The sequence below is a fragment of the Arthrobacter sp. NPDC056493 genome, assembly GCF_042795115.1.
In the GTDB taxonomy this organism is placed as follows: Bacteria; Actinomycetota; Actinomycetes; order Actinomycetales; family Micrococcaceae; genus Arthrobacter.
In genome coordinates, this window is the sequence record NZ_JBHTSL010000017.1 from 1 (window position 1) to 57671 (window position 57671).

The 57671-nt window shown below is 67.6% G+C and carries 48 protein-coding genes (1 of these 48 running past the window's edge); 25 read left to right on the forward strand and 23 right to left on the reverse strand.

The features are described 5' to 3' along the window. Nucleotides 1-1166, reverse strand: a 1166-nt coding sequence (locus ACFQ50_RS09455; RefSeq protein ID WP_377995329.1) for a ubiquitin-like domain-containing protein, incomplete at its 3' end; no start/stop codon positions are given. Nucleotides 1167-1460: 294 nt separating this feature from the next. Beyond that, on the reverse strand, nucleotides 1461-2348 hold the full coding sequence (locus tag ACFQ50_RS09460) for a TatD family hydrolase (RefSeq protein WP_377995268.1): 888 nt from the start codon (nucleotides 2346-2348) through the stop codon (nucleotides 1461-1463). A 234-nt stretch (nucleotides 2349-2582) separates the two neighbouring features. Here ACFQ50_RS09460 and ACFQ50_RS09465 point away from each other — a divergent pair, with 234 nt between their 5' ends. The 4 genes from ACFQ50_RS09465 (at nucleotide 2583) to ACFQ50_RS09480 (ending at nucleotide 9354) form a co-directional block, all read left to right on the forward strand. After that, on the forward strand, nucleotides 2583-3692 hold the full coding sequence (locus ACFQ50_RS09465) for an AAA family ATPase (RefSeq protein WP_377995269.1): 1110 nt from the start codon (nucleotides 2583-2585) through the stop codon (nucleotides 3690-3692). Between the two features lie 14 nt (nucleotides 3693-3706). Continuing rightward, nucleotides 3707-5131: a DUF58 domain-containing protein gene (locus ACFQ50_RS09470; protein ID WP_377995270.1), complete on the forward strand. Its 1425-nt coding sequence runs from the start codon at nucleotides 3707-3709 to the stop codon at nucleotides 5129-5131. After that, nucleotides 5128-7668, forward strand: coding sequence for a transglutaminaseTgpA domain-containing protein (locus tag ACFQ50_RS09475; protein ID WP_377995271.1), 2541 nt, complete (start codon nucleotides 5128-5130; stop codon nucleotides 7666-7668). The genes ACFQ50_RS09470 and ACFQ50_RS09475 overlap by 4 nt, the downstream gene beginning before the upstream one ends. 276 nt (nucleotides 7669-7944) lie before the next feature. After that, nucleotides 7945-9354 (forward strand): MFS transporter, encoded by a 1410-nt coding sequence (locus ACFQ50_RS09480; RefSeq protein WP_377995272.1) that lies wholly within the window; start codon nucleotides 7945-7947, stop codon nucleotides 9352-9354. A gap of 112 nt (nucleotides 9355-9466) precedes the next feature. Here ACFQ50_RS09480 and ACFQ50_RS09485 read toward each other — a convergent pair whose 3' ends face one another. Then, on the reverse strand, nucleotides 9467-10966 hold the full coding sequence (locus ACFQ50_RS09485) for an NAD-dependent succinate-semialdehyde dehydrogenase (protein WP_377995273.1): 1500 nt from the start codon (nucleotides 10964-10966) through the stop codon (nucleotides 9467-9469). Nucleotides 10967-11281: 315 nt separating this feature from the next. Then, nucleotides 11282-12256, reverse strand: a complete 975-nt coding sequence (rsmI, locus tag ACFQ50_RS09490; protein ID WP_377995274.1) for a 16S rRNA (cytidine(1402)-2'-O)-methyltransferase — start codon at nucleotides 12254-12256, stop codon at nucleotides 11282-11284. A 92-nt stretch (nucleotides 12257-12348) separates the two neighbouring features. Between rsmI and ACFQ50_RS09495 the strand changes: the two genes are divergently transcribed. After that, nucleotides 12349-14055: a dolichyl-phosphate-mannose--protein mannosyltransferase gene (locus tag ACFQ50_RS09495; RefSeq protein WP_377995275.1), complete on the forward strand. Its 1707-nt coding sequence runs from the start codon at nucleotides 12349-12351 to the stop codon at nucleotides 14053-14055. A 55-nt stretch (nucleotides 14056-14110) separates the two neighbouring features. Beyond that, nucleotides 14111-15940 carry an AMP-dependent synthetase/ligase gene (locus tag ACFQ50_RS09500; RefSeq protein ID WP_377995276.1) on the forward strand — a complete coding sequence of 610 codons (1830 nt, stop codon included), beginning with the start codon at nucleotides 14111-14113 and terminating at the stop codon, nucleotides 15938-15940. A 41-nt stretch (nucleotides 15941-15981) separates the two neighbouring features. On the opposite strand, the gene ACFQ50_RS09505 is transcribed toward ACFQ50_RS09500, so the two are convergent. Next, nucleotides 15982-17250 (reverse strand): TIGR01906 family membrane protein, encoded by a 1269-nt coding sequence (locus ACFQ50_RS09505; protein ID WP_377995277.1) that lies wholly within the window; start codon nucleotides 17248-17250, stop codon nucleotides 15982-15984. 155 nt (nucleotides 17251-17405) lie between these two features. Next, nucleotides 17406-18398 (reverse strand): stage II sporulation protein M, encoded by a 993-nt coding sequence (locus ACFQ50_RS09510; RefSeq protein WP_377995278.1) that lies wholly within the window; start codon nucleotides 18396-18398, stop codon nucleotides 17406-17408. A gap of 69 nt (nucleotides 18399-18467) precedes the next feature. Here ACFQ50_RS09510 and ACFQ50_RS09515 point away from each other — a divergent pair, with 69 nt between their 5' ends. After that, on the forward strand, nucleotides 18468-19280 hold the full coding sequence (locus ACFQ50_RS09515; protein ID WP_377995279.1) for an RDD family protein: 813 nt from the start codon (nucleotides 18468-18470) through the stop codon (nucleotides 19278-19280). A 10-nt stretch (nucleotides 19281-19290) separates the two neighbouring features. Here ACFQ50_RS09515 and ACFQ50_RS09520 read toward each other — a convergent pair whose 3' ends face one another. From ACFQ50_RS09520 to ACFQ50_RS09535, 4 genes are all read right to left on the reverse strand, one after another. Beyond that, complete coding sequence (locus tag ACFQ50_RS09520; protein WP_377995280.1) at nucleotides 19291-20523, reverse strand: Ig-like domain-containing protein; 1233 nt, start codon at nucleotides 20521-20523, stop codon at nucleotides 19291-19293. Nucleotides 20524-20674: 151 nt separating this feature from the next. Next, nucleotides 20675-22156, reverse strand: a complete 1482-nt coding sequence (gene ahcY / locus ACFQ50_RS09525; protein WP_377995281.1) for an adenosylhomocysteinase — start codon at nucleotides 22154-22156, stop codon at nucleotides 20675-20677. 52 nt (nucleotides 22157-22208) lie between these two features. Continuing rightward, nucleotides 22209-22448, reverse strand: coding sequence for a hypothetical protein (locus tag ACFQ50_RS09530; RefSeq protein WP_331574087.1), 240 nt, complete (start codon nucleotides 22446-22448; stop codon nucleotides 22209-22211). A 94-nt stretch (nucleotides 22449-22542) separates the two neighbouring features. Beyond that, nucleotides 22543-22926 (reverse strand): DUF3499 domain-containing protein, encoded by a 384-nt coding sequence (locus ACFQ50_RS09535; protein ID WP_377995282.1) that lies wholly within the window; start codon nucleotides 22924-22926, stop codon nucleotides 22543-22545. Nucleotides 22927-23048: 122 nt separating this feature from the next. On the opposite strand from ACFQ50_RS09535, the gene ACFQ50_RS09540 reads away from it, so the two are divergent. Beyond that, nucleotides 23049-23561 (forward strand): metallopeptidase family protein, encoded by a 513-nt coding sequence (locus tag ACFQ50_RS09540; RefSeq protein ID WP_377995283.1) that lies wholly within the window; start codon nucleotides 23049-23051, stop codon nucleotides 23559-23561. 9 nt (nucleotides 23562-23570) lie between these two features. On the opposite strand, the gene ACFQ50_RS09545 is transcribed toward ACFQ50_RS09540, so the two are convergent. Genes ACFQ50_RS09545 through ACFQ50_RS09555 form a run of 3 tightly spaced genes read right to left on the reverse strand, consistent with a single transcriptional unit; the run spans nucleotide 23571 to nucleotide 29198 of the window. Beyond that, nucleotides 23571-25268, reverse strand: coding sequence for a DUF5719 family protein (locus tag ACFQ50_RS09545; RefSeq protein ID WP_377995284.1), 1698 nt, complete (start codon nucleotides 25266-25268; stop codon nucleotides 23571-23573). Further along, a complete protein-coding gene (locus tag ACFQ50_RS09550; protein ID WP_377995285.1) occupies nucleotides 25261-28608 on the reverse strand; it encodes a glycosyltransferase family 2 protein in 3348 nt (1115 codons plus the stop codon). The genes ACFQ50_RS09545 and ACFQ50_RS09550 overlap by 8 nt, the downstream gene beginning before the upstream one ends. A gap of 29 nt (nucleotides 28609-28637) precedes the next feature. Then, entirely contained in the window at nucleotides 28638-29198 is a 561-nt protein-coding gene (locus ACFQ50_RS09555) for a WhiB family transcriptional regulator (protein WP_377995286.1), read from the reverse strand. A 349-nt stretch (nucleotides 29199-29547) separates the two neighbouring features. On the opposite strand from ACFQ50_RS09555, the gene ACFQ50_RS09560 reads away from it, so the two are divergent. Further along, nucleotides 29548-30246, forward strand: coding sequence for a TIGR03089 family protein (locus ACFQ50_RS09560; protein ID WP_377995287.1), 699 nt, complete (start codon nucleotides 29548-29550; stop codon nucleotides 30244-30246). Nucleotides 30247-30278: 32 nt separating this feature from the next. Here the strand turns inward: ACFQ50_RS09560 and ACFQ50_RS09565 are convergent, their stop codons facing one another. Continuing rightward, entirely contained in the window at nucleotides 30279-30845 is a 567-nt protein-coding gene (locus ACFQ50_RS09565) for a GtrA family protein (RefSeq protein WP_377995288.1), read from the reverse strand. A gap of 196 nt (nucleotides 30846-31041) precedes the next feature. On the opposite strand from ACFQ50_RS09565, the gene ACFQ50_RS09570 reads away from it, so the two are divergent. The 6 genes from ACFQ50_RS09570 (at nucleotide 31042) to ACFQ50_RS09595 (ending at nucleotide 37836) form a co-directional block, all read left to right on the forward strand. Next, nucleotides 31042-32235 (forward strand): 5-(carboxyamino)imidazole ribonucleotide synthase, encoded by a 1194-nt coding sequence (locus ACFQ50_RS09570; RefSeq protein ID WP_377995289.1) that lies wholly within the window; start codon nucleotides 31042-31044, stop codon nucleotides 32233-32235. Further along, the gene (purE, locus tag ACFQ50_RS09575; protein ID WP_377995290.1) at nucleotides 32232-32819 is read left to right on the forward strand and encodes a 5-(carboxyamino)imidazole ribonucleotide mutase; all 588 of its coding nucleotides are present in this window, start codon (nucleotides 32232-32234) and stop codon (nucleotides 32817-32819) included. The genes ACFQ50_RS09570 and purE overlap by 4 nt, the downstream gene beginning before the upstream one ends. 9 nt (nucleotides 32820-32828) lie before the next feature. Beyond that, nucleotides 32829-34493, forward strand: a complete 1665-nt coding sequence (locus ACFQ50_RS09580) for an LCP family protein (protein WP_377995291.1) — start codon at nucleotides 32829-32831, stop codon at nucleotides 34491-34493. A gap of 31 nt (nucleotides 34494-34524) precedes the next feature. Then, complete coding sequence (gene manA, locus ACFQ50_RS09585; protein ID WP_377995292.1) at nucleotides 34525-35775, forward strand: mannose-6-phosphate isomerase, class I; 1251 nt, start codon at nucleotides 34525-34527, stop codon at nucleotides 35773-35775. Nucleotides 35776-35781: 6 nt separating this feature from the next. Next, entirely contained in the window at nucleotides 35782-36735 is a 954-nt protein-coding gene (locus ACFQ50_RS09590) for a lipid II:glycine glycyltransferase FemX (protein ID WP_377995293.1), read from the forward strand. Between the two features lie 492 nt (nucleotides 36736-37227). After that, on the forward strand, nucleotides 37228-37836 hold the full coding sequence (locus ACFQ50_RS09595) for an endonuclease domain-containing protein (RefSeq protein WP_377995294.1): 609 nt from the start codon (nucleotides 37228-37230) through the stop codon (nucleotides 37834-37836). 104 nt (nucleotides 37837-37940) lie between these two features. On the opposite strand, the gene glpX is transcribed toward ACFQ50_RS09595, so the two are convergent. Next, complete coding sequence (glpX, locus tag ACFQ50_RS09600) at nucleotides 37941-38978, reverse strand: class II fructose-bisphosphatase (RefSeq protein ID WP_003797994.1); 1038 nt, start codon at nucleotides 38976-38978, stop codon at nucleotides 37941-37943. A 206-nt stretch (nucleotides 38979-39184) separates the two neighbouring features. Between glpX and ACFQ50_RS09605 the strand changes: the two genes are divergently transcribed. The 6 genes from ACFQ50_RS09605 (at nucleotide 39185) to ACFQ50_RS09630 (ending at nucleotide 45383) form a co-directional block, all read left to right on the forward strand. Continuing rightward, nucleotides 39185-39853 carry a DUF4245 domain-containing protein gene (locus ACFQ50_RS09605; RefSeq protein WP_377995330.1) on the forward strand — a complete coding sequence of 223 codons (669 nt, stop codon included), beginning with the start codon at nucleotides 39185-39187 and terminating at the stop codon, nucleotides 39851-39853. Nucleotides 39854-39862: 9 nt separating this feature from the next. Further along, nucleotides 39863-40477 (forward strand): carbonic anhydrase, encoded by a 615-nt coding sequence (locus ACFQ50_RS09610; protein WP_377995295.1) that lies wholly within the window; start codon nucleotides 39863-39865, stop codon nucleotides 40475-40477. An 87-nt stretch (nucleotides 40478-40564) separates the two neighbouring features. Further along, entirely contained in the window at nucleotides 40565-41992 is a 1428-nt protein-coding gene (locus ACFQ50_RS09615; RefSeq protein WP_377995296.1) for a class II fumarate hydratase, read from the forward strand. Nucleotides 41993-42185: 193 nt separating this feature from the next. Further along, complete coding sequence (locus ACFQ50_RS09620) at nucleotides 42186-42875, forward strand: TetR family transcriptional regulator (protein WP_377995297.1); 690 nt, start codon at nucleotides 42186-42188, stop codon at nucleotides 42873-42875. Continuing rightward, nucleotides 42872-44572, forward strand: a complete 1701-nt coding sequence (locus ACFQ50_RS09625; RefSeq protein ID WP_377995298.1) for an MDR family MFS transporter — start codon at nucleotides 42872-42874, stop codon at nucleotides 44570-44572. The genes ACFQ50_RS09620 and ACFQ50_RS09625 overlap by 4 nt, the downstream gene beginning before the upstream one ends. Before the next feature lie 211 nt (nucleotides 44573-44783). Then, nucleotides 44784-45383, forward strand: coding sequence for a hypothetical protein (locus ACFQ50_RS09630; RefSeq protein WP_377995299.1), 600 nt, complete (start codon nucleotides 44784-44786; stop codon nucleotides 45381-45383). A gap of 25 nt (nucleotides 45384-45408) precedes the next feature. Here the strand turns inward: ACFQ50_RS09630 and ACFQ50_RS09635 are convergent, their stop codons facing one another. Together ACFQ50_RS09635 and serS are read right to left on the reverse strand one after the other, a co-directional pair. Continuing rightward, complete coding sequence (locus ACFQ50_RS09635; protein WP_377995300.1) at nucleotides 45409-46254, reverse strand: HAD family hydrolase; 846 nt, start codon at nucleotides 46252-46254, stop codon at nucleotides 45409-45411. A 124-nt stretch (nucleotides 46255-46378) separates the two neighbouring features. Beyond that, nucleotides 46379-47659, reverse strand: a complete 1281-nt coding sequence (gene serS / locus ACFQ50_RS09640; protein ID WP_377995301.1) for a serine--tRNA ligase — start codon at nucleotides 47657-47659, stop codon at nucleotides 46379-46381. A gap of 55 nt (nucleotides 47660-47714) precedes the next feature. Between serS and ACFQ50_RS09645 the strand changes: the two genes are divergently transcribed. Beyond that, nucleotides 47715-48782, forward strand: a complete 1068-nt coding sequence (locus ACFQ50_RS09645; protein ID WP_377995302.1) for a diacylglycerol/lipid kinase family protein — start codon at nucleotides 47715-47717, stop codon at nucleotides 48780-48782. Between the two features lie 18 nt (nucleotides 48783-48800). On the opposite strand, the gene ACFQ50_RS09650 is transcribed toward ACFQ50_RS09645, so the two are convergent. The 3 genes from ACFQ50_RS09650 to ACFQ50_RS09660 form a co-directional block, all read right to left on the reverse strand. Beyond that, nucleotides 48801-49007 carry a hypothetical protein gene (locus ACFQ50_RS09650; RefSeq protein ID WP_377995303.1) on the reverse strand — a complete coding sequence of 69 codons (207 nt, stop codon included), beginning with the start codon at nucleotides 49005-49007 and terminating at the stop codon, nucleotides 48801-48803. Between the two features lie 92 nt (nucleotides 49008-49099). After that, nucleotides 49100-50080 carry a prephenate dehydratase gene (pheA, locus tag ACFQ50_RS09655; RefSeq protein ID WP_377995304.1) on the reverse strand — a complete coding sequence of 327 codons (981 nt, stop codon included), beginning with the start codon at nucleotides 50078-50080 and terminating at the stop codon, nucleotides 49100-49102. A 75-nt stretch (nucleotides 50081-50155) separates the two neighbouring features. Further along, nucleotides 50156-50482, reverse strand: coding sequence for a rhodanese-like domain-containing protein (locus tag ACFQ50_RS09660; protein WP_377995305.1), 327 nt, complete (start codon nucleotides 50480-50482; stop codon nucleotides 50156-50158). A gap of 171 nt (nucleotides 50483-50653) precedes the next feature. Between ACFQ50_RS09660 and ACFQ50_RS09665 the strand changes: the two genes are divergently transcribed. Continuing rightward, a complete protein-coding gene (locus ACFQ50_RS09665; RefSeq protein WP_377995331.1) occupies nucleotides 50654-52081 on the forward strand; it encodes an amidase in 1428 nt (475 codons plus the stop codon). An 18-nt stretch (nucleotides 52082-52099) separates the two neighbouring features. Here the strand turns inward: ACFQ50_RS09665 and ACFQ50_RS09670 are convergent, their stop codons facing one another. Together ACFQ50_RS09670 and ACFQ50_RS09675 are read right to left on the reverse strand one after the other, a co-directional pair. Next, nucleotides 52100-52639, reverse strand: coding sequence for a DUF4190 domain-containing protein (locus tag ACFQ50_RS09670; protein ID WP_377995306.1), 540 nt, complete (start codon nucleotides 52637-52639; stop codon nucleotides 52100-52102). Between the two features lie 105 nt (nucleotides 52640-52744). Next, on the reverse strand, nucleotides 52745-53584 hold the full coding sequence (locus ACFQ50_RS09675) for an NERD domain-containing protein (RefSeq protein WP_377995307.1): 840 nt from the start codon (nucleotides 53582-53584) through the stop codon (nucleotides 52745-52747). Nucleotides 53585-53984: 400 nt separating this feature from the next. Here ACFQ50_RS09675 and pgm point away from each other — a divergent pair, with 400 nt between their 5' ends. Continuing rightward, entirely contained in the window at nucleotides 53985-55646 is a 1662-nt protein-coding gene (gene pgm / locus ACFQ50_RS09680) for a phosphoglucomutase (alpha-D-glucose-1,6-bisphosphate-dependent) (RefSeq protein WP_377995308.1), read from the forward strand. A gap of 264 nt (nucleotides 55647-55910) precedes the next feature. Here the strand turns inward: pgm and ACFQ50_RS09685 are convergent, their stop codons facing one another. Further along, a complete protein-coding gene (locus tag ACFQ50_RS09685; RefSeq protein ID WP_377995309.1) occupies nucleotides 55911-56516 on the reverse strand; it encodes a malonic semialdehyde reductase in 606 nt (201 codons plus the stop codon). Between the two features lie 272 nt (nucleotides 56517-56788). Between ACFQ50_RS09685 and ACFQ50_RS09690 the strand changes: the two genes are divergently transcribed. Further along, a protein-coding gene (locus ACFQ50_RS09690) for a uracil-xanthine permease family protein (RefSeq protein WP_377995310.1) crosses the window boundary here: on the forward strand, nucleotides 56789-57671 show its 5' portion. The gene runs 470 nt beyond the window's last position; the window shows 883 of its 1353 coding nt (coding positions 1-883); it begins with the start codon at nucleotides 56789-56791; its stop codon lies beyond the right edge, outside the window.

Sequence of the window (57671 nt, forward strand, 5' to 3'; positions counted from 1 at the left end):
CCGGTGGTATAGCAGCTGGCAGCCCAGCCGCAGCCCCAAGGCAGCAGGCCGCGCTCCGCGTAGATGCGGTTGGCAATGTCGATCTGCTGCGCCTTGGATGCCTGGCTGGCGTTCGGGGCGTAGGCGCCGCCGCCGGCGCCAATCCAGGTCTGGACATCGAACTGGAGGCCGCCGTAGTAGCCGTTGCCACTGTTGATGGACCAGTTGCCGCCGGATTCACACTGGGCGATCTTGTCCCACATGCCCGCGTTCATCATGGCCGGGGCTGCCGCCCCAGTGTTACCGCTTTCGGCGGCTGCTGCGGGCTTGGGCTCTTCCTTGGTGCCGACCGTGATCTTCTCGGTTACCGGCTCGCGGGTGGTGGTCTTGGAGACGAGCGTCCGGGATGCCTCACGGCCATCGACCAGGACCAGCTTGTAGGTAAGGGTCGTCTCGCCGGGAACGCCCTCCTGGGTGACTTTCTCTTCACCCTTGGGAAGGGTGGCGCTGTCCGTGGAGAGGGACTGGAACGCGACCTCTTCGGTGACGGTGGCGGTCTTGCCGGCCACCCGGGACACCTTGATCACCATGTTGTTGACCACGGGGGCGTGTGCCGGCTGCGACGTCCGGTCTGCGGCGGCGAGCCGGATCCCGGCGTCCTTGAGGACCTCGCCAACGTCGGCTGCTGTGGTGGTGGTTTTCTTGGCCTTGCCATCGGCAATGATGCTGACGGTTTTCGGCGTCGAGATGGCCACGAACGAACCGTCCACGGCCAGCTGCGCGTTCTTCGGCACGGAGAGCTCCGACGAACTGGCGACGCCGAGCTGGGTCACGAGCCCGGCCACGTCCTGCGCCGTGGTGCTCACGGTCTTCTCTGCACCGTCCAGGCTGACCTTCACGGCCTTCGCCATGTTCACGTTGATGACGGAGCCATTCTCAACCCTGGCGTCCAGCGTCGGAGAAACGCGGTCGGCCGGGTGCAATTCAACATTTGCACTCTTCACCACCTGTTCGACGGTGCCGCCGAAGGTCTGGACGGAGCTGACTTTCCCGTCGACGTTCAGGGTGACTGTCTTGTTGCTGCCCACAAAGGCAACGAGCCCCAGCACGAGGGCCGAGAGCACCACCAGCTGCGTGCCGACCTTGATGAAACTGAACTTGCCGTCTGACGTGAAGAAGTTGACCACGATTGCCCGTAACTTTTGAGCCATCCGGGCACGGGGAAAAACGCACAGGGGAACCCGCGGCGGACACCGAAATGGTGGCTCCGGACAGGCCGGAGCAGGCCGCAGGCATGTGCGTCGCCACACTCACATGGCAGGACATCCGAGGGCGCCCTGCCTGTCACGAAAGTGAGTTACATCATCCGGAGGCCTTCCCCGACCCCGGCTAATAGTTTTTCACTGTAACCGAAGCGTTATAAAGCATCCAAAATATTTGCCTACCAGGTATGCATTTCCCGGCATGCGGCGTGCTCGGTCTTAGTCCCAGGATCCGTACGCCCGCACGGTATTTGCGCTCACTTGGCCGCACAGCTCGGACAGGTCTGTTTCTGTCAATTCCGCAATCGCCCGCACGGTGTAAGGCACCATGTAGCTGGCGTTGGGACGGCCCCGGTGCGGATGCGGGGTGAGGAACGGCGAGTCGGTTTCAACCAGCACCAGCTCCGGATCGGCCACGGCGAGCGCCTCCCTGAGGTTCGTGGCGTTCTTGAAGGTCAGCGTCCCCGCGAAGGACATGAACCATCCTTCGCGGTTGCAGATCCGGGCGAGCTCCGCGTCCCCGGAAAAGCAGTGGAAAACCACCCGTTCCGGGGTGCCCTCCTCGCGCAGGACCTGGACCACGGCGTCGTGGGCGTCACGGTCGTGGATCTGCAAGGTCCGGTCCAGCCGCTTGGCGATGTCGATGTGCCGGCGGAACGAGTAGCGCTGATGGGCCAGCCCCTCCCCTTCCGTGCGGAAGAAATCCAGGCCGGTTTCGCCAATGGCGCGCACGCGGGGGTGGGCGGCCAGCTCCTCGATCTCCGCCAGGGCGTCCTCCAGCTCACCGCGGGCCGCGTAGTCCGGTGCGTCATTCGGGTGGAGGGCCACTGCCCCCAAAAGCCGTGGATCCACGTCGACGGCGCGCACGGTAAACCTGGAGGATTCGAGGTCGCAGCCCACCTGCACGGCGCCGCAGACACCTACGGCTTCAGCTGCATCGAGGGCAGCCGCGATGTCCACCCGGACGTCGTCAGTCGGGAAGTCCAGGTGCGTGTGGTTATCCATCACGGGAACGGGCAACGGTTCGGGGGCCGGCGGGAAACCGCGCTTGCCGGAGCCGTCACTGCCGGGCGCCCGGTAGGGCCTGGGAGTCAGGGAATGCCGCATTCCTCCAGCCTAGCGGCCGCCCGGCCGCGTCTTCTCCACCGCCCGGGCCGCGTCCCATCCCCCGGCATGACCCGGAGACTACGCTCGGCATTACCCGGAGATTTACGGGGAACTCTCTGTTAGCCACGGCAGTTGTGTTAGTACGCTGGATACGGACGGATGTGAGCGCCCAACGAGGGCAACGGCAGACCTCCGCCGCTTCGTTCCGCTTCATTCTGGGCTGAAAGGTTGCCGATGGAACCGCACCGACGCATCACGATCGACGAAGCACTTCCCGGCGGACAGGGCTTCACTGGAAGTGCTGCGCGCAACGTCAACCCCCTCAACGGACACAAAACGGTTCCTCTGGAAGCCCCGGCTTTCCGGGCCGCCAGCGAACGCATCCTCAGTGCCATCAACACCGTCATCGACGGCAAGGCCGAGGCCGCGAAACTGGCGCTGACGGTCCTCCTCGCCCAGGGCCACCTGCTCCTGGAGGATGTCCCCGGGGTGGGCAAGACGCTGCTGGCCAAAACACTGGCACGCACCATCGACTGTTCCGTCAGCCGGATCCAGTTCACACCCGACCTCCTCCCGTCGGATGTCACCGGCGTATCCATTTATAACCAGTCCTCGCGCCAGTTCGAGTTCCGTCCGGGTGCCGTGTTCGCGAACATCGTGATTGGCGACGAGATCAACCGGGCTTCGGCCAAGACGCAGTCCGCCCTGCTCGAATGCATGGAGGAGCACCAGGTCACGGTGGACGGACACTCCTACAAGCTTGGCGAACCGTTCATGGTGGTGGCCACCCAGAACCCCATCGAAATGGAGGGGACATATCCGCTCCCGGAGGCCCAGCGGGACCGCTTCATGGCGCGAATTTCCATGGGATATCCGGACAAGGACTCCGAGATCGAAATGCTCGAAACCCACCAGGCCGAGTCCCCCCTGGCCCGGGTCAAGGCGGTCGTCACGGCAACGGATGTCGCCGCCATGATCGCCACCGTCCAGCAGGTGTTCGTCTCCGAAGCCGTGAAGGAGTACACCGTGGCCGTCGGCCGGGCCACCCGTGACAGCGCCATGCTCCGCCTCGGGGCAAGCCCGCGTTCCCTGCTGCAACTGCTCCGGGCCGCGAAGGCAACGGCGGCGCTCGACGGCCGTGACTTCGTGCTGCCCGATGACGTCGTGGCCGTTGCCGAGGCGGTGCTCGCGCACCGGATCATCCTGGACCGCAAAGCCGCCAGCACGGGCGAGACCCCGCAGGGCGTGATCCGCGGCGTCCTTGCCCGGATCCCCGTCAGCCGGGAGATGACGGACACGGCAAAGGCCGGACGGACTTCACCCGAACTCCGCCCTAGCCGCTAGTCAGGACCGCCGCCGTGGCACTGCTGGACAGCCTCCCCCGACATCTCTTCAGCTCCCGGGGCTGGGGGCTCCTGGCGGCCGGCGCCGTCTCGCTGCTCTGCGCCCAGGTCATGGGCCGCCGCGACCTCCTGGCCCTCGGCGTCCTGCTGGTTGTCCTGCCGCTCGTTTCACTGGCCGGCATCAGGGTGGTCAAGCCGCGGTTCCGGGTGTACCGGGAGTTCAGCCCTTCCACGGTCGAGACAGACTCGATCACCACGGTGCGGCTCGCCGTCGCCCGGACCGGGCTGGGCACAGGCCGGGTCATCATGGAGGAGCGGCTGCCGCCCCGGTTCGGCGAATCCCCCGCGTTCCGCTTTCCCGCCAGGTCCGCGTCGGGCGGCACCAGCCGCTACGAGTACCACCTGCGCTCGGGAAAGCGCGGACAGTTCACCATCGGCCCCGTCACCGCCGAGTTCACGGATCCGTTCGGGCTGTCACTGCACCGCCACTCGATCGACGACGGCGACACCCTCACCGTGACGCCGGCCGCCGTCGAACTTCCGTCCACCGGCCTGGCCGGCGCGCGCGGCAACGACGGCATCACCACCACCCGAACCAGGGCCAACCCCAGCGACGACGACGTCATGACGCGCGAGTACCGGCACGGCGATCCGATGCGCCGGGTGCACTGGCCGGCCACGGCCCGGCACGGCTCGCTCATGGTCCGGCAGGAGGAATCGGTCACCACACCCGAGGCCACGGTCATCCTGGACCACCGGTTCGTGGCCCATTCCTCGGGCTACGGCTCGGTGTACGGCAGCCCGGGCGACGACGGAAGCGACCTCGTCACCAGCGACACCTTCGAGTGGGCTGTCACGGCGGCGATGTCCGTGGGCGCCCACCTCGCCGAACTCAATTACTCGTTGCGGTTCCTGGACGCGGCGGGTGAGCCTGCCTTCCACCGCTCGTCCTCGGCCCCGGAGCCCGACAACGAGGAGTACAGCGGCGCGGCCGGCCTCCAGTCCATCGCCGAAAGCCTTGCCGCGATCCAGCTGACCGGCCCGCATCACGCGCGCCGGGAGCACGATACCGGACGCCGCGACCATGCGGGGGGCGCCGATCCGGCCCAGTCCGTCTATGACGACCGCCTCATGGACAAACTCGCGGCCCACCGGATGCGCGGCCCGGTCCTGGCGCTGCTGGGGAAGATCTCACTCGCGGAGGCGCGCGCCCTGGCACCGGCGGCCGGCTACGCCGCCAACGCGTTTGCCGTGGTGATCACGGACAAACCCGCGGACTGCCATGACGTGCTTGAGGCACTGCGGCTGGGCGGCTGGCGCGCTGTCGCCGTCGAGGCGTCCACCTCGCTGCCGGCCGCCTGGATGTACTTCGACGAGGGCGATGCCGCCATGTGGACGGCTGCGGCGGACGTACGGCGCGGTGCGGAGGTAGGGCGATGACACTGACATCACAGCGGCCGTCGGGGGCCGACGCCCAGCGGCAGCCCGCTCCGGCGTCCCCGGGGAGCGGACGGTTCGGGGCGGGCGTCTTTCCGTGGGTCATGTCCGGCGCAGTGGCGTTGTCCGTCCTGGGCGCGTCGCTGTCCCTCAACGGCGTCCTTCGGGGCTGGGCGTGGTTCCTGCCTGTGGTGACCATGGTGGTGGTGGTCTCGCTGACCATGGCCCTGCTCCGCACGTTCCGTGCCCCGCCCTTGCTGGTGGCTGCGGGGGGCCTGGTGTCCCTGGCCTTCATCCTGACGTTCACGTTCTTCCGACGCGACAGCATTGCGGGTTTCCTCCCCTCCCAGGCCACCCTCGACGCGCTGGGCAGGCATCTTCGCCGGGCCAGCGAAACGGTGCTGGCCGAGAGCTCGCCGGTGGCGCCCAACGCCGGTATCGTCCTGGTGGCGTGCGCCGCGCTGGGACTCGTCCTCATCCTCGTGGATGCGCTGGCCCTTCCGCTGGGTATGCCCGCCACGAGCGGGCTCGGCCTGCTGGCGGTGCTGATTGTGCCGGCCATGATCAAGCCCCAGAGCGTCGGATGGCTGGGATTCGTGGTGACGGCCGCCGGCTACCTGATGATCCTCGCGGGCAGCCAATGGTTCGTACCTGATGCGAGGACGCAGGCTGACACGGCCCGCAACCCGGGCCAGGTCAGGCGCGCCGCGCTCACCGGAGCCGTGACGCTGGCGGTCACGCTGCTGCTGCAGCTTGTGGTTCCCGGCTTCGACCAGGGCACGTTTCCGCAGGGCTCCCGGCTGAACCCCTGGGGAACGGCCACAGGACTTAACCCCATGATCAGCCTCGGAAACAGCCTGCGGACCCCGACGGGCGAGGGCAGGATCACGTACGCCACCAACTCCACCACGCCGCTCTACCTCCGCTCGGTCACGGTGGACCGCTTCGACGGCGAGTCCTGGTCCCCGGACGACCGCAATGCCAGCCGCCGGGCAGGCACCGGACGGATGGATGTGGGCCACGAGATCCTGGCACCCGAACAGACCCGGCAGGTGACGGTGGTCAACACCGGAGACTTCACCAGCCCCTACCTCCCCGTCCCCTACGCCCCGGAATCCGTCAACGGCCTGACCGGGCGCTGGAGCTGGGACCCTGCGACCCTGAGCATCAAGGGCACCGACACCAACTCCCGGGACCAGCAGTACCTGGTGCAGTCCTCGGTGCCGAAGCTGACCACGGAGTTGCTGGACGCGTCCTCCGCCCCTGTCCGGGGAATCCCCGATGAGTTCATCCGGCCGCCGTCGAACGTTCCGGACATCGTCCGGACCACCGCCGAGTCCGTCACGGCCAACAGCCGGACAGCCTACGCCAAGGCGATGGCGATCCAGAGGTTCCTGCGCGGGCCGGGCTTCACCTATTCCCTGGAGTCGCCGGTCCAAGGCGGCTATGACGGGAACGGGCTATCAGTCCTGGCGGATTTCCTGACCCAGAAGAGCGGCTATTGCATCCACTTCGCGTCCGCCATGGCGGTGATGGCCCGGCTTGAAGGCATCCCCAGCAGGATCGCCGTCGGCTACGCGCCGGGCAGGCTGACCGGCGCCACAGTGTCTGTCGCCGGCCAGGGAGCGCTCCCGGAGTTCGAAGTTGACGCCCGCGATGCCCATGCCTGGCCCGAGCTGTACTTCCAGGGCCTCGGCTGGGTTCCGTTCGAACCCACGCCCTCGCGTGGCGTGGTCCCGCCCTACGCCCAGGACTCCTCAACGTCCGGAGGCGCCAGCACCAACGACCAGAACAACGACGGTCTGGTGCCGAGCAACGGTGCCACGGCACCGTCGGCGCAGACACCGGCCCCGCTGCCTCTGCCGGGGAGCGGAACGGCCGACGCCGGGAACCAGCTGGCGCCCGCACTTTACAGCACCGCCGGGGTTCTGCTGCTGGTCCTCCTGGCCGCCTCACCCCGCCTGGTGCGCGGAGGCATCAGGGCAAGGCGCCTCAGGGGAACGGGCACCGGCAGGAACCGGCTGGCGGAGCCGCCGCTCGTCTGGTCCGAACTCCAGGATTTGGCCACGGACTACGGAGTGCGTCCTGAGCCGAGCGAGACTCCGCGGACGTTCTCTGCCCGGCTGCGCGGCTCCGCGGCAGTGCGACAGCGGGCCGGGTCAGAACCCGGCAGCGGAGCAGGCACCGGCGGCGGAGAGGGGCCCGACGCCGGGACCGCCGAGGCCGTGGCGGTCCTGACGGATGCCTACGAGCGGCATCAGTACGGCCGGCCCGCCGGCCAGGACGCCACGCGCCGCGGCCTGCCGGAGGAAACCGCCGTCGAACTCATTGGCCGGGTGCGGCAGGCGCTGCGCCGCAATGCCGGCATGGTCAGCCGGCTTCGCGCCGACTGGCTGCCGCCGTCGGTCCTCTCCCGCTGGGGAGCCGTGGCTGGATGGCCTGTCCGCGTCCTGGGCCGGGCGGCGCTGCGGGTGGGGCACGCCGCGTCGGTGCTGTGGCGCAGAACCCGCAGCGGCCTCCGGCGTCTCCGGGAAGGCTAGCCGCCGGCAGGAACGCCGGCACGGCCCGGGCCGCCCGGCTGCCGCCACGCCGCCATCCTGCCGACATTCCCAACGTTTGACATGTGACCGCCGCCACCTTATCTTTGAGAAACGGGAAAGCGCATTCCAGATGACATCCAAAGCCTGGGAAACCAGAAAAGTCGTCCGCAGACCTGCCGCAGCCTTGGCGGCGCGGAGCGCAACCTCCCACCTGATCCGACACCCAGCGACGGGGCGAATCCGGCGGGGCAGACGATTTGTCCAAAGGAGGACGATATGAAGAGCGACACACGCAAGCTGCGGACTACGACTGAATCGATTCACGCTGGCACGCACCGGACGAGCAGCACCCGGAAAGCTGCCGCCAGCGGCTGGGTGGGCAGCGCCCTTGAGTACTACGACTGGTTCATCTACGCCCAGGCCGCAGCCCTGGTCTTTCCGACGGTGTTCTTCCCGGGCGGAAACCCGACCGTCGCGCTGATCGCGTCACTCGGCACCTATGCGGTGGGATATGTCGCCCGCCCGATCGGGGCATTCGTCCTTGGCCAGTGGGGTGACAAGCACGGCCGGAAGAACGTCCTGGTCCTGGCCATGCTGCTGATGGGCGTCTCGACCTTCGCCGTGGCCCTGCTGCCCACCTATGGTCAAGTCGGCATACTGGCCCCGGCCCTGCTGCTGGTGCTTCGCCTCGTCCAGGGTTTCGCCGTGGCAGGGGAACTGAGCGGAGCCAGCGCCATGATTGTGGAGCACGCACCGTTCGGCCGCCGCGGCTTCTATGCAAGCTTCGCACTTCAGGGCACCCAGGCCGGGCAGATCATCGCCGCCGCCGTCTTCCTCCCGCTCTCGGCTGTGCTGTCCGCGGACGACTTCCACGCATGGGGCTGGCGTGTCCCGTTCCTCCTCAGCGCCCTGGTGGTGTTCGCCGGCTACATGATCCGCCGCCGGGTTGAGGAAACGCCCGTCTTTGTGGAGGAGAAGGCGCACAAGGACGTTCCCAGGATGCCGGTGGTCCAGGTGCTGCGCGAAAGCGGGCTGAACGTAGTGCGGGCGGTCTGCATGACGCTGGTCAACGTTGTGGGCGTCACCGTCGCAGTGTTCGGCGCAGCTTACGCCACGCAGCCGGGGTACGGCATCGGCATGAGCACCACGGTCTACCTCTGGATTCCGGTGCTGGCCAACGTCATCGCACTCGCCCTCATCCCCTGGTTCGGCGACCTCTCGGACCGGTTCGGCCGGCGGCCGCTGATGATCGTCGGTTCGCTGGGCTCCGGTGCGCTGGCCTACGGGTACCTCTACGCGGTCAGCCAGAACAACGTGCCGCTGACCATCGTCCTCGCGATCCTCATGTGGGGCACGCTGTACCAGGTCTGGAACGCCACGTTCGCCAGCTTCTTCCAGGAGCTCTTTCCCTCCCGCACGCGGGTCACCGGGTTTGCCATCTCCCAGAACATCGGGCTCCTGATCACGTCCTTCCTGCCGAGCCTCTTTGCGGTGGTCGCTCCCCCGGGCTCGGCAAATGTTCCGCTCACCGTCGGGTCCATCTGCTTCGGCATCACCGTCATCGGGGCCATAGCGGCCTGGTCTGCCAGGGAAACGCACCGGATTCCGCTCCAGCAGCTGGGATCACCGGACGCCACGCCCGTCTCCCGCGAGGAGTACGCAAGCGTCCGGGCCGCAGCCCGCTAAACGCTGCTCCACCGGCCTGACTCAGGCAAGGCTGGCCGCATCCGCGCAAAAGAACGCACCTGCAGCAGGTTTCCTGCCGCAGGTGCGTTCCTTGTTTGTCCGGAAAATATCCTTAGCCGGCGTAGGGGTCGGCGATGCCGATGTACTGCGTGTAGAGGTATTCCTCGATGCCCTCCAGGCCGCCTTCACGGCCCAGGCCGGACTGCTTGACGCCGCCGAAGGGTGCCGCGGCGTTGGAGACGACGCCGGCGTTCAGGCCGAGCATGCCGGTCTCGAGCCGCTCGCCCATCCGGATGCCGCGGTTCAGGTCCTTCGTGAAGACGTAGGCCACGAGGCCGTATTCGGTGTTGTTGGCCAGGCGGACGGCCTCGTCCTCGGAGGAGAAGGTGATGATGGGGGCGACGGGGCCGAAGATCTCCTCGGACAGGATCCGGGTTCCCTCGGTGACCCCCTTGAGGATGGTGGGCTGGTAGAAGTACCCGGGTCCCTCGACGGGGGCGCCGCCCACCACTGCCGTGGCGCCGGAGGCAACGGCATTGGTGACCAGCTCGTGCACCTTGTCCCGGCTCTTCGCGTCGATCAGCGGGCCGACCTTGGACTCGGGCTCGGTGCCGCGGGCGGTGGTCATCTCCTTCATCTTCGCGGCGAACTTCTCCGCGAATTCGTCGGCGACGGATTCGTGCACGATGAAGCGGTTCGCGGCGGTGCAGGCCTCACCCATGTTCCGCAGCTTGGCCAGCATGGCCCCGGCAACGGCCGCATCGACGTCGGCGTCCTCAAACACCACGAACGGGGCGTTGCCGCCCAGTTCCATCGAGGTCCGCAGGACCGTCTCGGAGGCGTCGGACAGCAGGCGGCGGCCCACCTCGGTGGAACCGGTGAAGGAGAGCTTCCGCAGCCGGGAATCCTTGACCAGCGGGCCGGTGGTGGCGCCTGCGCTGGTGGTGCTGATCACGTTCAGGACACCGGCCGGCAGGCCCGCTTCCTGCATCACGGCTGCGAACAGGTGGGAGGTCAGCGGCGTCAGGTTCGCGGGCTTGAGGACCATGGTGCAGCCGGCCGCCACCGCGGGGGCGATCTTGCGGGTGGCCATGGCCAGCGGGAAGTTCCACGGCGTGATCAGCAGGCACGGACCCACCGGCTTCTTGGTCACCAGCAGACGGGACTTGCCGTCCGGGGAGACCGAGTACCGGCCGAAGGCACGGACGGCTTCCTCAGAGAACCAGCGCAGGAACTCGGCGCCATAGGTGACCTCGCCGCGGGCTTCGGCCAGCGGCTTGCCCATTTCCAGGGTCATCAGCAACGCGAAGTCTTCGGCGCGCTCGGTGACGAGTTCAAAAGCGCGGCGCAGGATCTCGCCGCGCTCACGCGGCGGCACCTTGGCCCATGACTCCTGGGCGGCGGCGGCCGCGTCCAGGGCAGCGGCGCCGTCCTCGGCTGACGCGTCGGCGATGCTCAGCAGTGTCTTCCCGGTGGCGGGATCCTCGACGTCGAACGTCTTGCCCGACGCCGCAGGACGCCACTCGCCGTTGATGAGCAGGCCGGTGGGGACAGACGCGAGCAATTCGCTTTCGCGTTCTGCGGTAGCAGTGGACTGTGTGGTAACAGACACGGTGACTCCCTCGTCAGCAATCGGATTGCCGGTTATGTGCAGCTCCTGCACACGGCGTGCCGCCGCCTGCCGCCCGCTGCTTGCTTGGCTGGATTAAAGCCACGGTACTGCCGGGATCTCGGCAGTGTCTACGCATCGGCGCACTGCCCGTCCGGCCATTTGTTGTGCAGCTGCACAGCAGCTCCGGCGGCATCGCGGGGCGGCTGAGAGCGTCTCTCCTGGTCCGCGCTGCGGGCGCGTCAGGGCCGCCGGGTCAGGGTAAGTCAGGGCCGCCGGGGCGGGGTCAGCAGGGCAAGACCTACCAGAGTGCGGATGTCACCGGGCGGCGAGCACGGCGGAGTACAGTTCCCGCTTGCTCACGCGGGTTTCTTCGGCGACGGCCGCCACGGCTTCCTTGAGCCGGACGCCCTTGGCCACTAGTTCGTTGACGGCGGCCACGCCGTCCTCCGGCGAGCCGGGTGCACGCTCCGGCGCGCCTGCCACCACCACCGCGATCTCGCCGCGCACTTCGTTGGCCTCCGCCCACTGCAGCATGTCGCGCAGCGATCCGCGGAGGACTTCCTCGTAGGTCTTGGTGAGCTCGCGGCACACCGCCGCGCGCCGGTCCGGGCCGAAGCGCTCGTGGAGCGCCCGCAGCATGGCCTCCAGCCGGTGCGGTGCCTCGAAGAAGACCATGGTGCGGCGTTCGGCGTCGAGATCCCCCAGGCGCGAAGCGCGTTCACCGGCCTTCCGCGGGAGGAACCCTTCGAAACAGAACCTGTCGGTAGGCAGGCCGGAGAGGGCCAGGGCGGTGAGGACGGCGGAGGGGCCGGGGACGGCCGTGACCTTGAGGCCGGCGGCCACTGCGCCTTCGACCAGCCGGAAGCCGGGGTCGGAGACTGCGGGCATGCCGGCGTCGGTGACCATGACGAGGGTTTTTCCGGAGCGGACCTGCTCCAGGAGTTCCGCGGTCTTGGTGGCCTCGTTGTGCTCGTGGTAGCTGATGATCCGCCCGCTCACGGCGACGTTGAGGCTCTGCACCAGGCGGTGCAGGCGACGGGTGTCCTCGGCCGCCACGATGTCCGCCGTTGCCAGCAGCTCCACGAGCCGGGCCGAAGCGTCGCCCACGTTGCCGATGGGTGTTGCTGCCAGGACAATCCGCCCAGGACCCCCGCTGCCGAGGTCCTGCTCGCCTCTGCCCGCAGCGCCGGCCGGTTCTGCGGCGCCGGCTGGTTCTGCGCTGCTGGAAGGGTCGGAACTGCCGGGAAGGTCGGAAGTGCTGTCAGGGGCGCTGCTCGCATCATGGTCCACGGATCCAGCCTACTGCCGCCGGGTCCCATCCAAGCCGCACTCCAAGCCGCACTCCAAGCCGCACGACAAGCCGCAAACGGTAGCATGGGCTCGTGACACAGACCTCCGTGCGGCCTGACGGGGCCGAACCAGCAAGCACCCCGGCTTCCGCACCCGCCGCGGAAGGCCGTGGCCCGCACGGGAAGCGCTGGATCAGCCGTCCCTCGGAGGCCTTCACGGCAGACGCCCTCACCCGGCGCCTGATCGGCGGCATCCGCACCTGGCGGGACTACCCGCCGTCGCTCCGGCTCTGGTTCTGGCTGGTTCCGGCGCTGACTGCCGTCGTGGGCGGGATCCTGAGGTTTGTCCGGCTGGATGTCCCCCGCAGCCTCGTGTTCGACGAGACGTACTACGTCAAGGACGGTTACTCGCTGCTGGTGAGCGGGTACGAGCGGAGCTGGCCGGACAAGGCCAACGACGCGTTCGTGGCCGGCAACCCCAACGTGCTGCTGAACACCCCCGAATACGTGGTGCACCCGCCCGTGGGCAAATGGATGATCGCAGCCGGCATGTGGCTCTTCGGGGCAGACAACCCCTTCGGGTGGCGGTTCGCCGCCGCACTGACCGGAACCCTGTCCGTCGCCCTCCTCGCACTGATAGCCCAGAAACTTTTCGGCTCCCTGGTTCTCGGAGCGGCGGCCGGCCTGCTGCTCGCCGTCGACGGCCACCACCTTGTCATGTCGCGCACGTCCCTGCTGGACATCTTCCTGATGTTCTGGATCCTGGCCGCGTTTGGCGCGCTGTTACTGGACCGCGACGACGGCCGGCGCCGGCTCGCGGCCAGGCTCGGCGGGCAGGCGGCCGCCTCCCCCACCGGCAGGCCATCGGCGCTCCAACTGCTGTCCGGCCCATGGCTGGGCGTCCGCTGGTGGCGGGTTGTGGCAGGCATCTGCCTGGGCCTGGCCGTCGGCACCAAGTGGTCAGCGCTGTTTTTCCTGGCCGGGTTCGGGCTCCTGACTGTGTTCTGGGACCTGAGCTCCCGCCGGACCGCCGGCATCCGGGGCTGGATCAGCGCAGGAATCATCAAGGACGGGCTCCTGGCCTTCCTCAGCATCGTTCCTGTGGCCGCCGTGACGTACGCCGCCACCTGGACCGGGTGGTTCCGGTCCACGGATGCCTACTACCGGAGGTGGGCTGAGACAAACCCCAGCGCGGAATGGGGCTGGTTGCCGGACTCCGTGCGGTCCCTGGCGCACTACCATCTTGAGGCCTACAAGTTCCACCAGGGGCTCAGCTCGGAACACCCGTACGAGGCCAGCGCCTGGAGCTGGCTCGTGATGGGCAGGCCCACCTCATTCTTCTACGAGTCCCCCAAGCAGGGCACCCCGGGCTGCGATTTCGCCCACTGCACCACGGCCATCCTTTCGGTCGGCAACCCGCTGATCTGGTGGAGCGCTGCCATCTCGCTCGTGGTCCTGCTGTTCTGGTGGGCGGGCAGGCGCGACTGGCGCGCCGGGGCGGTCCTGGCCGCCGTCGGCTCCGGGTACCTGCCGTGGTTCATGTACCCGGAGCGCACCATGTTCTTCTTCTACGCGGTGTCCTTCGAGCCCTTCCTGGTCCTGGCGCTCGTGTACTGCCTGGGCCTGGTGCTGGGGAAAACCACCGACCCGCCGTGGCGCCGGCGCTCCGGGCTGTACGGGGTGGCCCTGTTCCTCGTGGCCGCGGTCCTGATCTCGGCCTTCTTCTACCCCGTCTGGACCGCCGAAATGATCACCTACCAGGACTGGCGCCTCAGAATGTGGATGCCTTCCTGGATCTGAGGCACGATTGCAGGTGGAACCCGGACGTGATCATCAACGAAATGGAGAGCCGCCCGTGAGGGAAGCAAGCACGGAACTGATGGTTGCCCTGGAGGACAGCAGCAACGTCACCGACCTGCTCCTGGACTGTTACCGGCACAATCCTTCGCACGCCGTCTACGCCCGCCGGGACGCCAGCGGCTGGCAAAACGTCACCGTCGGGCACTTCCTCGACCAGGTCACAGCCCTGGCCAAAGGCCTCATCGCCGGCGGCCTGGCACCCGGCGACACCGTCGCCGTCCTCTCCGCCACCCGCTATGAGTGGACGCTGGTGGATTTCGCCATCTGGTTTGCCGGCGGTGTGACCGTGCCCATCTACGAAACCTCCTCGGCCAGCCAGGTGGAGTGGATCCTGTCCGACTCCGGCGCCGGGCGGGTCTTCGTTGAGGACCGCCAGAAGGCGGCGCTGCTGGACCAGGTCCTGTCCGCCTCCAGCGTGCTGGCCGGCCGCCTGGTGCCGGTGGTCCGGATGGATTACGACGGCGAAGCCCCCAACCTTGCCAGCCTGGCCGCCGCGGGGGCCGGGGTGACGGACGCCGAGCTGGAGCGGCACCGCTCCGCAGCTGCGCTGCCGGACGTCGCCTCCCTCGTCTACACCTCCGGCACCACCGGCCGGCCAAAGGGCTGCGAGATCACGCACGGCAACTTCGCCCTCGTGGCCAGGAACATCGTTGTCTTCCTGCCCGAGCTGCTGCAGCAGGAGTCCGCCAGGACCCTGATGTTCCTGCCGTTGGCCCACGTGCTGGCCCGTGCCGTCCAGGTGGTGTGCCTGACGGCCGGAGTGACCCTTGGCCACACCTCCGGAGCCGCGCAGCTGATGGATGATCTGGAAACCTTCAAGCCAACCTTCCTGCTGGCTGTTCCCCGTATCTTCGAGAAGGTCCGTGCCGGCGCGGAACAGAAGGCGAAGGACGCCGGGAAGTCGCGGCTGTTCAGTGCCGCCGCGGGGGTGGCGGTCCGCTACTCGGAAGCGCTGGATGCTGCCGCGCGTGGGGAAGGCGGTGGTCCGGGCGCCGTGCTGCGGGCGCAGCACGCACTATTCGACCGCCTTGTGTATCCCCGGCTCCGCCAGGTGTTCGGCGGCAGCATGAAGTACGCCGTTTCGGGCGCCAGCCCGCTCAACGCCGGCGATGCGCATTTCTTCAGGGGTGCGGGGATCGCCGTGCTCGAAGGCTACGGCCTGACGGAGACCACGGCGCCGTGCACGGTGAACACCGCCGGTCTCGCCCGGGTGGGCACGGTGGGGATCCCGGCGCCGGGCACCACCATCCGCATCGCTGAGGACGGCGAGATCCTGGTCAGGGGCATCGGCGTGTTCAAGGGCTACCACGCCAACGAGGCAGCCAACGCCGAGGCGTTTACGGACGGCTTCTTCCGCACCGGGGACCTGGGCTCCCTGGACGCCGACGGGTTCCTCACCATCACGGGCCGCAAAAAGGACCTGCTGGTCACCGCTGCGGGTAAGAACGTTGCTCCCGGGCCGCTCGAGGAGAAGATCCGCGAACACCAGCTCGTGGGCCACGCCGTGGTGGTCGGTGACGGGAAGCCGTTCGTTTCCGCCCTGGTCAACCTCGACCCCGAGGGCCTCGGCCACTGGTGCACGGCGAACAGCGTTCCGTTGCTCAGCCCCGTGGAAGCCTGCACGGACCCGGCGGTACGCGGTGCCATCCAGGATGCGGTGGACCAGGCCAACAGCCTCGTGTCCAAGGCCGAATCGATCCGCAAGTTCCGGGTCCTGGATGCCGCCTTCACCGTGGAGTCGGGGCACCTGACGCCCTCCCTCAAACTCAGGAGGGCCGCCGTCGTCAAGGACTTTGAAGCGGAAATCGAACAGCTGTACGGCTGAGCAGGCCCCCCGGCCCGGTCACCTGTACTGCCATCAGGCCGCTACAGGTTCACGGGCCGGGCTGTGCCTGTGCCTGTCTCCGGAGCGTCGTCGGCGTCGTCATTCACGTCGCTGCCATCCGCGTCCTCATCCTTGCGGGCCTTCCTGGCCGGGGCCAGTCCGCGGCGCCGGCGGGTGGGCCAGGTCAGGATCAGCGTCACCACGGCGGTGATCAGGACAAGGGCGGCGATGACCAGGCCGGCGTCGATCCAGAACTGTCCGGGGAAGAGCCGGATGAGTGTGTCCTCCAGCGCAAACGTCCAGGAGCCGGCGGCAAAAAAGATGCGGTGGAACTCGGTGAAGAACTGCTGCCAGCCGAGGGCGGCCAGCGTGCCCAGCCCGATGATGAGAACCAGCGTCACAATAGAACCGGCGAACAGCCCGCGGCGGACTCCGCCGGGCGTGCGCCGCCGCAGGTAGATGATGGCGATGATGCTGATCAGGACCAGCAGTGCCCCGGCTCCGAAGGCGGACAGGAAGACGAGCTTCACGTCGGCCATGTGGCTGACTTCGCCGTCCTTGAACAGCTTTTCGCCGCTCCGGTTGACCAGTTCGCCCAGGTAGCGCGGACCGGACCAGTTGCCCAGGTAGTCCACGGCGTAGGATCCGTAGGTCATGCGGTCGTCCGCGTTGAAGCCGTAGCCGTCGCCGGGGAAGCCGGGCCGGTGGTATTCGACCCAGAGGAAGAGCGGGCTGGTCACGGCGCGCACGGCCAGGACCAGCAGGATCACGGGGTAGAAAATCGCCAGCAGGACCTGGAAGAACCGCGGCAGCACCGGCTTGGCCCTGGCTGCCTGTTCGCGCTCGGCGTTGCGGCGCTCCACTTCCTCCTGCGGGGGACGGATCTGCAGGGCGGATGTGGGGAGCGGCTCGCTGTAGTGGGTGCCCACGGCGGAGGAACGGGCCGGCTGGCGCGCCTCCGCGTTCCGGCCGGGCGCAGCGCCCGGTCCTGCCGGCGCGCGCAGGCCCGGCTCTGCGTTCGGGTCAGTTTCGGCGTTCCCGGCAGCGGCCGCCTCCGCAGCCTTGCGGTCAGCACGGCTTTCCGGCTGGGCCGCATCGGAACCGGCTGCCGCAGTGGAACCGGCTGCCGGAGCGGGACCGGCTGCCGTGCCGGCAGCGCCCTGCCCCTCGGCGGCGCGCGCTGCAGTCGCGGGCTTCATCCATTCAAACGCCGGCTCGTCGGTGTCCTCCGCGGGATCCAGGGCGGGGCCCGCCGCCGGATCCAGCCGCGGATTAAGGCGTCCGGACGGTGTCGGAGTATTGTCTTTCACTGCAGCTTCACTTCCGTAGGCGTCCACGCTCCATGGTCACCGGGGATGCCGGGCCACGCAGCGCTTTGTATCTCTTCAAGAGCCTACCGTCAGCCGCTCCGGCACCGCGATGTGCCACCCCGCCACCTGCGTGAATAATCGGCTGGCGGTAATAATCAGGCTGCAAGTTCTGTGTAGCCGGAGTCCTGGCTCCCCAGGTCTCCGCGGGCGCCGGAGCGGTGGGCCCGCCCCCCGCACACCAGCACATATGACCAGTATGCCGCCAGCACGGCCGCGCCGATACTGATTTTCGCCCACACCGGCAACGTGCTGGGCGTCACGAAACCCTCCACCAGACCGGAGACAAACAGGACCAGCACCAGGCCAAGCGCCACCGTGATCATGGACCGGCCCTCCGCTGCGACGGCGCGTGACCGGGTCCGGGTGCCCGGCGAGACCATGGCCCAAAAGATTCTCAGCCCGGCCGCGCAGGCCACGAAAACTGCCGTCAGTTCCATCAGTCCGTGCGGCAGGATGTAGCTGAAGAACACGTCCGTCTTTCCCACCGCGGCAAACATCCCGGCGGCCACACCCACACCCTGGGCGTTGCTGAACAGGATCATGGGCACCCAGAAACCGGTGATGCCCAGGGCCACGGCCTGGGCACTGATCCAGGCGTTGTTGGTCCAGACGGCGCCAGCGAACGACGCCGCCGGATTCTCTGAGTAGTAGTCGATAAAGTCCTGCTCGACATACCGCTGGACTTCCGCTTCCGAGGCTACGGCCCGCAGGGCTTCGGGCGAGGTGCCAATCCACAGGGCGAAAGCGCAGCCTACAAGGCAGAACGCGGCGCCGCAGGCCACCGTCAGCCAGCGGATCCGGTACAGGGCGGCCGGAAGCGAGAGCACGAAGAACTGTGCCAGGTCTTCCATAAAGTTCGACCGCGCTCCGGTGAAGCGGGTGCGCGCCTGCGCCAGCGTGGCAGACAGGGATGCGGACAGGCCGCTTTCCGGCCCGGTGGAACGCAGGAGGGAGAGATGGGCGGAGGTGACCTGGTACAGGCGCAGCAGTTCATCGGCGTCGGCACCGCTCAGGCGCCGCTTGTTCGCAAGGTGATGCAGCCGCGACCACGTGTCCGAGTTGACGGCGGAGAAGGCGTCCATGTCCACGCTCCTACCCTAGCCTGCGGAGAACTAGACTAAGGCGACCGGTGGCCGGAACGACGTACGGGGCAGGAATTGAGTCCACTCATCACAGGCGAGGCAGTCGTCCTTGAACTCCGACCGGCGTCCTTCGCCGCCCGCTCCCTGGGCCTGCTGCTCGACGTCGTGGTGCATGCCGCGCTGCTGATCGCCATTCTGATGGCAATGGGCGCCGCCCGGGATGAGCTGGACGAGGCCGCCGCCGCAGCGCTCACCCTGGTCAGCGTGGTTCTCTGCTTCGTCATTGTCCCGGCCACCGTGGAGACCCTGACCCGGGGCCTCTCGCTCGGGAAACTGGCGGCGGGACTGCGGATAGTGCGTGACGACGGCGGGGCCATCCGTTTCCGCCACGCGGTCATCAGGGCGCTGATCGGCTTCCTGGAGATCTACCTGACCTTCGGCGGCGTTGCCATTGCTGTAGCCCTCTTCGACGGCCGGTCCCGCCGGCTGGGTGACATCGTGGCTGGCACCTATTCGCTGCGCCGCCGCGTCCCGGTGGAACCCGCAATCGTCCCCGTCACGCCGCGGCACCTGGCCGCTTGGGCAGAAGCCGCGGACATCGGCCGGATTCCGGATGCCCTGGGACGCCGTGCCGCCCAGTTCGTGCGCCAGGCGCCGCGGATGTCGCCGTTGTCGCGCAGCGGCATGGCCGCCGCCCTCGCCACCGAGATGTCCGAGTATGTGGCACCGTCGCCGCCGCCCGGAACCACTCCCGACGACTACCTGGCTGCGGTGCTGGCCGAACGCCGCAGCCGCGAACTCCGCCGGCTAGGCGCGGCGCGCACGGAAAGCAACCGGATCGGGGAACGGCTGCACCGCCTGCCGTTCACGGCGGCACGGGACAGCTGAGACTGGCGCGTCAGCGCTTCGCGTACTGGGCCCAGGGGATGTTCCAGTCGCCGTAGCCCTCGAGCGGCTCGATTGGTGCGGCGCCCGTATTCAGGACCTGGACGACGTCGCCGGACTTCATGTTGTTGAAGAACCAGGCAGCGTCCACGGGAAGCAGCCCCACACAGCCGTGGGAGATGTTGGCGACGCCCACATAGCTCCATGCGGACTCAAGCGCCTGATGGACGTAGACGCCGGAGGACGTGAGCCGGTTGGCGTACTCCACGGTCAGCGGCGGGTAGTAGCCCTTGTCGCCGGGCTTCAGGCCGATGCTGCCCGCATTGAACTTGGAGTGCCGTTCCTGCTCCATGATCACGGCGTAGCCGGACGGGGAAAGCCAGTCGGTGCCGCCCAGGGTGACGGGCGCGGTCCGGACCAGCTTGCCGTCGAAGTAGACCTTCATGGTCTTGGTGTTGTCGTCCACCACCGCCAGGCGCTGCTGGCCCACCTTGAACTGGACCTTGGCGTTGAAGTTGCCGATCATGCCCTTGCCGAAGTCAACCCCGAACAGCTTCATGTCCACGGTGACTTGGCTGTTGGAGGCCCAGAACTTCTCGGGGCGGATGCGGACCTTCTGGTCCGAATACCAGTGCCAGGCAACAGGCTGCCTGGAGGAGACGGCGATCTTCACGGCCTTTTCCATCGCAGCCTTGTTGGTGACGGGCTCGCTGAAGACGATGTCGATGGGCTGTCCCGCGCCGACCGTGGAGCCGTTCTCCGGGTAGACGGCGGCGTCCGCCTCGTTGGCGGGCTCCACCGTGGTGAAAGTCTGGACCTTCTTGGTTTCCCGGCCCGCCCCATCCACGATGGTGTAGCTGTAGTTGTACGGCGTGTTGAAGGCCAGCGGGTCCACGGCCGTCCACGTGCTGCCGTCGGCGCTGACAGTGCCCTTGACTGCTTCTCCACCGGCGGTCGGCACCAGCACAACGTCCTGGACGCGGCCGTTGACCGCCTTGACGGAGGGCGCCACCGCAGGGTTTACACCTTTGGCGCCGTCGAGCGGGGTCACACCCAGTTCCACGGCCTTGACCACGGGCGTGGCAAGGCCGGGCTCGTTGCGGACGGGACTGGAGGCCTCGGATTGGGGCGCGGGGTTGGCCCAGCCAGGAGCGGTGGCGACGCCGATTCCGCCTGCGGCAACGGCAGCGCAAATGGCAACCACGGCGATGATCTTGCCGGTTTTCCGGTTGTTCTTTTCCGTCATGACTGGTTTCTCCGTGTCCGCCGGGCTGCCGATCGGCATCCGTCCGTGTGCCCAGCGGTAACGCTGACCAGTCAATTTTATCGCAAGGCGGAGCTGACCCCGGCCGCCGTGGAGTGCCACGGCGCGCCGGGGTGCTGCGTCAGGGCCGCTGCTAGTAGCGGTAGTGCTCCGGCTTGAACGGGCCGGCCACGTCCACGTCCAGGTAGTCGGCCTGGTCCTTGGACAGTTCGGTCAGCTCAACACCGAGGGCATCGAGGTGCAGGCGCGCCACCTTCTCGTCCAGGATCTTGGGCAGGACGTAGACCTGGTTTTCGTATTCCCGTTCGCCCTCGGGCTGGTCCTTCTTGGTGAACAGCTCGATCTGGGCGATGGTCTGGTTGGCGAAGGAGTTGCTCATCACGAACGACGGGTGGCCGGTGGCGTTGCCCAGGTTCAGCAGGCGCCCTTCGGACAGGACGATGATGGACCGGGTGCTGTCCGCCGAGTCGCCGCCGAAGACCCATTCGTGGACCTGGGGCTTGATCTCCACCTTCCGGATACCGGGGATCCTGGCGAGGCCGGCCATGTCGATCTCGTTGTCGAAGTGGCCGATATTGCCCACGATGGCCTTGTTCTTCATGCCGGCCATGTGCTCGGCCATGATGACGTCCTTGTTGCCCGTGGTGGTGATGAAGATGTCGCCCTGCTCCAGCACACTCTCCAGCCTGGCCACCTGGTAGCCGTCCATGGCGGCCTGCAGCGCGCAGATGGGATCGATTTCGGTGACGATCACGCGGGCACCCTGGCCGCGGAGGGCCTCGGCGGCACCCTTGCCGACGTCGCCGTAGCCGCAGACGACGGCGACCTTGCCGCCGATGAGGACATCGGTGGCCCGGTTGAGGCCGTCAGGCAGAGAGTGCCGAATGCCGTACTTGTTGTCGAACTTGCTCTTCGTCACGGAGTCGTTGACGTTGATGGCCGGGAAGAGCAGCTTGCCCTGTTCGGCGAGCTGGTAGAGGCGGTGCACGCCCGTGGTGGTTTCCTCGCTGACGCCGTGGATGCCGGCGGCAAGCCGGGTCCACTTCTTCGGGTCCTCGGCCAGCGTACGGCGCAGGACGTCAAGGACGATCCCGTATTCCTCGGGGTCGTTGGCTGCGGCCGCCGGAACGGCGCCGGCTGCCTCAAATTCCACGCCGCGGTGCAGCAGCAGCGTGGCGTCGCCGCCGTCGTCGAGAATCATGTTCGGGCCCAGCTCAGGGTTCGTGTCCGCGCCGGGCCAGGTGAGGATCTGCTCGGCGGTCCACCAGTATTCCTCCAGCGTTTCACCCTTCCAGGCGAACACGGGAACGCCCTGCGGGTTCTCCACGGTGCCGGTACCGACGACGACGGCGGCGGCGGCCTCATCCTGGGTGGAGAAGATGTTGCAGGAGGCCCAGCGGACCTCGGCACCGAGTGCCGTGAGGGTCTCGATGAGCACCGCGGTCTGCACGGTCATGTGCAGCGACCCGGCGATCCTGGCGCCCTTGAGGGGCTGACTGGCCCCGAATTCCCGGCGCAGCGACATGAGTCCCGGCATCTCGTGCTCGGCGAGGCGGATCTGGTGGCGCCCGGCCTCGGCCAGGGAGATGTCGGCAACCTTGTAATCGAACGTCATGGGAATCCTTTGCTGTATCCGGCGTCTAGCCTTCGGCGGTGCTGGCTGGGTGTTAGGCGGTGGGGGCGGCCGCTGCGGGGCCGGCGTCGTGCTGGTCTGACCGGGCGGCCGTGGCTGCGGCGCGGAGCTCCGGCGGAAGCAGCAGCGGAATGCCGTCTTCGATGGCGTACCGGACCCGTTCGCCGCCCTCCGCCGCCGACGTTGAGACGAGTTCCTCGCCCTCCTGGGTCAGAGCCGATCCGGTGACCGGGCACCGCAGAACGGACAACAGTTCGGGACTGATCTTTGGCATGGTGGAGGCTCCCTGCTGGGCACAAGCGCTGAGGCTGACGGATTTCAGCTTCCACCCTACCGCCAGTTCGGTGCCAGGACGGTTCGCGTCGGCGTCAGGACGGTTCGCGCAGGATGCGCAGGTGGCCGCGGCGGGTGCCTTCGGTAGCGGCGGGGGCTTCCAGCGCCGAGTGCGCGGCGCGCTGGCCCGCGGCCGGGGCCGCCGGGCGGGACGCCGCCTCCCGGACGGCGTCGGCCAGGGCGAGAAGGTCGTCGGGGCCGGGCTGGGGCGGCTGCGAGGGCATGGCCAGGCGGAGCACTTCCCAGCCGCGCGGGACGGTCAGCGAACCGGCATGCTGCCCGCAAAGGTCGTAGCAGTGCGGCTCGGCGTAGGTTGCCAGCGGGCCGAGGACGGCGGTGGAGTCCGCGTAAACGTACGTCAGAGTTGCCACCGCGGACTGGCGGCAGGCTGACCTGGAACACTGACGTATTGCACCCACGAAAACACAGAATACTCCGCCTCGGGCACTTTTCCCGACATTGACGAACGGCCCGCGCCACGGCGGCGCGGCTCCGGTCCGGTTATGTCGCGCAAATCATTCGGCGGGTCTAAAGTCTGTATATGCAGTCATCGCACCATGATTCGGGTTTTACGGTCCGGTTGGCTGACCCGGAAACGCCCCGGGACGCCGCCGGGACCCCCGCTGGCCGGAGCTTCACACAACGCCGGCGCAACCGGCACGGCCGCGGCCTCCGTGGCGAACTGCTGTTGCCCACGCTGCCCGGCTACCGGAGCCGCTCGGACCGGTTTGATGAACTGGTTATGGACTCCGCCCAGCGGCTCCATGACATCTGGGGCAAGCCGCTCGACGGCGTCCGGTTCGCCGTGGATGAGATCCCGCCGAACCTGGAACAGTTGCTGGCCGAGGGTTCGCCCGCTCCCCTGGGCTGCTACAGCCCCGCCACCGAGGACGAAGGCCCCATCATCACGCTGTACCGCCGCGTGGTTGAACAGGCCTGCCCCGTCAAGGAGGAACTCCAGGACCTGGTGCATGACGTGGTGGTGGAACACACAGCCGAAATGCTGGGCGTGGCCCCGGAAACCCTCGACCCGGTGTACCGCCGGCGGTACTAGGCCGCGCGGCTAGTAGCCCAGCGTCACCGCTACTTTTTCCTGGCCTTCTGCGCCCGGGGCAATGGCCACGGTGGAAACATCGTTCCGGCCTTCCCGTTCCAGCAGCACGGCGCCGTACGCCGCGCCGCCGGAGGCGGACACAAGATAGCCGACGACGGCCGAGTTGCCGATCTCGTCGGCGGCCTTGAGGGTCGTCGTGGTGCCGGCGGCGATGTCTGCGGTGGCCGCGGTACGGAGTTTCCCGTCGGCCGTGATCGGGGTGTAGGAAATGGTGGCCCTGTCGTCCAGGGCGCCGAAGACGAGTTGCCGCTCCCCGCCCTGGGGAAGCGGGACCACGTGCTGGCTGCCCAGCTGGGCCGTGGCGGGCGACCAACTGAAGTCCAGGCTCTGGCTGGCCTTCAGTCCCCGGCTCACCCGCGCGGCTGCCACGATGCTGACGTCCGACGTCGCGGAAACGGTGTACTTGCCGGCGGGAACACCGGCCAGGGGCACCTCGGTGACGGTGCCGGCCTTCGCCGTGACAACTCCGCCGCCCGGAAGTGCCTGCTGCCCGGCGCGGCCAAACAGCTTCACTTCCACCACGGCGTCCGACGGGCCGGGAACGGTGATCTGCAGCGACGGGCCGGCGTCGTCAAAACCGGATTCGCCGGTGAGTGACTTCACGTCGCCGGCGTCCTGGATGTCTATGCCTGTCACGACCTGGGACGGAGCCGCGGAGATGCCCGGCGAAATGAAATCCACTCCGCCCGAGGTCAGCCCTCGCAGCACGCTTTGCTGGATGAAGGCGCTGACGGGTCCGCCCGAACTTCGGACGTGCACGCTCAGCCGTTCCTCGCCGGGAGCGAGACCGGCCAGGACGATGGAGCGCGTCGACTTCGGCCCCACCAGCAGGCCACGGCTGCCCGAGGCCTTGATGTGCCCGGCCTTCCCGTAAAGCTCAAGGTTCACCGTTGCGGGGGTGGTGGAGGCATTGGTGAGGTGGATGACGCTGCTGCGGCCCACCGCGGTATTGGCGCCGCTGAGCCAGAGGTCGTTCGAGGGTGCCTGGCAGGCGGCCGCCGCCGATCCCTGCAGGTCTCCGTCGGTTGCCGTGTAGGCCATAAGGGCTGCGGCCGCAGGCTGCCGGTTGGCGAGGGCGTCAGCCGAGAGCACGCTGACGTCGTCCACGCCGTGCCCTTCGACGACCCCGGCCAGCACTCCGGAGGAGCCTGCCGGAGACGTCGCCGAGGCGGGCGCCTTGGCGATCCGCTGCAGCTCGGACCCCTTCAGCGCGGAGAGAGCGCTGCCGGGAAGACTGCCGCCCGCCGAACTGACCACCGCCGCGGACACGGCGCTCCTGGCCGTGGCGGATTCGGGGCTGAACTGCGGGTCGGTTCCCACCGGTGTTCCTTCAAGGAGCCTCGCCGGAGCAGGGCAGACGTCCTGGACGCTTCCGGCCGGCACAGCCGCCTCCGCCGCTTTGAAGGGCTGGGCGGCCACCGGCTGCGGCGCCAGGGTAGTCGCCGCTACAACGCCTCCTCCGGCGGCGAGGATGACCACGCCGGAGAGCACCCCGGCCACCATGCCGCGGCGGCCGGCAATGCGGGTGGCCCCACTGGACCGACCTCCGGAAGCGTTGCTGCCGGAAGCGTTGCCTCCAGTAGCCCTGGCTGCCGGTCCGCTGCCCCGCTTAGCCGGCGTCCCGCCGTCGTTCTCTTCCTCATGCATTCTGGTATTCCTTACGCAGGGAGCCTTCGTCCCTGGACAGGCCGGTATTGGGGCGCCGGGCCGGCATTGGCAGCGCCAGCAGGACTGTCAGGCCAATGACGGCGGCCTGCAGGATGCCGGACCAGAGCGCCCAGGGGCTTTCGTACCGGACGGTCACCTGCCCTGCCTGCGGAGGCAGTGTGAAGGCCTGGGACCAGCCGGAGGTGGTGGAGGTGAGTTTGCGGCCGTCGAGCCAGGCGGTCCAGCCGGGATCCGCCCGCTCGGCGAGCACCAGCAGCCGGCCCTCGGGACCCTTGGGCACCGAGGCCTGCACGCCGGTCAGATCCGAGGGAACCAGCCCGATCGTGGCGCCCTTGCTGTCCATGATCCGCACGCGGTGGGCGACGTCGGCGGGCTGCAGGACGGCGTCGTTCAGGGGTGTCACCCGCCACAGCCAGCCCGAGTCGGTAGGCCCGACGGCGGTCAGACCGGGAACCGCGTCCATCCGGCTGGCGGTCAGTTGCGCTGCCGTGTCTGCGGCGCGCAGGACGACGAAGCCGACGCCGAGCCGCTCCAGTTCGGGCCGCGGGTCGACGCCGCGGGCGGCCACCAGGGTGGCCACGCTGGTGCGCAGTGCCGCGGTGACCTCGTCGTCGTCGCGGACCGATTCCTGCCCGGGGTTGCCCAGGATGTCCCGGGCCGCCGCGATGGTTGAGAGGCCGTCCAGGGTGGTGCCGCCTCCGCGCATCAGCGTGGCACTGTACGTTCCGTCTTCGCCGGTGCTGATCAGCAGCGTCCGGGTCTGTTCCGGTCCCTCGCCGCGGTCCACCGCGGTGGCGGGCAGCATCCGCGTGCCCGTGGGGCCCACGAGCCTGGGAGCCCCGAGGTCTGCCGTGTCAGCGTTCGCCGCCGCGTCGGCCGGCTGCACCACATTCTGCACCGTCCAGGCCGCCAGCCCGGCCAGCGGTCCGGCGAGCAGGAGCACCAGCGCCAGCGCCGCGGCACCGCGGGCCACGGCGCCGGGCCGCACTCCCCCGCCACGGGCCGCGCTGTCCGGACCGGAATTGGCCAGCGTCAGAAGACCATCGCCGCCGATGATGGCCGCTCCGAGCAGCGCGAACACGGCTGCGGACACGGCCGGACCGGTGAATGGCACCACGAGCGCCTGCGGGCCGGCCCCGGTGGCGACGTGCGCCGCCAGCCACCCGCCGGCCAGGAAGACCAGTGCCGCGACCCAGAGGGCTCGGGCGATGCGGCCGCGGCGGTCCGCGTGGACCCGGAGCGGAACAAAGAGCGCGGCAACGGCCAGCGCCAGCAGCGGGGCACCGATCAGAAGGGCCAGCAGCAGCGCCCAGGGGACGGAGCCGGCGGAAAACAGCACCAGCCCGGCAAGACCGCCGGCGGGGTCAAAACTGAGTGGCTGTCCCAAGATCTGCTGCCATACCGGGGCGCCGTCGAAGGGCAACGGCAGCCCGGGGTCGGCCAGCAGTGCCCTGGGACGGTCGAGGGTGGACAGCGCAAACGGCACAAACAGCGCAGCGCTCGGCAGCAGCGCCCACCACAGAGTGCGTCCGCGCTTCCCCAGCAGCAGGCTCAGGACAATGATCACGACGGCGGCCGGCAGCAGGAGGGAGGGTGCGGCGGCGGTGATAACCGCCAGCGCCAGGCCGGCGGCTGCCGACGCCGTCCACGACGGCGTGCCATTGATTCCGGGCTTGGCCGGCGGCTGGTCCGCGGGGCTGCCGGCCGGTACAGCGGCGAAGCGGCCGCGGCCGATGGCGGAGCCGGTGGCCCGCAGCAGCGCAAGAACCAGCAGCGGCATCAGAAGGTGCGCCAGCAGGGCGCCGATGCGCCCCTGGTTGACAGCCACCTGCAGGGCGGGCGCCGCAGCCCAGACCAGGGCAGCCGCCAACCGGAAGCGGCGGTAGGAGGTCAGGGCACCGGAAGCGAACCAGGCAGTCAGGCCGGAGAGCGGCATGGCCAGCAGGAGCAGCCAGATCAGGGCGCCGTTGGCGTTGCCGCCGCCCAGCAGGCCAAGGATCCAGATAACGTAGCCGAAGGGGTCGCCGTGCCCCGGAAGCCCGGCGCCCAGTCCAATCCACCAGCTCGAGGCGTGGTGCCAGATGTCCTCCAGCCGGGCTGAGACCGGCAGGAGCGCCCCGCCGGCAGCGGCGTCGGCCTGGAAAAGCGCTGCAAGCCCGGCGAAGGACGCCCCGGTGGCGAGGATGACTGCGGCGACTGCACCGTTGCCCACCCAGCCCCGCTCGTTGGTGGACAGGGCTGCGAAGTCGTCAGTCGAGTCGCCGCTGGGCTGTTCCTCCAGCGGATCGTTGCTGTCCTCGGAGGCCCGCGCGTCGTCCGCGCCCAAGGCTTCCATGAGGGAGCGCCGGTGGCCCCACACTTCGCGCCGTTCGGTCTGCAGGGACTTGACCACGGACCGGCGGACGCGGCGGGTGCGGGCAGCGTTGCGCCGCCCTCGGGCAAGGGCGGCAGGCCTGGCGAGGGCCGCCGTGGTGGCCAGGAGCTGCGAAAAGCCGTACCCGGGATCCTTCACGGCGATGCTGAAGACCAGCCGGAGCAGGCTGCCGAGGAGGGCGCCGACAGCGTGCAGCGGCAGCGCCCACAGCGGGGCGTGCTTGAGCCGCAGGTGGACCTGTGCCCGGCGGGCGGCCGGGGCCGTGCCCAGGGCGTGCGGCCGGTGGGAGACGTGGAACATCCTGGCGCTGGGAACCACCACCACCCGGTGCCCGGCCAGCCGGTTCCGCCAGCAGAAGTCGACGTCGTCGCCCGTGCCGGGAAGTGCCGGGTCGAAGCCTTTGAGGTGCTCCCAGATGTCCCGCCGGACCAGCATGCCGGCGGAGTTGACGGCGAAGGTGTCCGAACGTCCGTCGTACTGGCCCTGGTCGAGTTCGTCCGCCTCGATCAGCGTGAGCCGCTCGGCCCAGCGGCTGGTGGAAAGCCCGACGTCGATCAGGCGCCGTTTGGCGTTCCAGTCCAGTTGCTTGCAGCCCGCGACCGTAACGGAGGGGGCGCGCTCCACGGCGTGCAGCAGTTCGGCCAGCGCTTCTGGGGCAGGTGCCGCATCATCATGCAGCAGCCAGATCCATTCGGACCGGTCTTGCGTGCCGTGCGGGTTCCAGGGGGCCAGGGAGGCCAGGCCGGCCCGCACGGCGGCGCCCATCCCTACCCTGCCGCCGTTGACGGTGATGACGTTGGCGTCGCCGACGGCGCGCTGCAGAAGGGCAGCCGACGTGTCCTGTGAGCCGGTATCCACCCCGATCACGGTGTCCGCCGGCCGGGTCTGTGAGGCCAGCGCTGAAAGCGTCCTGGGCAGATAATCACTGCCGTTGTGGGCTACCACAACGGCAGTGACGTGTACTTCCTGAAGAATTAGACTGCCCGCTTCCTCAGCCGTCGGCGCTCACGCTCGGAGAGGCCACCCCAAATCCCGAACCGTTCGTCATTCGCCAGTGCGTACTCCAGGCACTGCGACCGCACGCTGCACGCTGCGCAGACTTTCTTGGCGTCCCTCGTGGAACCGCCCTTTTCCGGGAAAAAGGCCTCCGGGTCCGTCTGCGCGCACAGGGCGTCGGTCTGCCACCCAAGTTCGCCCTCGTCGTCGAAATCCTGCCCCAGGGGCAACCCGATCCACACCGGCTGGGCCAGGGTGGAGGATGCCGGGTTCCGGATCTCCATGGGGGGATCAAGATCGTCCTCGTCCTGCTCAGGCTGACCAGCCAGCAGGGACTCGTTCTGGAAGGTGTCATGCTGTGCCAGGAAGGCCGTGGCCTGGTCCTGCAACGAGGCAGACGTGTCCTGGTTGTACCGCTCTGCGGCGTCCGGATCAGCCGGATCTACGTACCAGTCGCTGGGTACCCCCCGAGACCTGTACTTTGCTGTGGCCTGGCCGGCCATAACAGCATCATCATGCATACGCTCCGCTTGCCCCATGGCGTCCCCTCCTGAGTAGTGCGGCCCCCCGCCCGGCGATCAGTACACTACGTGGTGTTCCTGAGAGTTCGCCGCGGCTTTTCGATATCTAATTACACGCGTGTAAGTAGGGGGAGTCAAGCCGCGACGGAATAATAATCAATCCCCCGGGCGATCGGCAGGTGCGCCACGCCCGGGAATTATTTTTCAGCACCGCGCGGCGGCCGTCCGGAATTTGACAGCAACCTTAGTATCCAGCCCGGCGCGACCGCAATTCCGCCAATTCTTTCGCGTTCCGGGAGAGTAAGGCAAACAACGTTACAAACTGTTGTGCCGGAGATCACGCCGGAAGGCGTGGCAAGATGAAGCCATGAACATCCCGGCCACTGACCTCATGACGGCCCTGCGCTCGGGCCACTCCACCTCGCCGCGCCTGACCTGGTACGGCCCCGACGCGGAGCGGGTGGAACTCTCCGGGCGCGTGCTGGACAACTGGGTCGCGAAGACCAGCAACCTGCTCCAGGACGAACTCGACGCCGAACCGGGAATGCGGCTGCGGCTTGACCTTCCTGCGCACTGGAAATCCATCATCTGGGCCCTTGCCGCCTGGCAACTGGGCATGGAGGTGGTGCTCGGATCAGGTGAAGCGGACCTGCTCGCCACGTCCGAACCGGACGCGGCAGAGGACGGATTCGACGCCGTCGTTGCAGTTCCGCTGCCGGCCCTGGCAATGCGGTGGCCCGGCGACCTGCCCGCCGGAGTTCTCGACTACGCCGCGGAGGTCCGCTCACACGGCGACGTGTTCATGGCCCACAACGACCCCGATCCCGGAGCTCCTGCGGTCCGCAGCTCAGAGGGTGCGGCCGTCCGCCACGAAGCCCTCCTGGCGGAGTTTGCTGCCGGACACGAGCCGAGCGCGAGGCTCCTGGTGCGCGCGGCCGACGGCCTCGAGTCGGCGCTGGCCAACGCGCTTGGCGCGTGGAAAAGCGACGGTTCCGTGGTCCTGGTCCACGGCGACGTGGAGCTGACAGACAAGCTTCTCGCAGCGGAGCGCGTCCACGGCGACTGAGCCGCTGGCCGGGCATGGCCCCGGGGATGCGACTAGCTCGGCCGGACGGGCCGCTCGGGGTCCTCCACGTCCGGTTCCAGGACGCGCTCCGCCGGATGGGCGGAGTGGTGGTGGACCTCGATGATCTCGTGGTCGTGCGAGAACTCCGGCTCCTGGTCCAGTTCCTGGTTGAAGACGAGGAACCGGTACGCAAAGAAGCGGACGACCGTCGCAACCAGAATGCCCACCACGCCAGCGGCGAAGAGCATGTTCTTGTCCGTGACGCCCAGCGAATACTTCGCCAGGGCCGTAAACCCCGTGGAGATGCCGATGCCGATGCCGTTGATGAGGATGAACATCAGGAATTCACGCACCACGTTGGCCTGGCGGCGGTGCCGGAACGTCCACAGACGGTTGGCAATCCAGGAGAACACGGTGGCTACGGTGGCGCCCACAAAACGGGCCTTGGCCTCGCTGTCCGTCATGGGTCCGTGCATCAGGTAATAAGTCAGCCCGTTGTCAATGACAAATGCCACACCGCCCACGGCACCGAACTTCGCCACCTCGCGCCAGAAAAGCGAGGCGAGTCCCCGGATGCGCTCTGCAAGTGTGTTAATCATGACCCTCCGTGGCCGTCTGAATACTGGGGGCCGTTGGGCCAAGCTCCCATTTTAGCCCCGTTTCCCGGGAGTATCCTCGGAGCACCCCTGCCCTGGACGGCGCCATCCGCAGCCGACCCACTAAATTCGTGCGACTTGGGGAGCTTCACAGCCATTAAAGACGGCAACCGCGATCCTTTTCTGTAGGCTGGAAGATGTGACTTTTCCAGTAATCGGCGTGGTTGGCGGCGGCCAGCTTGCGCGCATGATGGCCCCCGCCGCCACCGCCTTGGGCTTTGAACTCCGTATTTTGGCCGAAGGCGAAGACGTATCCGCGGTCTCCGCGGTCCCCAACGCCCCCGTGGGCGACTACAAGGACCTCGCGGCCCTGATGGAATTCTCCAAGGGCCTGGACGTGATGACCTTTGATCACGAGCACGTCCCGGGTGACCACCTCTATGCCCTGATCGAGGCCGGCGTCAACGTCCAGCCCGGCCCTGACGCGCTGGTTAACGCCCAGGACAAGCTGGTCATGCGCGCCGCCATCGACCGCCTGGAACTGCCCAACCCGGAGTGGGCCGCGGTGGACGACGTCGCCGGCCTCATCAGCTTCGGGGACCGGATCGGCTGGCCCGTGGTGCTGAAGACCCCGCGCGGCGGCTATGACGGAAAGGGCGTGCGCATCGTCGGCTCCCCCGAGGAAGCCGCGGAGACCGCCGACTGGTTCGAATCCATGAGCCCGCTCCTCGCCGAGGCCAAGGTCGACTTCAGCCGTGAGCTCTCGGCACTCGTGGCCCGCACTCCGGACGGGGCGTCCCGCGCCTGGCCGGTGGTCCACACCATCCAGGTGGACGGCGTCTGCGACGAAGTGATCGCGCCGGCACAGAACATCTCCCTGGAGGTGGCTGCCGCCGCCGAGGAGGCTGCCCTCCGGATCGCGAACGAACTCGGCGTCACCGGCGTCATGGCCGTGGAGATGTTCGAGACGCCGGGCACCGGCGCCGGCTTCCTGATCAACGAACTGGCGATGCGCCCCCACAACACCGGGCACTGGACGCAGGATGGCTCCGTCACCAGCCAGTTCGAGCAGCACCTGCGGGCGGTCCTGAACCTGCCGCTCGGCGCCACGGACGTCCTGGGCCAGGTTGCCGTGATGAAGAACTTCCTGGGCGGCGACAACCAGGATCTTTTCTCCGCCTTCCCGGCCGCACTGGCCACAGAACCGGCCGCCAAGGTCCACTGCTACGGCAAGTCCGTGCGTCCCGGCCGCAAAATCGGCCACGTCAACCTGGTGGGCGCGTCCGCTGCGGACGTCGACTCCCTCCGCCAGCGCGCCACCGCTGTGGCAAACATCATCCGCGACGGCCGGCTGCCGGCCGCGGCAACAGGCACCACCGAGGAGACCCCATGAGCCCCGAATCCGCTGCAGCCCCGGAAACCGGTGCCCCCTCCCCCCTCGTAGGCCTCGTCATGGGCTCGGACTCGGACTGGCCCGTCATGGAGGCGGCGGCCGACGCCCTGGCCGAGTTCGGCATTCCGTTCGAGGCGGATGTTGTCTCGGCCCACCGCATGCCCACCGAAATGATCCGCTACGGACAGACCGCCCACGAGCGCGGCCTCCGTGTCATCATTGCCGGCGCCGGCGGTGCCGCGCACCTTCCGGGCATGCTGGCGTCGGTCACTCCCCTGCCCGTGATCGGTGTGCCGGTCCCGCTCAAGACCCTGGACGGCATGGATTCCCTGCTCTCCATCGTGCAGATGCCCGCCGGGGTCCCGGTGGCCACGGTTTCCATCGCCGGGGCGCGGAACGCAGGCCTGCTCGCCGTCCGCATGCTGGCCTCGGGCACCGACGAGCTCGCTGCCCGTCTCCGCACGGAACTCCTGGACTTCGCCCAGGAACTCAACGACGTGGCGAGCCGGAAGGGCGCCAACCTCCGCCAGAAAGTCAACGAAGTCTTCTCCGACTCAAACGTGGCTCTCCGGAGCAGCCGATAGGGATCTGCCATGTCCAACACCGAACTGCCGTCCATGGGCCCACTGTCGGATCCCGTCCGCAACCCGTCGAGCGCTGCTGAACCTGTCCGGACCAAGCGCGCGTTCCTGCTGATCGTGCTCACGCTGCTGGTGCCCGGGAGCGCCCAGATCGTGGCCGGGGACCGCAAGCTTGGCCGGATCGCCCTGCGCGTCACACTCAGCGCCTGGCTGCTCGTGGTCCTTGCCCTGGTACTGCTGTTCACCAACCGGACCCTGCTGATCAACATCATCACCAATCCGGTTGCCTCGCTGCTCATCGTCCTGGTCCTTGCCGCGCTGGCAGTGGGTTGGCTGGTGCTGTTCGTCAACACCCTGCGTCTCATCCGGCCGGTGCTGCTACCCACCAGGATGCGGCCCGCCGTCGTCATTGCGCTTGTCCTCGCCATGGTGGTGAGCAGCGGATCGCTGGGCTACGCGGCGTACCTGCTCAACGTCAGCCGGAATGCGATCGGCAGCATCTTCAACGCCAACGGCCCGGCCATCGACCCGGTGGACGGCCGCTACAACTTCCTCATGATGGGCGGCGACGCCGGTGCGGACCGGACCGGCCGCCGCCCGGACAGCCTGTCCGTGCTCAGCGTTGACGCCAAATCCGGCCAGACGGCCATCATCTCCGTGCCGCGTAACCTGCAGAACGCCCAGTTCAGCGAGGGTTCGCCGATGCGGAAGGTCTATCCGGACGGCTACAACTGCGGCGACGAGTGCCTCATCAACGCCATCAACACCGAGGTCACGAACAAGCACAAGGACCTCTACCCCGGCGTTGCCGACCCAGGTGCGCAGGCAACCCTGGAAGCAGTCTCGGGCACGCTCGGGATCAAGGTGCAGGCGTATGTGCTGGTGGACATGGACGGCTTCGCGAAGCTCATTGACGCGATGGGCGGCATCCGGATCAAGGCCGGCGGCTGGGTGCCCATCAGCGGCGACATGATCGACGAGGCCAACGGCATCCACGGCATGCCCCTGGGCTGGATTCCGGCCGGCGACCAGAAGCTGGACGGCTACCACGCCCTCTGGTACGGCCGGTCCCGGGAGTTCGTGGACGACTACGCCCGGATCCAGCGGCAGCAGTGCGTGCAGCAGGCCATGCTCAAACAGCTGGACCCGGCAACACTGCTGTCGAAATTCGAGGACATCGCCAACGCCGGCACCAAGGTGGTGGAGTCCAACATCTCCTCCAGCCAGCTCGGCAGCTTCGTGGACCTGGCCATGAAGGCCAAGGGCCAGGACGTCAAGAGGCTCACCATCGGTCCGCCGGATTTTGCGGCGTCCTTCTCCACGGTGCCCGACTTCGACCAGATCCATGACCGGGTCAGGAAACTGCTCGCTTCCGCCAGCTCCGAATCGTCGCCGGCCGCCGCCCCTGAGGGCACGGCGACCGAAGACACGCTGCTGCAGCCGCGTTCCGTGCCCGGCAGCGGGCTCTCCGCCGCAGGTGCCGGAGGTCCCCTGGCCGGACTTCCGGCCACCACCCCCTCACCGGCACCATCGTCGTCGTCGGACTTCACCCCGGTGACCACCACCCCTGAGGGGGAACCGATCACGGAAGCGATGCTGAACCAGTTCAAGCGCGAAGGCAACGAACAGGCCATCCGCGACCTTGTGGCCACGAACGGCCAGTGCGCACCGCTTTGAGCATTTACACCAAAAGAGGGGGACACGAGGCGTGTACCAGATAGATAATGTCCTGCGCCGGTATGCATGGGGATCGACGACGGCGATCGCCGGCCTGCTCGGGCGGCCGGCGTCCGGCGGTCCGGAAGCCGAGCTGTGGATCGGGGCCCATCCGGACTCGCCGTCGGTGGCCATCCGGAGGGACGGCACGACGACGCCGCTGGACGCACTGATCGGTGAGGACCCGGAACATTTCCTGGGCGCGGCTTCGGTGGCCGAGTTCGGTCCGCGGCTGCCGTTCCTGGCTAAGCTCCTCGCCGCGGCAAAGCCGCTGTCGCTGCAGGTGCACCCGAGCCTTGAGCAGGCCAGGGCCGGTTACGCCCGCGAAAACGCCGCCGGCATTGCGGCCGACGCGGCAAACCGAAATTACCGGGACGACAACCACAAGCCGGAAATGATTTTCGCTTTGACCCCGTTCGAGTCGCTGTGCGGTTTCCGTGCACCGGAGAGGTCCCGCGACATCTTCCTCCACCTGGCAGGCTGCCTTGAGCTTCCCGGGAACGGCGTGCCGCAGGTTCTGAAGGACGTCATCGAGGACCTCTCGCAGCCCGAGGAGGAGAAGGCGCTGAGGTCGGCGTTCGAACGGCTGATCGCAGGCGGCGAGGCAGTCAGCGAAGCGACGGCCCGGGTGGTCGACGTGCTGGCCTCCGGCGCACCCATGGCTCCCTACCAGCTGGAACTGTCCACGGTACTGAGCCTCAACAGCGAATACCCCGGAGATCCCGGCGTGCTGATCTCCCTGCTGCTCAACCGGCTGTCCCTGCAACCCGGCGAGGCCGCCTACCTTCCGGCCGGCAAAGTCCACGCCTACCTGCACGGCCTCGGCGTCGAGGTGATGGCGTCCTCGGACAACGTGCTCCGCGGCGGACTGACACCCAAGTTCATCGACATTCCCGAACTGCTGGACACCATCGTCTTCGAGTCGGTGGGCTTCCCCATGCTCCGGCCGGAGACCTCCGAATTCGGACAGGAACTGTACTTCCCGCCCTTCCGCGAGTTCCAGCTTCAGCGCATCGAACTGAAGCCGGACGGCGAGCCTGTTCCGCTGGCGCAGTCGGGCGCCGCGGTGGTCATTGTGGTGGCCGGTTCCGTGATCCTTGACTCCCCGAAGGGCGACCTGCAGCTGGAGCACGGCACAAGTGCCTTCCTGCCGGCTGCCGAAGCGCCCGTGAACGTCCATCCCGTGGCCGGGGCGTCGGAGAATGCCGTGGCGTTCGCCGTGACCACCTCGACAAAGGCCTGACCCGCTGTGGAGTATTTCCTGCAAACGAAAGCCTGGGAGGACTTCCAGAAGTCGCTGGGCCGCCACGTGCACCGGCAATCCGGTCCCGGCTGGAGCTTCCTGGCCATCGAGGAGAAGAACCCCGCGGGCAAGGTCCTGTATGCGCCCTACGGTCCTGTCGCCGAGTCGGTTGAGGCCTTCGACGCCGCGCTGGCAGCCCTCCGCGGGCTGGCCAGGTCCTGCGGTGCCGTGTTTATCCGGATCGAACCGGTGGGCCTCGATCCTGAGAGTGGGCCCGGGATCCTGCGGAACCGTGGGCTGCAGCCGGCCCCGGTGAACCAGCAGCCCGAACTCAGCTGGATCGTGGACCTGGACCGGGATTTCAAGGAAGTCCTGGCGGAGATGAAGCCGGTCAACCGCAACCTGTACCGGAACATCCATAAAAAGGGCGTCACGTTCCGCACCACCCAGGATCCCGACGACATCCGGGTGCTCCTGAACTTCCTGCACATGACGGCACGGCGGAACGGCTTCAAACCGCAAAGCGACGAGTACCTGACGCAGGTGGCCCAGTCCCTCATGCCGGCGGGCGCAGCAACCCTGTTCATCGCCGATCTGCACGGCGGCCCGGTGGCGGCAGCGCTGGCCTACGATTCGGCCGACACCCGGACCTACGCCCACGCGGCCATGGATGACACGCACCGCAAGCTCAGCGCGGGCATTCCTCTCCTGGTGACGCTCATGGCCGATGCCCGGGAGAAGGGCCTGAAGCACGTGGACCTGTGGGGCGTGGCCCCGGCCGACCAGCCCGACCACAAGTGGGCAGGGTTCACCGCATTCAAGAAGTCGTTCGGCGGGCGTGAAATCGCCTACCCGGGCACGTGGGACCTGCCCGTCAACCGCCCCCGGTACGCGGCCTACCAGATGGCCCGCAGCCTCCGAGACGGCATCAAGGCCCTCATCAAGCGCCTCACCCCCTGAGCGCGAACGAACACTTAAGCCCCACCCCCTGAGCGCGAACGAACACTTAAGCCCCGCCCGCCGGAGATTCCCGGGCCCCAAGTGTACGTTCGCGCTCCATGCGGGGATTGCACCTGTGGATAACGTTCAACGTGCCCTTGGGCCGGTGCAAACTGAAGCATGGGTCTCTCGCCGCTTCCGTCTGACTTGCTCGGAGGATCATTCACTTCATCCGACGCCGCTGCGTCCGGGGTGTCCCGGCGGCGCCAACGCAAACCTGACGTAGCCATTCCCTCACGCGGGATCCGCGTTCCACTGCAGGGGGATGCGACAACTCCGGCGAATTTGCGCGCCTACACTGCGCTCGATGACTCGTCAACTCTCACCCATCACTCCGGCGCCCGCATCTGGGAGTTTGGTCTTCCTGGCTGGATGCAGGAGGACTGGAGGATACATGTTGCGCGTGACCGAAACGGAAGTCAGCCGCGGCGGCGAAACGTGGTCGGTCACCGGATGACGTTCAAACCCGGCGAGGTAGTCACGCACGCCGGCGTCCGGGTTACCTCGGCTGCCAGGACGTGGCTCGATCTCGCCGGCCTTCTCAGTGTTGACGAGCTAATCGCCGCAGGAGACTCGGCGGTAGTTGCCCACGGGCCTGAATTTCCGAAGCCAAGGACCCCGCTGGCCACGATCGATGACCTGCGGCGAATGGTTGCCTCGCATCCTGGCATGCGCGGAATGAAAACCGCACGCTTGGCGCTCCCCGAGATCCGCGTCGGATCGGATTCGCCGCAGGAAACCAGGATGCGGCTGATTCTGGCCCGCACGAAGCTTGGAGAACCGGTCCTGAACTATGTCATCCACAACAGCTGGGGGCAGGCAGCGGTATGGCCGGACGCCGCCTATCCGGAACACCGGCTGGCGCTGCAATACGATGGCGGGCACCATTCGTTTCCGGACCAGGCTGCGCGCGACAGGAGGCGGAAGGAGACCACCGAACGCCTCGGCTGGACGGAACTGAGGATCTTCAAAGATGACCTCGACGGCGATAAGCCGTTTGTCCTCGAAAAAATCAGGGCAACGATTCTGGGTCAGCAGCGTCGCCGGGCGTCGGGAACCTGAACGTCGGCTGACTCGCAAGCAATCGCGAATGAACACACTTGAGCCCCGGATCCGTGACGGATTCGGGGCTCAAGTGTTCGTTCGCGCTGGAGGAAAGCGGAGGGCTAGCTCTTGCGGGCGTAGCCTTCCCACTTGCTGGCCTGGTGCTCGCCGTCCACGAAGCGGATGGTGCCGGACTTGGAGCGCATGACGATCGACTGCGTCAGGACCTTTTCCTTGTTGTACCGGACGCCGCGGAGCAGGTCGCCGTCGGTGATGCCGGTGGCGGCAAAGTAGCAGTTGTCGCTGGTGACGAGGTCGTTGGTGGACAGGACCCGCTCGAGGTCGTGGCCGGCGTCGATCGCCTTCTGCTTCTCGTCGTCGCTGGTGGGCCACAGCCGGCCCTGGATCACGCCGCCCAGGGACTTGATGGCGCAGGCGGCCACGATGCCTTCCGGGGTTCCGCCAATACCCATCAGGGCGTCCACGCCGGTGCCCGAACGGGCAGCCGCGATGGCTCCGGCGACGTCGCCGTCCATGATGAACTTGGTGCGCGCGCCGGCTTCGCGGATCTCCTCGACCAGCGGGCGGTGGCGGTCACGGTCCAGAATCATGACGTTGAGCTGGTTGACCTTCACGCCCTTGGCCTTGGCGATCAGGTGCAGGTTCTGCTTGACGGGCAACCGCAGGTCAACCATGTCGGCGGCCTCAGGACCGGTGACCAGCTTCTCCATGTAGAACACGGCGGAGGGGTCGAACATGGAGCCGCGCTCGGCGACGGCGAGGACGGCGAGGGCGTTGTTGATGCCCAGTGCGGTCAGGCGGGTACCGTCGATGGGGTCCACGGCGACGTCGCACTCAGGACCGGTGCCGTCACCAACCTGTTCGCCGTTGAACAGCATCGGGGCCTCGTCCTTTTCGCCTTCACCGATGACCACGACGCCGTTGAAGTGGACGGTCTGAAGGAACGAACGCATCGCGTCGACGGCGGCGCCGTCGGCCTTGTTCTTGTCGCCGAAGCCAACCCAGTGGCCACCGGCGATCGCCGCGGCCTCGGTGACGCGGACAAGTTCAAGAGCGAGGTTGCGGTCCGGCTCGTCAATGCCGACGGCGAGCGACGGGGAAAGCGTTGAGTACTTCTGGGTAATGGACGCTGGTGACACGTGAACCTCTTCTTCGAGTGGCGATCATTGAACCCGCGAGGCCTGAGTCGACCATCGCGGTGATTCCTCTGTAACTGATCATAGTCGCCGCCGCAGGGCCCCGGGGGGCGGATTACCCCGGCCCGTAACGGACGGCGGGCCTCACCGCCGCCGGCTTCGAATGTGAGTTCGGACCCCGCATGCGCGACTATAGAAGAGTGAGTGATATGCAGGACCAGTCCGCCCCCTCGAGCCGCGTGCAGGCTCCCGCCCCCTCCCCCTCCTCGGCGGGCCAGCCCGTCAGGCCCGTAATCCCCGCGGCTGCCGCCAAACGGGCCAATGCCTCGGTGATCGGCATGATCATCGCCCTGCTGGTCAGCGTCGCGGCGTTCCTGCCGATCGTCCTGATGAATCCGTCCCCGAAGTCGGACGGCTTCCGGCCCAACATTGACGTCAGCGCCGTAGCCGGGAACGCCGCAGGTGTGGCGGGATTCACACCGGTGGCCCCCGCGCCGGGCGACACATTCCATCCGAACTACGCCCGCTGGGCCGCGGCCTCGGGCACGGGCGTCGCGGCCTGGGAGGTGGGGTACGTGACCCCGAAGGAAAAATTCATCGGCCTGACGCAGACCAGCAAGGCCAATCCCACCTGGCTCCTGCAGCAGACAAAGAACGCCCCCGTCACCGGCACGCGCAACGCCGGCGGCAAGGAGTGGGAACTGCACGACACGGGCAAGGGCGAGAAGAGTATGGTGCTCGCCTACCGCGGCACCACCGTGGTCCTGGCGGGCGACGCCAATCTGGAGGAATTTGCGGTCCTGGCAGCCGCCGTCGTCAAATCCCTGGAAAGTAACCCTGCTGTCATTGTTTCCCCCTCGGCGGGCCCCACACCGTAAGGTGGGGCCGTGACGACATACCTGACTCCTGCCCTGGCCTGGCGCCGTCTGCGCGAAGGCAACGAACGCTTCGTAACCGGCGAATCCTCGCACCCGAACCAGGATGCCTCGCGGCGCTCCTCGCTCGTGGAGAACCAGCATCCTTTCGCAGTGATCTTCGGCTGCTCGGACTCACGGCTCGCCGCTGAAATCATCTTCGACGTCGGACTCGGCGACGTTTTCGTCGTCCGGACCGCCGGCCAGGTCATCGACGACGCCGTCCTCGGCTCGCTCGAGTACAGCATCGGCGTGCTGGGCGTCCCGCTGATCGTGGTGCTCGGCCACGACAGCTGCGGAGCGGTCAGCGCCACGAAGGCCGCCGTCGAAACCGGCCAGATGCCGGTCGGCTTCATCCGCGACCTCGTGGAGCGCATCACGCCGTCGGTCCTCACCTCCCTGCGGAACGAGCAGACCGAGGTCAACGACATGGTGGTGGAGCACGTCAAACAGACCTCACAGCGCCTGGTGGACAGCTCGCGTGTGATTTCGGACGCAATCGAGTCCGGCCGGGCCGCGGTCATCGGGCTCTCCTACAGCCTCGGCGAGGGCCACGCGGAGCTTGTTTCCGGAATCGGCAACCTCTAAAAACCTTCCGAAAGCGCCCGGGCGGGCCGCCTGTAGCAAGCCGTTCACGGTTTTCGATGCGGCGCCCGGGCGTCCTAAGCTAGCCCCATGACTTCCACTGAAGAGTTCCGCATTGAACATGACACGATGGGCGAAGTCCGCGTCCCCGTGAACGCCCTGTACCGCGCGCAGACGCAACGTGCAGTCGAGAACTTCCCGATCTCCGGAAAAACCCTGGAACGTGCTCACATCGAGGCGCTGGCCCGGGTCAAGAAGGCCGCTGCCCAGGCCAACGCTGAACTGGGTGTGCTCGACGGCGAGCTGGCCAAGGCGATCGCGGACGCTGCCGACGAGGTGGCGGCGGGCAAGTACGACGGCGACTTCCCCATCGACGTTTTCCAGACCGGCTCCGGCACGTCCTCGAACATGAACACCAACGAGGTCCTCGCCGAACTGGCTTCGCGCGCCCTCAAGGCTGCCGGCAGCGACAAGGTGGTCCACCCCAACGACCACGTTAACGCCTCCCAGTCCTCCAACGACGTGTTCCCCACCTCCGTCCACGTAGCGGCCACCTCGGCCCTGATCAACGACCTCATTCCGGCCCTCGGCTACCTGGCCGAATCGCTGGAGCGCAAGGCCGTTGAGTTCAAGGACGTCGTCAAGTCCGGCCGCACGCACCTCATGGACGCCACCCCGGTCACCCTGGGCCAGGAATTCGGCGGTTACGCCGCGCAGGTCCGCTACGGCATCGAGCGCATCAACGCTTCCCTCCCCCGCGTGGCTGAAGTTCCGCTCGGCGGCACCGCCGTGGGCACCGGCATCAACACCCCGGCCGGCTTCCCGGAGCGCGTCATCGAACTGCTCGCCACGGACACCGGCCTGCCGCTGACCGAGGCCCGCGACCACTTCGAGGCACAGGCCAACCGCGACGGCCTCATCGAAGCCTCCAGCCAGCTGCGCAACATCGCGATCTCCTTCATGAAGATCAACAACGACCTGCGCTGGATGGGCTCCGGCCCCAACACCGGCCTCGGCGAAATCGCCATCCCGGACCTGCAGCCGGGCTCCTCGATCATGCCCGGCAAGGTCAACCCGGTCATCTGCGAGGCGTCCATCATGGTCTGCGCCCAGGTCATCGGCAACGACACCGCCATCGCCTGGTCCGGCACCAACGGCGCCTTCGAGCTGAACGTCGGCATCCCGGTCATGGCCGCCAACCTGCTCGAGTCCGTGCGCCTGCTGGCCAACACCAGCCGCGTCATGGCCGACAAGATGATCGACGGCATCACCGCCAACGTCGAGCGCGCCCGCTTCCTCGCCGAGGCCTCGCCGTCCATCGTCACCCCGCTGAACAAGTACATCGGCTACGAAAACGCCGCCAAGATCGCCAAGACCGCCGTAGCCGAGGGCCTCACAGTCCGCCAGGCAACCGAGAAGCTCGGCTTCGTCGGTGAAGGCGAAGGCAAGGTTTCCGAAGCCGATCTCGACAAGGCACTGGACGTCACCACCATGACGGCCCCGGCCCACAAGGCATAACTTCCAAAAAGTACGACGGCGGTCGCTCACCTTCTGCGCGAAGGCGGGCGGCCGTCGTCGTTCTTTTCGTTCCGCTCCCCTTGGAGTTTTTGTCCAGATATCGCGAGTTGGGGGCACTCCAACTTGCGATATGTGGACAAAAACTCAGCACCTAAAGTTGCACTAATTACGACTGAGTGCAAAACTTTACTTTGTGAATGAAAGTGCAAGTACTGGCGGCGGGCTGCGCGAGCGCAAGCGCGCCGCTACACGCGCGGCGATTACCGCCGTCGCCCGTTCCCTGACCTCCGAGCGCGGCCTTAGCGGCTACACAGTGGAGGACGTCTGCGAACAGGCAGGCATCTCCCGGCGGACCTTCTTCAACTACTTCCCCACCAAGGAAGACGCCATCCTGGGGCACGTGGACGACGAGCTGCCCGAGGACGTTTTCGACGAGTTCCTCCGGGGCGGACAGGGTTCCCCGCAGGGCGAGATCTCGGCGAGCCTGCTCCAGGAGCTCCTCCAGCTGTCGCTCAGCATGTCCGAGCGGATGAGCAGCTCGGAGGAGGAAACCCGCCAGCTGATCGGGGTCATCAAGAAGGAACCGCAGCTGATGCTCAAGATCATCGGTGCCACGGAGGAGCGGGAAGCCCATTTCGCCCAGCTCCTCGCCAAGCGGGAAGGCCTTCCGGCCAGCCACCCTGTGGTGCGGATGGCCGTGGTGGTGATGGGCAACATCGCCCGGCACACCAGCCTCGCCTACTTCTCCGAGGGCAACGCCCGCACGTACCGTGACCTGCTGCTCGAAAACTTCGAAGCCGCCAGGTTCCTGCTTTCCCAGCCGTATTCCCGCCCCGTTTCCCCCGCCCACACTGAAGCCCCCTCCGCAGAAGGACAGCCATGAGCACCGCCGTCAGTTCCAAACCCGCAGCCGGACCGCTGCTGCTGACCCAGAAACGCATCTGGATCATCTTCTCCGCGCTGATCGCCGGCATGCTGCTCTCCAGCCTCGACCAGACCATCGTGTCCACGGCCATGCCCACCATCGTCGGCAAGCTCGGCGGCGTCGAGCACCAGGCCTGGATCACCACGGCGTACCTGCTCGCCACCACCATCGTCATGCCGGTCTACGGCAAGTTCGGCGACATCCTGGGCCGCCGGAACCTGTTCCTCGTGGCCATCGCACTGTTCACACTTGCCTCGGTGGGCTGCGCCTTCGCCACGGACTTCTGGGGTTTCGTCATCTTCCGTGCCATCCAGGGCCTGGGCGGCGGCGGACTGATGATCCTCTCGCAGGCCATCATCGCGGACATCGTTCCCGCCAAGGAGCGCGGCAAGTACATGGGCCCGCTCGGCGCCATCTTCGGCCTCTCCGCCGTGGCCGGACCGCTGCTGGGCGGGTTCTTCGTTGACCACCTCACCTGGGAGTGGGCTTTCTACATCAACATCCCCGTCGGCATCGCCGCCTTCACCATCGCCTGGTTCACCCTGACGCTTCCCAACAAGAAGGCCGAAAAGCGGATCGACATCCTCGGCGTCCTGTTCCTCTCCGTCGCCACCACCTGCCTGATCTTCTTCACGGACTTCGGGGGCAAGAAGGACGAAGGCTGGGACTCGCCCGTCACCTGGGCCTTCGGGGCCGGCCTGATCCTGGCCGCCGCGGCCTTCGTCATGGTGGAGCGCCGCGCCGAGGACCCCATCATCCCGCTGAGCCTGTTCCGGAACCGGATCTTCGTGAACTCCACCGCCATCGGCTTCACCCTGGGCCTGGGCATGTTCGCCGCCATCGCCTTTGTGCCCACCTTCCTGCAGATGTCGTCGGGCACCTCCGCCGCCGAGTCCGGGCTCCTCATGCTCCCGATGATGGCCGGCCTGATGGGAACATCGATCTACTCCGGTATCCGCATTTCCAAGACCGGCAAGTACAAGATGTTCCCGGTCCTCGGCGCCAGCCTGACCATCGCCGCGATGCTGTGGTTCACCACACTGTCGGCCGAGACGCCCATCTGGGTCATCTGCGTCCAGCTGTTCCTTTTCGGTTCCGGCCTCGGCCTGATCATGCAGGTCATCGTCCTCGTGGTGCAGAATTCCGTTCCGGCGGACCAGATCGGCACCGCCACCAGCACCAACAATTACTTCCGCGAAGTGGGGGCTGCGCTGGGCGTGGCGGTGTTCGGCTCCATCTTCACCAACCGGCTGGCGGAGTCCCTGACCAACGCGTTCACGGGCGCCGGGGCATCGGCCGGCCAGGCATCCCAGTCCACCAGGACGCTGGATCCGCAGACACTCGGCCAGCTTCCGGAGCAGCTCCGCGACGCGATCGTCAACGCCTACGCTGATTCCTTGGCACCGGTGTTCTGGTACCTCGTCCCGTTCATCGCCGTCGCACTGCTTCTGGCCATCACCCTGAAGCAGATCCCGCTCTCGGACACCGCAGGCATGGTGGCCCGCGGCGAGGCCGTGGGCGGCGAGGAGGCGGAGCTTCTCGAAGCCGCCCTGCGCGGGGCCGTCCTTGGTGACCCGGCTGTTGGTGACCCGGGGTTGCGTGACGCTGACGGTGTAAAGGACGACGACGGCGAGCTGGCCGGCCAGCGCCGCTGACCTGCCGCTGGACACACAGCGCGAACTGGCAGCTGATGCCCTCAAATCCGGGATTTGAGGTCATCAGCTGCCAGTTCGGGCTTGCTGGTGGGGCTGAAGTGTCCGTTCGGGCTCCGCCCCAGCCCGGGTGTCGTGCCAGGAGTGAGATCCGTAACGTGCCGTAGGCTCCCAGCTTGCCTCGACGTGGGCACCGGGTAGTCTGATGTCCACCATGTTCACGCTGACTATCAATCAAACAGACAGCCGGCGCGACGGCGACCGGGTCCCGCATCTCCTCAAGGACCTACGACATATCCCGGCGCGACTGGACTTTGACCGCTCCGTCGAGGACGAGGTGCAGGGCATCGTGGATTGCCCGCACCAGGCGGTGGATGCGGCCCTGATCGCGCTCCGCTGCGGAAGCTGGTACGTGGGGATCGGCGTAGGCCCGGTGAACGAGCCGCTGCCCAACCAGATCAAGGACGCCAGCGGGCACGGCCTCATCTACGCCCGCCGTGCCGTGGACCGCCTCCGCAACAGCAAAGAGCGCATCCCTGTGGCCGTGGAGGGTCCCCTGGCGGACGTGGCTGCCGAGTCCGAGTCAGTGCTCCGCCTGCTGGGCTACATCGTCAGGGACAGGAGCGAGGCCGAGTGGCGCGTGCTTGACCTGATGACCCCCGGGGTGCGAGGCCAGCAGAAAACCGTTGCCGCCGAGCTCGGCATCACCTCGCAGGCCGTCAGCAAGGCTGTGGCGAGGTCGCAGTGGAACGAGGAGCACGCAGCCCGGCCGGCGGCGGCCAGGCTGCTCGCGCTGATTCTCGACGTGCGTTAGGGCGCCTCTTAAACTGGGGCGCCCGCTACAGGAGGCCGCGGAGCACGTGGGCGGCGCCGTCGTCGTATACCGACTTGGTGACCTCGTCCGCGGCGGCCACCACTTCCTCCGGAGCCTGTCCCATGGCCACGCCGCGGCCCGCCCAGCCGAGCATCTCGATGTCGTTGCGGCCGTCGCCGATGGCAACCGTGGCGGCGGGATCAACACCGAGGAGGCCGCGGAGGTTCTCCAGGGCGCTGGCCTTGGTGACGCCGGCCGCGGCGATGTCCAGCCATGCGGTCCAGCCGACCGAATAGGTCACCCCGGCAAGGCCGATGTGCCCGATGGCCTCGTTGAACTCCTCGGGCGTGTTCTCCGCGCTGAAGACGACAACACGGACGGCCGTGGCCTCGAGCATGGTCTGGAAATCCACACCGATGGCCTCGACGCCGAAGCTCGCGTCCTGGAAGCGCTCGGTGGAGAGGAAGTTGCCGTCCTCGTCCTCCAGCGCGTATTTGGCTGCCGGCAGGCGCTTACGGAGGGCGCGGAGCGCGGGACCGGGATCGAAGGTGGCCTTGTGGATGATGTCGTAGCCGTTGGGCAGGCCCGGGTCGAGGCGAAGTGTCACGCCGCCGTTGCAGCAGACCGCGTAGCCGCGGTCCAGGCCGATCTGTTCGATGATGGGGAGCGTGGCGTTGAGCGAACGTCCGGTGGCGATCAGGACCTCGTGCCCGGCTGCCACCACGGCCTGTGCGGCGTCGCGGACCGGAGCGGACATGTGGCCGTCGTGGTCCACGAGGGTGCCGTCCACGTCCAGGGCGATCATGAGCTTCTGTTGTGCGTCTCGCCGGTCTTCGATGCCGGCGGCTGAGGATTCAGTCAGTGTAGTCATGCTTCCTAGTAGAGCAGACGCCCCTGACACCCACTAGGACGCAGAGCACAGCAGGGCGTGAACAGCGGGTAAATACTCACAGGTTGTCCCCGGTGTGAGTATTTACCCGCTGTGCAGAATCCGCTTAGAGAACGGGAAGAACCTGGAGCCCGCCGAGGTACTTCTGCAGGGCCGCGGGCACGTTGACCGAGCCGTCAGCGTTCTGGTGGTGCTCCAGCAGGGCCACGATCCAGCGCGTGGTTGCCAGCGTGCCGTTGAGCGTGGCCACAGCACGGGTGCCCTTGGGGCTGCCGTCCTCGGTGAACACACGCTCACGGATGTTCAGGCGGCGGGCCTGGAAGGTGGTGCAGTTGGACGTCGAGGTCAGCTCGCGGTAAGCACCCTGCGTGGGGACCCAGGCTTCGCAGTCGAACTTGCGGGCCGCGGACATGCCGAGGTCGCCCGCGGCGGTGTCGATCACGCGGTACGGAAGCTCGCACTTGGCCAGCATCTGCTCTTCCCAGGCCAGCAGGCGCTCATGTTCGGCCGCGGCCTCTTCCACCGTGGTGTAGATGAACATTTCCACCTTGTTGAACTGGTGGACCCGGATAATCCCGCGGGTGTCCTTGCCGTGCGAGCCGGCCTCGCGGCGGTAGCAGGAGCTCTGGCCGGCAAAACGGATGGGGCCGGCGGAGAGGTCCAGGATCTCGTCCGCGTGGTACCCGGCAAGCGGCACCTCCGAGGTGCCCACAAGGTAAAGGTCGTCCTCGGCGAGTCGGTAGATTTCGGCGTCGTGCTTTACATCAAACCCGGTGCCCTGCATGGTCTCCGGACGGACCAGCGTGGGGGTGATCATGGGGATGAAGCCGGCCTCGATGGCCTGCTCCATAGCCATCTGCAGCAGGGCCATTTCCAGCCGGGCACCCACGCCGCGGAGGAAATAGAAGCGCGCACCGGAGACCTTGGCCCCACGCTCCATGTCGATCGCGCCGATCAGCTCGCCGATTTCGAGGTGGTCCCGCGGTTCGAAGCCGGGGAATTCACGCGGCGCGCCCACGGTCTTGAGCACGACATAGTCGTCCTCGCCGCCTGCCGGCACGCCATCTTCAATGAGGTTGGGGATGGTGCGCAGCAGTTCTTCCTGCTTTGCCTGGGCGGCGTCGGCCTCCGCCGAGGCGGCCTTCACCGCACCCGCCAGTTCGCGGACCTCGGCGAGCAGCGCCTGCTTTTCCTCGCCCTTGGCCTGGGCCACCTTCTTGCCGAACACGTTCTGTTCGGCGCGGAGGTTTTCAAAGCCGATCAGCGCCGCACGGCGGGCAGCGTCGGCGTCGATGATCGCGTCCACCAGGGTTTCGTCCGCACCGCGGGCGCGCTGGCTGGCACGGAACTTGTCCGGATTTTCGCTGAGGTCTTTTACGTCGATCACCAGACAAGGGTATCGAATCTGCGGGACACTCCGGGCGGGATAGTGTTGGAGCACCATGAGCGACCTGCTTCTTTACGTCCTGATCGCTGCAGCCCTGGCTTTCGCCGTCTCCAGCTGGTGGGGCGTGCGCAGGCTGAAGGCCCTGCACATCCGCAGCGCCGTGCGCGAAGAGGCCCACGAACACGGCCTGGAACGCCAGCGCGTCGCCGTCATCCTCAACCCCGTCAAGGCCAAGGCCGATGAAGCCCGTGCCACCATCCAGCGTGCCTGCCTGGCCGCCGGCTGGGAGGAGCCGCGGTTCTTTGAAACGACGCCGGAGGACCCGGGACATTCCCAGGTCCGGGCGGCGCTGGAGTACGGAGCCGACGTCGTCCTGGTGGGCGGCGGCGACGGTACGGTGCGCGTGGCGGCCGAGGCCCTGGCGCACACCGGGGTGGCGATGGGCCTGGTCCCGCTGGGCACCGGCAATCTGCTGGCCCGCAACGTGGACCTGGACGTCTACGACCTGTACGGCAACATCCAGACCGCGCTCTTCGGCCACCAGCGGTTCATCGACACAGCCCGGATGAAGATCGAGAACTCGCTCACCGGGCACTCCTCAAGCCACTCGTTCCTCGTTATCGCCGGCATCGGCATGGACGCCGAGGTGGTGGGTGACACGAACGCTGACCTCAAGCGCGCCGTCGGATGGCTGGCCTACACGGAGGCCGGCGTCCGTCACCTTCCCGGGCGCCGGAAGAAGGTGGCCATCTCACTGGATGACCAGCCTGACCAGTCGCGGAAGATCCGCAGTATCCTCTTTGCCAACTGCGGGCTGGTTCCGGGCGGCATCGACTTTATCCCGCAGGCCATGATCGACGACGGGATGCTGGACGTGGTGGTCATGAGCCCCCGCAGCGCCGTGGGCTGGCTGGCGATGTATGCCAAGATCCTGTTCAAGCACAAGCGGCACCTGCCCGTCATGAGCGTGTACCGCTCCGGCAAGGTGGTGATCAAGTGCCCCGAACCGATGCCCACCCAGCTCGACGGCGACACGTCCGGCGACGCCACGAAGGTGACAGTTCAGGTGGAGCCGAGGTCGCTGCTGGTGCGCGTCAGGGAAGAAACCGCGCGCGTCCCGTAGAACGTCAGGGCAGTTTGGCTAGGCTGACTGGGCGTGCTTGGCGGACTCGGCAGCGGCCTTGGCGGCTGCCCGGGCCTCGGACTGTTCGCGGATCATGGCCTGCTCCTCTTCGAAGCGCAGGCGGTCCGCACGGTCGGCCTCGTCCCCGTCCCAGTCCTGGTTCTCGGCTGTGGGCTTGGGATTGACGATCATTCCCTGGCCGTCATTGTCATTCTTGTCCGACATGACCCACTCCTTTCGTTGGGGCCATCCCTTTGTTGATCATGCAAGCATACGCACAGCAACAGGGGCAGGGAAGTGCCCCGCAGGGCATTTATCTACGCTGACGGCGAAGCTTCCGCCGGCGTCTCCGAGCCCAGGGAGTCGCTGGCGAGTATCCCTTTGACCCATGCATGCGCCGCCTGGAATGCCTCGTCAGTCGTGTGCTCCCGTACCACGGGGGCCTGCGCATCGGCACGGCCGTAGGAGCCAAGGAACCGCGTGGCAGGACTGATGCGGTGCAGGCCGGCGAGGGCGTCGGCCACCCGCGCGTCGCCAACGTGGCCGTCGGCGTCGATGCTGAAGAAGTAGTGCCCCAGGTACTGCCCGGTGGGCCGGGATTCGATGCGGCTCAGGTTCACGCCGCGGGTGGCGAACTGGTCCAGGATTTCCATCAGGGCGCCCGGCCGGTCCTCAGGAAGGGGCACCACCACTGTCGTCTTGTCCGCGCCGGTCCTGGCCGGCAGGACGCCCGGACGGCTGACGAGAATGAACCGCGTCACGGCGCCGGGATTGTCACCGATGTTCTCGGCCAGCACGTTCAGCCCGGGTTGCTCCGCGGCGACTATCGGCGCGCAGATTGCGGCGTCGTAGTGCGCGTCGTCCTCCAGCAGGCCCATTGCAGCAGCGGCCGTGGACGAACCGGGAATGTATTCTGCACCGGGAATATGTTGGTCCACCCACAGCCGGCACTGCGCCCAGGCGTGCCCGTGCGTAGAGATCCGGCGGATCTGGGAAAGCCCGACGCCGGGCCGCGCCACCAGCACGAAGCTGATGGGCACCAGGGCTTCGCGGATGATCCGCAGTTCCTGTCCCGTGGCAATCGCGTCCAGGGTGGCCGTGACGCCGCCCTCCACCGAGTTCTCGATAGGCACCATCGCAGCGTCCACCGACCCGTCCCGCACCCTGTCCAGCGCCGCGTTGACGTTGGAGGAGGGGATGCGCACGGCTTCGGCAGCATCAGGAACCTGCAGAAGCGCCGCCTCCGTAAACGTGCCCTCGGGGCCGAGGAAGGTGTAAGTGCGGCGGGCGGCGGGCATGGATATTCCTTTGCGGGGATGGGACGGGAAGGACGACGGCGGGCCGGGCCGAGCGAATGCGGCCGGCGGAGCGGCCTACAGAACCACGGGCTTGAGGCCGTTGTCGGATACCAGCGGCTTGCCGGATTCCAGCCACTGGTCCATGCCGCCGGCCACGTTCACGGCCGAGTAGCCCTGGCCCACCAGCCAGTGCGCTGCGCGGAAGGAGCGCCCGCCGGTCCGGCAGATCACATACAGGTCCTCGTCCGGGTCGAGGTCGTCCAGGCGTCCGGGCAGCTGGTCCATCGGGATGTGCAGGGCGCCTTCAGCGTGCCCGGCTACCCATTCGTAGTCCTCCCGCACGTCCAGAATGGTGGCGTCCGCGGGGACGTCCTTCACGGTGACGGTATCGAAGTCGCTCATGGGAGTCCTCTCCTTGGCCTCAAGCTCTCAGCTCCAGCGTATCGCCAGCACTGCCCCCGCACCCGCCGGCCAGCACAGGTTACGCTGGTCCGAAGCCCGCGAGCCGCTCAAAAGGGAGCACAGCAAAGGAGCACAGTGTCCGCCCCATCCCGCCTGGCAGACATCCACCGCATGCCGGCCGTCCAGCTCAGGGCAGCGCTTCATTCCGGAGAACTCTCCGCGCGCGAGGTCACGGAGCATTACCTGGCGCGGATCGAGGAATCGAACCCGAGGCTCGGCGCCTTCATCACCGTCACCGGACCACGGGCGATGGCCGAGGCCGCCGCAGCAGACGCCCTGTTCGCCCGGCGCCGCCCGGACCAGCCGCTCCCGCCGTTGCATGGGATGCCGGTGGCGTTCAAGGATCTCACCGATGTTGCCGGCGTAATCACCACCCACGGCAGCGCAGCGCTGGACCGGCGTCCGGCACCGGCCGACGGCGCCCTCGCGGCGGCGCTCAGGGGTGCAGGCGCCATTTCGCTCGGTAAGACCCAGGTACCCGAATTCGGGCTCACGGCCTACAGCGAAAACCGCATCGCACCGCCGTCGCGCAATCCCTACGCCCTGAGCCGGAGCTCGGGCGGTTCCTCCGGCGGAAGTGCCGCTGCCGTGGCGGCTGGGCTGGTGCCGTTTGCGCCCGGAACCGACGGCGGCGGGTCGATCCGGATTCCGGCGGCGGCATGCGGGCTGCTGGGCCTGAAACCCGGCCGGGGCGTGATCCCGGCAGGTGAAAGCAGCGGGGATCCCGCCGGCCTGGTGGTGGCCGGGCCGCTGGCGCGTTCCGCGGCCGACGCCGCGCTGCTGCTGGATGTCATGGCCCCCGCCGACGCGGCCACGGACAGCGCGGGAAGCGCAGACGGAGTGGGCTACCTGAATGCCGTAAGCCGGGCTCCTGCTCCGCTGCGGATCGGCGTCAGCCTGGACAGCCCGTGGGGCGGGATCTTCCCGTTCACCCCCGATCCGGAGGCACTGGATGCGCTGAACGCCGGCATCCGGCTGCTGACAGGTGCCGGGCACGACGTCGTCGAGGCTGAGATCCGGTACGACAACCGTTACCCCGACGCGTTCACCACTGCCTGGACGGCCGGGGTGGGTGCGGCCCGGATCGCACCGCACCGCGAGGCGCTGCTGACGCCGCTGACGCGGACCTTCCGGCGGCGAGCGCAGCAGCGGAGCGCCGCCAAACTCAACGAATGCCTGGCGTTCCTGCGGCAATTCGAGCGCGACACGCTGGCGCAGTACTCAGCCTGGGACTTGATCCTGACGCCGGCGCTGGCCCAGACACCGCGTCCGGTGGGCTGGTTCTCCGGGTCGGGCCACGGTGACGGCCGGTGGCCGTCACCGGAATGGGCGGGCGACGCCGACGGCGACTACCGCAGGCAGTGCGAATTCGCACCGTGGTCGTCCATGGTCAACGTGTGCGGCCTGCCGGCCGTCAGCATCCCCGTGCACTGGACCGGGGGCCGCCCGGGAGCTGGGCTTCCGATGGGCATCCAGCTGATTGGCCGGCCCGGCTCGGAGGCGCTGCTCCTGCAGGTGGCAGCCCAGCTGGGGTTCTGAGTTGGGGGTACCAGCCGGTCAGATGGTGCTGGACGTGCTGGCGACGCTGGCCAGGATGGTGAGCCCCACGATCGCGAGGACGGTCAGGACCAGGCCGAGATACCCCATCACCAGGCCGGCAATGGCGAAGCCGCGGCCTGACGGTTCACGGCGCAGCGCCAGATGGCCCAGGATCACGGCGGCCAGCTGCGGCAGGATGAAGACCCCGAAGCCCAGGTAGACGGCGATGCCGCAGCACATGCTGGCGATGCTCAGGCCCTTGGGCTGGGGTGCCGCGCCGTAATACGACGGCTGGCCGTACGGGCTGGAGTATTGCTGGCCGTACTGGTAGCCGTACTGCTGGCCATAGGGGCTGGCCGGCTGGCTGTGCTGCTGGCCGGCGTCGCCATACTGGCCGCCGCCATACTGCTGGCCGCCGTACTGCTGGCCGGGCGGGGCATACAGCGGCGGATCGTACAGTGGCGGGGCCGGGATGTCCGGGCCCTGGGTGCTATACGGCGATTGCTGGTGGGTGTCCGGTGCCTGCTCGTCGCCGGACCCGGGACGCTGCTCTGTCATGGAATTCCCCTCATTTGGTCCTCAACAGAACATTACCGCCGGCGCCACCGCAATGGCTCGGGAGGCCTGAGGACTTGGGAAGCCTGATCGTTTGAGAAAGCCCGGTCACTTGGGGAGCAGCTCCCACAAAAGCCACAGGGGCGGCGCCAGCAGTGCCGCGGAAACGAGGCCCGCGACGAGCGACCTTCCCACCACCCGCAGCACGGTCCCCGGCCGCCGCTCCCCGCCGGACAGGTAGTGCGGTGGAACAGGACGCCCGCGGCCCGGGCGGGGTGTGGCCGGGCGGGGTGTGGCCGAGCGGCCCCCGGCCGGGCGGTACGCGGGGTTCCGGACAGTGCCGGCCTCCGGCGCCTGCGGACGGGTAAGGAGCTGCCCCAGCTGCGCGTAGAGCCTGAGGACCGAAGGTGCATCCAGCACGTCCGGCAGGTCGGTCACGGCGGAAGCAACGCAGTCGATCCCCCGCACCTCGATGCCCGAACCGGTGGTGCCCTGCATGTCCGGCTGTGCCGTCAGGCAGATCAGGGACCGGACCAGCCTCCGCCACGGCGCCGGCAGGACCGCGGCCACGGCGGCGGCCTGCGCCAGCGCCGTCTCCACCGCCGGGAACCGGTCATGGCCGTTCTGCCGGAGCGCGCCATCCACGACGTCGACATCCCCGGACCAGTTCTTGGCACTGACCACCACCACACCACCGGGTCCCACCAGGACATGCTCCAGCCGGGCCAGCGGGCGGCCGGGCCAATGGACGTCGTGCAGGAGGAACCAGCCGTACGGCCCCAGCTGGGCAAGCCTTTCGGCCACGAGATGGCTTTGCTCCGCACCTACAAGGCCGGCACCGGCAGGACCCGTACCAACGGGGCCGGTGGGGGCGAGGTCACGCTTCAGCCGCGCGATCCGTTCGGAGGCGAGCCTCGTCCGTTCGAATGCTGCATCTCCAGCCCCCATTGTTCACCTCTGCATTGCTCGCTCGTCTTCCAAATGACCGGCCCGATTCAACGAACCAAATCCCGGCTGTAAATGTCCCGGCCCGAAAGGCCGGACAAATTGCCGGCCCAAACGGGCCGAATTACCTGCCAGCGGATGGCACGGCTGAAATTCAGCCACAGGCTTCCGGGACGTTTCCGCTGGTCCGGACACCCGGCGTCGTACATGGCACCAGCCGTTCCTGCCGTTTGAACGTAACAGCCCCTTCAGGGGCGGGTATATAAGTACTTTTCAGCACTACTCAGTTTTTTATCGCGGATAAATGCAAGTAGTCCGGAAGAATTGGTGACATTCCGCGTCACAGGGGCCGGATTCCGGACACTTCGTGTTGCCGTTCGCCGTCGTCTGGCATGCTGGTGCCATGGCTAGCCGAGCGGGCACAGTTGCCCAACCCCAAGACCTTGTTGACCTGACCGCACTGCTCGACGCGTACTACGACGTCAAGCCTGACCTGGGGGACCCCGGCCAGCGCGTGGCCTTCGGAACCTCCGGGCACCGCGGATCAAGCCTGAAAGCGTCCTTCAATGAAGGGCATATCGTGGCGATCACGCAGGCGATCGTGGAGTACCGCGCCGGACAGGGCATCACCGGCCCGCTGTTCCTGGCCAAGGACACCCACGGACTGAGCGAACCGGCGCAGAACTCCGCCCTCGAGGTGCTGGCCGCAAATGGCGTAAACGTCCTCATCGACGCGCGGCACGGCTACACGCCCACCCCGGCACTGAGCCACGCCATCCTCACCTACAACCGCAACGCCCCTGCCGGGGCCCCGCAGGCCGACGGCATTGTTGTCACCCCCAGCCACAACCCGCCGGCCGACGGCGGCTTCAAGTACAACCCCCCGCACGGCGGCCCGGCCGACACCGATGCGACGGGCTGGATCGCCAACCGGGCCAACGAACTGCTGGAGAACGGGCTCCGCGGCGTGAAGCGGATTCCGCTGGCCCAGGCCCTCGAGGCCGAAACCACCGGAAAGTTCGACTTCCTCAGCAGCTATGTGGACGACCTGCCCTCCGTCCTGGACCTGGACGCCATCCGCAACGCCGGTGTGCGGATCGGGGCCGACCCCATGGGCGGCGCGTCCGTGGACTACTGGGGTGAAATCGGGGAACGCCACCAGCTGAACCTCACGGTGGTCAACCCCACGGTGGACCCGCAGTGGGCCTTCATGACCCTGGACTGGGACGAGAAGATCCGAATGGACTGCTCCTCCCCGTCGGCCATGGCCTCGCTCATCAACCGGATGTCTGTTGGTGCGGACGGGTCCGCCGCCTACGACGTCGCCACCGGAAATGACGCCGACGCCGACAGGCACGGCATCGTTACTCCTGACGGCGGCCTGATGAACCCCAACCACTACCTCGCGGTTGCCATCGACTACCTGTACCGCAACCGCAGCGGCTGGAACCCGAACTCCGTGGTGGGCAAGACCCTCGTGTCCTCCTCGATCATCGACCGCGTGGCGGGCGGGCTGGGCCGCAAGCTGGTGGAGGTGCCCGTGGGCTTCAAGTGGTTCGTCCCCGGCCTGCTCTCCGGCGAAGGCGCGTTCGGCGGCGAGGAATCGGCCGGCGCCTCGTTCAACAAGCGCGACGGCAGCGTCTGGACCACGGACAAGGACGGCATCCTGCTGGCCCTTCTGGCCTCGGAGATCACCGCTGTGACCGGCAAGTCGCCGTCCCAGCTCTACAAGGGCCTCACGGACCAGTTCGGCGCCCCGGTCTACGCACGGATCGACGCCGCCGCAACCCGGGACCAGAAGGCGGCACTCGGCAAACTGTCACCGGAGGATGTCACTGCCACCGAACTGGCCGGCGAGACGATCACGGCAAAGCTGACCAAGGCGCCGGGCAACGGCGCCTCCATCGGCGGCCTGAAGGTGGTCACCGAGAACGCATGGTTCGCGGCCCGCCCCTCCGGCACCGAGGACGTCTACAAGATCTATGCCGAGTCCTTCAAGGGCGCCGACCACCTCAAGCAGGTCCAGGCCGAAGCCAAGGCGCTGGTGGACGGGGTCATTTCCTAGGACCCAGCTGGGTTGAACCCGGATCCGGAAAGCGCCGGATGGCATCAGCCATCCGGCGCTTTCTTGCTGCTGTGCAGGCGCATCTGCGGCCGGACGGACCGGCTCAACAGGTCCAAACAGGACTACTATTGGAATTGGCCCGGATGCATGCCTTGCAGTTCTGAACTGCAAAAATACTGTCCCGAATGCCTCCGGAATGTCCCCCATATTGCCGGAGGCATTCCGCGTCCGGAGCCCAATAAGCCCCAGGCTTTTGCGCGGCGATCAGACCGTGCGGACCACGTCGTCGTAAGCGAACTTGGGCTTCGCTGCACCCCAGGCCTCGGGGCCGGGCTGGCCGATGTTGACCACCAGGAAGCTCTTCTGGTCGCCTGCCGGGAAGAACCCGGCGTCGATGGCGGCGAAATCCGCGCCGGTCATCGGACCGGCGGCGAAGCCGAGCGAGCGGACGGCCAGGATGAAGTAGCCGGCCTGCAGGTGGGCGTTGTTGTTGCCCGTGGAGGTGGCCAGGTCCGGGGAAGCGTCGTACATGGCCTTGGGGGCGTTGTAGCCGGGGAGGAAGCTGTCCCACTGTTCCTGCCAGGCGGTGTCGTAGCTGAGGATCGCCACGAGGGGTGCGGAGGCCGTCTTGGCCCGGTTGCCCGAGGACAGCGTGGGCACCAGCTTGGCGCGGGCCTCCTCCGAGCGTACGTAGGTGACGCGCAGCGGCTGGGAGTTGAAGGCCGTGGGGCCGAACTTGGTCAGCTCGTAGATGGCGCGGGCCTGCTGCTCGCTGACCTCGCCGGTGAACGCGTTGGCGGTGCGGGCTTCGGCGAAGATGGCATCCACTGCGGCGGAATCGATCACTGCTTCTTCATGGGCGATTGTCATTCGCGCCCCTTTCACTAGGCCGACGTCCCTGCGGGCGGCGTCGGGCAGTTCTGATTGCTTTCGTTGGGTCCAACCGGATTTAGCGGCACGCTCTTCCCCGTACAGCCAAATAGGCAGCGTGACGTTTGACACACCGGCGTCCTTTCCTTGCTGAACAGCGCTGCACATGCCCCAGGCCGGAAGCCCTCTCGCGCCCGCGTCCGGCGGGGTATCCTTGCTCCTGAAGATCCAGCCCGGCGAGCGGGCAAACTCCCCTCCGAAAGGCCCCGCCAATGAGCATGCTCGGATTCAAATGGAAGCTGCACGGCAACGGCAAGGCAGTCCGTCCGGGCGAGGTGGTGGCTCCCGGCGAACGGCTCGCGTGGCCGCTGACCATCGGCGTGGGGATGCAGCACGTTGTGGCCATGTTCGGAGCCACCTTCCTGGTGCCGATCATCACCGGCATGCCGCCGGCCACCACCCTCTTCTTCTCCGGCATCGGCACGCTTTTGTTCCTCGTGATCACCCAGGGCCGCGTTCCCAGCTACCTTGGCTCGAGCTTTGCGTTCATCGCGCCCATCACGGCGTCCCAGCAGCAGTTCGGGATCCCCGGGGCGCTCGGCGGCGTGGTGCTGGCCGGCGCTGCCCTGGCCATCGTCGGTGCAATCGTGCAGAAGTTCGGCGCCGGCTGGATCAACCGGCTGATGCCTCCGATTGTCACCGGCGCCATCGTGGCCTTGATCGGGCTCAACCTGGCCCCCGCAGCCAAGAACAACTTTGACGCCGCCCCCGTGACCGCATTGGTGACGCTGGTGACCATCATCGCGGTGAGTGTGCTGTTCCGCGGGATTTTTGGCCGCCTCAGCATCCTGGTGGGCGTGGTGGTGGGCTATCTCGTGGCCATGCTCCGGGGCGAGGTGGACTACTCCAAGATGGATGCCGCCGCCTGGGTGGGCCTCCCCCAGTTCCAGACCCCTGAGTTCCACCTCGGCGTGGTGGGCCTGTTCGTTCCTGTGGTCCTGGTCCTCGTCGCGGAGAACATCGGCCACGTGAAGTCCGTGTCCGCCATGACCGGCCAGAACCTCGACGGCGTCTCCGGTCGCGCCCTGATGGCCGACGGCGCCGCCACGGTGCTCGCCGGCTTTGGCGGCGGCTCCGGCACCACCACCTATGCGG

Bases quoted from the DNA above. Each gene is read 5' to 3' on its own strand.
- ACFQ50_RS09460 (WP_377995268.1), bottom strand. From the start codon at position 2,348: ATGCGGCATTCCCTGACTCCCAGGCCCTACCGGGCGCCCGGCAGTGAC.
- ACFQ50_RS09465 (WP_377995269.1), top strand. From the start codon at position 2,583: ATGGAACCGCACCGACGCATCACGATCGACGAAGCACTTCCCGGCGGA.
- ACFQ50_RS09475 (WP_377995271.1), top strand. From the start codon at position 5,128: ATGACACTGACATCACAGCGGCCGTCGGGGGCCGACGCCCAGCGGCAG.
- ACFQ50_RS09480 (WP_377995272.1), top strand. From the start codon at position 7,945: ATGAAGAGCGACACACGCAAGCTGCGGACTACGACTGAATCGATTCAC.
- ACFQ50_RS09520 (WP_377995280.1), bottom strand. From the start codon at position 20,523: ATGACGGAAAAGAACAACCGGAAAACCGGCAAGATCATCGCCGTGGTT.
- ahcY (WP_377995281.1), bottom strand. From the start codon at position 22,156: ATGACGTTCGATTACAAGGTTGCCGACATCTCCCTGGCCGAGGCCGGG.
- ACFQ50_RS09530 (WP_331574087.1), bottom strand. From the start codon at position 22,448: ATGCCAAAGATCAGTCCCGAACTGTTGTCCGTTCTGCGGTGCCCGGTC.
- ACFQ50_RS09540 (WP_377995283.1), top strand. From the start codon at position 23,049: ATGCAGTCATCGCACCATGATTCGGGTTTTACGGTCCGGTTGGCTGAC.
- ACFQ50_RS09545 (WP_377995284.1), bottom strand. From the start codon at position 25,268: ATGCATGAGGAAGAGAACGACGGCGGGACGCCGGCTAAGCGGGGCAGC.
- ACFQ50_RS09555 (WP_377995286.1), bottom strand. From the start codon at position 29,198: ATGGGGCAAGCGGAGCGTATGCATGATGATGCTGTTATGGCCGGCCAG.
- ACFQ50_RS09560 (WP_377995287.1), top strand. From the start codon at position 29,548: ATGAACATCCCGGCCACTGACCTCATGACGGCCCTGCGCTCGGGCCAC.
- ACFQ50_RS09565 (WP_377995288.1), bottom strand. From the start codon at position 30,845: ATGATTAACACACTTGCAGAGCGCATCCGGGGACTCGCCTCGCTTTTC.
- purE (WP_377995290.1), top strand. From the start codon at position 32,232: ATGAGCCCCGAATCCGCTGCAGCCCCGGAAACCGGTGCCCCCTCCCCC.
- ACFQ50_RS09580 (WP_377995291.1), top strand. From the start codon at position 32,829: ATGTCCAACACCGAACTGCCGTCCATGGGCCCACTGTCGGATCCCGTC.
- ACFQ50_RS09595 (WP_377995294.1), top strand. From the start codon at position 37,228: ATGACGTTCAAACCCGGCGAGGTAGTCACGCACGCCGGCGTCCGGGTT.
- ACFQ50_RS09605 (WP_377995330.1), top strand. From the start codon at position 39,185: ATGCAGGACCAGTCCGCCCCCTCGAGCCGCGTGCAGGCTCCCGCCCCC.
- ACFQ50_RS09615 (WP_377995296.1), top strand. From the start codon at position 40,565: ATGACTTCCACTGAAGAGTTCCGCATTGAACATGACACGATGGGCGAA.
- ACFQ50_RS09625 (WP_377995298.1), top strand. From the start codon at position 42,872: ATGAGCACCGCCGTCAGTTCCAAACCCGCAGCCGGACCGCTGCTGCTG.
- ACFQ50_RS09630 (WP_377995299.1), top strand. From the start codon at position 44,784: ATGTTCACGCTGACTATCAATCAAACAGACAGCCGGCGCGACGGCGAC.
- ACFQ50_RS09635 (WP_377995300.1), bottom strand. From the start codon at position 46,254: ATGACTACACTGACTGAATCCTCAGCCGCCGGCATCGAAGACCGGCGA.
- ACFQ50_RS09645 (WP_377995302.1), top strand. From the start codon at position 47,715: ATGAGCGACCTGCTTCTTTACGTCCTGATCGCTGCAGCCCTGGCTTTC.
- ACFQ50_RS09650 (WP_377995303.1), bottom strand. From the start codon at position 49,007: ATGTCGGACAAGAATGACAATGACGGCCAGGGAATGATCGTCAATCCC.
- pheA (WP_377995304.1), bottom strand. From the start codon at position 50,080: ATGCCCGCCGCCCGCCGCACTTACACCTTCCTCGGCCCCGAGGGCACG.
- ACFQ50_RS09660 (WP_377995305.1), bottom strand. From the start codon at position 50,482: ATGAGCGACTTCGATACCGTCACCGTGAAGGACGTCCCCGCGGACGCC.
- ACFQ50_RS09665 (WP_377995331.1), top strand. From the start codon at position 50,654: ATGCCGGCCGTCCAGCTCAGGGCAGCGCTTCATTCCGGAGAACTCTCC.
- ACFQ50_RS09670 (WP_377995306.1), bottom strand. From the start codon at position 52,639: ATGACAGAGCAGCGTCCCGGGTCCGGCGACGAGCAGGCACCGGACACC.
- ACFQ50_RS09675 (WP_377995307.1), bottom strand. From the start codon at position 53,584: ATGGGGGCTGGAGATGCAGCATTCGAACGGACGAGGCTCGCCTCCGAA.
- pgm (WP_377995308.1), top strand. From the start codon at position 53,985: ATGGCTAGCCGAGCGGGCACAGTTGCCCAACCCCAAGACCTTGTTGAC.
- ACFQ50_RS09685 (WP_377995309.1), bottom strand. From the start codon at position 56,516: ATGACAATCGCCCATGAAGAAGCAGTGATCGATTCCGCCGCAGTGGAT.